This is a genomic window from Blautia sp. CAG:257, assembly GCF_000433815.1.
GTDB classification, from domain to species: domain Bacteria; phylum Bacillota; class Clostridia; order Lachnospirales; family Lachnospiraceae; genus Blautia_A; species Blautia_A caecimuris.
Genome location: NZ_HF999021.1, coordinates 4,041 through 60,041, shown reverse-complemented (window position 1 = coordinate 60,041; position 56,001 = coordinate 4,041). Strand labels below are relative to the sequence as shown.

45 protein-coding genes are annotated in these 56,001 nt (G+C 42.5%); 40 read left to right on the top strand and 5 right to left on the bottom strand.

Annotation, left to right across the window (positions count from 1 at the left end; genetic code table 11):
* From QVP40_RS04280 to trxA, 11 genes are all read left to right on the top strand, one after another.
* Positions 1–453: ATP-binding protein DrrA1-3 family domain-containing protein (locus QVP40_RS04280; protein WP_288200319.1), on the top strand; the 453-nt coding region annotated here is incomplete at its 5' end.
* A gap of 12 nt (positions 454–465) precedes the next feature.
* A complete protein-coding gene (locus QVP40_RS04275) occupies positions 466–1,587 on the top strand; it encodes an ABC transporter permease (RefSeq protein ID WP_022067259.1) in 1,122 nt (373 codons plus the stop codon).
* The gene (locus QVP40_RS04270) at positions 1,574–2,719 is read left to right on the top strand and encodes an ABC transporter permease (protein ID WP_022067258.1); all 1,146 of its coding nucleotides are present in this window, start codon (positions 1,574–1,576) and stop codon (positions 2,717–2,719) included. Before QVP40_RS04275 ends, QVP40_RS04270 begins: the two co-directional genes overlap by 14 nt.
* A 111-nt stretch (positions 2,720–2,830) precedes the next feature.
* Complete coding sequence (locus tag QVP40_RS04265) at positions 2,831–3,598, top strand: DeoR/GlpR family DNA-binding transcription regulator (protein WP_022067257.1); 768 nt, start codon at positions 2,831–2,833, stop codon at positions 3,596–3,598.
* Between the two features lie 386 nt (positions 3,599–3,984).
* Complete coding sequence (locus QVP40_RS04260; RefSeq protein ID WP_022067256.1) at positions 3,985–4,959, top strand: sugar ABC transporter substrate-binding protein; 975 nt, start codon at positions 3,985–3,987, stop codon at positions 4,957–4,959.
* A 103-nt stretch (positions 4,960–5,062) separates the two neighbouring features.
* Complete coding sequence (locus QVP40_RS04255; protein ID WP_022067255.1) at positions 5,063–6,553, top strand: sugar ABC transporter ATP-binding protein; 1,491 nt, start codon at positions 5,063–5,065, stop codon at positions 6,551–6,553.
* Between the two features lie 49 nt (positions 6,554–6,602).
* Positions 6,603–7,568 (top strand): ABC transporter permease, encoded by a 966-nt coding sequence (locus QVP40_RS04250; RefSeq protein ID WP_022067254.1) that lies wholly within the window; start codon positions 6,603–6,605, stop codon positions 7,566–7,568.
* Positions 7,569–7,573: 5 nt separating this feature from the next.
* On the top strand, positions 7,574–9,061 hold the full coding sequence (locus QVP40_RS04245) for an FGGY-family carbohydrate kinase (RefSeq protein WP_022067253.1): 1,488 nt from the start codon (positions 7,574–7,576) through the stop codon (positions 9,059–9,061).
* A 19-nt stretch (positions 9,062–9,080) separates the two neighbouring features.
* On the top strand, positions 9,081–9,917 hold the full coding sequence (locus QVP40_RS04240) for a class II aldolase (protein WP_022067252.1): 837 nt from the start codon (positions 9,081–9,083) through the stop codon (positions 9,915–9,917).
* A 24-nt stretch (positions 9,918–9,941) separates the two neighbouring features.
* Complete coding sequence (locus QVP40_RS04235; RefSeq protein ID WP_022067251.1) at positions 9,942–11,435, top strand: xylulokinase; 1,494 nt, start codon at positions 9,942–9,944, stop codon at positions 11,433–11,435.
* A gap of 200 nt (positions 11,436–11,635) precedes the next feature.
* On the top strand, positions 11,636–11,944 hold the full coding sequence (gene trxA, locus QVP40_RS04230) for a thioredoxin (RefSeq protein ID WP_022067250.1): 309 nt from the start codon (positions 11,636–11,638) through the stop codon (positions 11,942–11,944).
* A gap of 82 nt (positions 11,945–12,026) precedes the next feature.
* On the opposite strand, the gene QVP40_RS04225 is transcribed toward trxA, so the two are convergent.
* A complete protein-coding gene (locus QVP40_RS04225) occupies positions 12,027–12,683 on the bottom strand; it encodes a Crp/Fnr family transcriptional regulator (RefSeq protein ID WP_022067249.1) in 657 nt (218 codons plus the stop codon).
* A 393-nt stretch (positions 12,684–13,076) separates the two neighbouring features.
* On the opposite strand from QVP40_RS04225, the gene QVP40_RS04220 reads away from it, so the two are divergent.
* The 5 genes from QVP40_RS04220 (at position 13,077) to QVP40_RS04200 (ending at position 19,410) form a co-directional block, all read left to right on the top strand.
* Positions 13,077–13,724: an L-rhamnose mutarotase gene (locus tag QVP40_RS04220; RefSeq protein ID WP_022067248.1), complete on the top strand. Its 648-nt coding sequence runs from the start codon at positions 13,077–13,079 to the stop codon at positions 13,722–13,724.
* 84 nt (positions 13,725–13,808) lie between these two features.
* Entirely contained in the window at positions 13,809–14,525 is a 717-nt protein-coding gene (treR, locus tag QVP40_RS04215; RefSeq protein WP_022067247.1) for a trehalose operon repressor, read from the top strand.
* Between the two features lie 444 nt (positions 14,526–14,969).
* Entirely contained in the window at positions 14,970–16,409 is a 1,440-nt protein-coding gene (gene treP / locus QVP40_RS04210) for a PTS system trehalose-specific EIIBC component (protein ID WP_022067246.1), read from the top strand.
* Positions 16,410–16,421: 12 nt separating this feature from the next.
* Entirely contained in the window at positions 16,422–18,059 is a 1,638-nt protein-coding gene (treC, locus tag QVP40_RS04205; protein WP_022067245.1) for an alpha,alpha-phosphotrehalase, read from the top strand.
* Positions 18,060–18,072: 13 nt separating this feature from the next.
* A complete protein-coding gene (locus QVP40_RS04200; protein ID WP_022067244.1) occupies positions 18,073–19,410 on the top strand; it encodes a glycoside hydrolase family 30 protein in 1,338 nt (445 codons plus the stop codon).
* Between the two features lie 163 nt (positions 19,411–19,573).
* Here QVP40_RS04200 and QVP40_RS04195 read toward each other — a convergent pair whose 3' ends face one another.
* Complete coding sequence (locus QVP40_RS04195; RefSeq protein ID WP_022067243.1) at positions 19,574–20,155, bottom strand: TetR-like C-terminal domain-containing protein; 582 nt, start codon at positions 20,153–20,155, stop codon at positions 19,574–19,576.
* A gap of 358 nt (positions 20,156–20,513) precedes the next feature.
* Here QVP40_RS04195 and QVP40_RS04190 point away from each other — a divergent pair, with 358 nt between their 5' ends.
* Complete coding sequence (locus tag QVP40_RS04190) at positions 20,514–23,813, top strand: YhgE/Pip domain-containing protein (RefSeq protein ID WP_022067242.1); 3,300 nt, start codon at positions 20,514–20,516, stop codon at positions 23,811–23,813.
* A 71-nt stretch (positions 23,814–23,884) separates the two neighbouring features.
* On the opposite strand, the gene QVP40_RS04185 is transcribed toward QVP40_RS04190, so the two are convergent.
* A complete protein-coding gene (locus QVP40_RS04185) occupies positions 23,885–24,304 on the bottom strand; it encodes a 4Fe-4S dicluster domain-containing protein (protein ID WP_330361882.1) in 420 nt (139 codons plus the stop codon).
* A 447-nt stretch (positions 24,305–24,751) separates the two neighbouring features.
* Here QVP40_RS04185 and QVP40_RS04180 point away from each other — a divergent pair, with 447 nt between their 5' ends.
* From QVP40_RS04180 to QVP40_RS04170, 3 genes are all read left to right on the top strand, one after another.
* Positions 24,752–26,245: a S1C family serine protease gene (locus QVP40_RS04180; RefSeq protein ID WP_022067240.1), complete on the top strand. Its 1,494-nt coding sequence runs from the start codon at positions 24,752–24,754 to the stop codon at positions 26,243–26,245.
* Positions 26,246–26,433: 188 nt separating this feature from the next.
* Complete coding sequence (locus QVP40_RS04175; protein ID WP_022067239.1) at positions 26,434–27,384, top strand: nucleoside hydrolase; 951 nt, start codon at positions 26,434–26,436, stop codon at positions 27,382–27,384.
* A gap of 39 nt (positions 27,385–27,423) precedes the next feature.
* A complete protein-coding gene (locus tag QVP40_RS04170) occupies positions 27,424–28,368 on the top strand; it encodes a 3'-5' exonuclease (RefSeq protein WP_022067238.1) in 945 nt (314 codons plus the stop codon).
* On the opposite strand, the gene QVP40_RS04165 is transcribed toward QVP40_RS04170, so the two are convergent.
* Entirely contained in the window at positions 28,362–29,621 is a 1,260-nt protein-coding gene (locus tag QVP40_RS04165; RefSeq protein WP_022067237.1) for a D-alanyl-D-alanine carboxypeptidase family protein, read from the bottom strand. The genes QVP40_RS04170 and QVP40_RS04165 overlap by 7 nt on opposite strands.
* 341 nt (positions 29,622–29,962) lie before the next feature.
* Here QVP40_RS04165 and QVP40_RS04160 point away from each other — a divergent pair, with 341 nt between their 5' ends.
* The 19 genes from QVP40_RS04160 (at position 29,963) to QVP40_RS04070 (ending at position 51,957) form a co-directional block, all read left to right on the top strand.
* Entirely contained in the window at positions 29,963–30,994 is a 1,032-nt protein-coding gene (locus tag QVP40_RS04160) for a sugar ABC transporter substrate-binding protein (protein WP_022067236.1), read from the top strand.
* Positions 30,991–32,493, top strand: coding sequence for a sensor histidine kinase (locus QVP40_RS04155; protein ID WP_022067235.1), 1,503 nt, complete (start codon positions 30,991–30,993; stop codon positions 32,491–32,493). Before QVP40_RS04160 ends, QVP40_RS04155 begins: the two co-directional genes overlap by 4 nt.
* Positions 32,494–34,083 carry a response regulator gene (locus QVP40_RS04150; protein WP_022067234.1) on the top strand — a complete coding sequence of 530 codons (1,590 nt, stop codon included), beginning with the start codon at positions 32,494–32,496 and terminating at the stop codon, positions 34,081–34,083.
* 3 nt (positions 34,084–34,086) lie between these two features.
* Positions 34,087–35,157: a substrate-binding domain-containing protein gene (locus QVP40_RS04145; protein ID WP_022067233.1), complete on the top strand. Its 1,071-nt coding sequence runs from the start codon at positions 34,087–34,089 to the stop codon at positions 35,155–35,157.
* A gap of 157 nt (positions 35,158–35,314) precedes the next feature.
* Positions 35,315–36,388, top strand: coding sequence for a multiple monosaccharide ABC transporter substrate-binding protein (chvE, locus tag QVP40_RS04140; protein WP_022067232.1), 1,074 nt, complete (start codon positions 35,315–35,317; stop codon positions 36,386–36,388).
* Positions 36,389–36,454: 66 nt separating this feature from the next.
* Positions 36,455–37,993: a multiple monosaccharide ABC transporter ATP-binding protein gene (gene mmsA, locus QVP40_RS04135; protein ID WP_022067231.1), complete on the top strand. Its 1,539-nt coding sequence runs from the start codon at positions 36,455–36,457 to the stop codon at positions 37,991–37,993.
* Positions 37,994–37,996: 3 nt separating this feature from the next.
* Positions 37,997–39,169 (top strand): multiple monosaccharide ABC transporter permease, encoded by a 1,173-nt coding sequence (mmsB, locus tag QVP40_RS04130; RefSeq protein WP_022067230.1) that lies wholly within the window; start codon positions 37,997–37,999, stop codon positions 39,167–39,169.
* Between the two features lie 330 nt (positions 39,170–39,499).
* Positions 39,500–40,426, top strand: a complete 927-nt coding sequence (add, locus tag QVP40_RS04125; protein WP_022067229.1) for an adenosine deaminase — start codon at positions 39,500–39,502, stop codon at positions 40,424–40,426.
* 208 nt (positions 40,427–40,634) lie between these two features.
* On the top strand, positions 40,635–42,167 hold the full coding sequence (locus tag QVP40_RS04120) for an ABC transporter ATP-binding protein (RefSeq protein ID WP_022067228.1): 1,533 nt from the start codon (positions 40,635–40,637) through the stop codon (positions 42,165–42,167).
* Entirely contained in the window at positions 42,157–43,287 is a 1,131-nt protein-coding gene (locus QVP40_RS04115) for an ABC transporter permease (protein WP_022067227.1), read from the top strand. The genes QVP40_RS04120 and QVP40_RS04115 overlap by 11 nt, the downstream gene beginning before the upstream one ends.
* A 2-nt stretch (positions 43,288–43,289) precedes the next feature.
* The gene (locus QVP40_RS04110; protein ID WP_022067226.1) at positions 43,290–44,243 is read left to right on the top strand and encodes an ABC transporter permease; all 954 of its coding nucleotides are present in this window, start codon (positions 43,290–43,292) and stop codon (positions 44,241–44,243) included.
* 60 nt (positions 44,244–44,303) lie between these two features.
* On the top strand, positions 44,304–45,368 hold the full coding sequence (locus QVP40_RS04105) for a BMP family lipoprotein (RefSeq protein WP_022067225.1): 1,065 nt from the start codon (positions 44,304–44,306) through the stop codon (positions 45,366–45,368).
* 97 nt (positions 45,369–45,465) lie between these two features.
* Positions 45,466–46,188 (top strand): Crp/Fnr family transcriptional regulator, encoded by a 723-nt coding sequence (locus tag QVP40_RS04100; RefSeq protein ID WP_022067224.1) that lies wholly within the window; start codon positions 45,466–45,468, stop codon positions 46,186–46,188.
* Positions 46,189–46,192: 4 nt separating this feature from the next.
* The gene (locus QVP40_RS04095) at positions 46,193–47,035 is read left to right on the top strand and encodes a purine-nucleoside phosphorylase (protein WP_022067223.1); all 843 of its coding nucleotides are present in this window, start codon (positions 46,193–46,195) and stop codon (positions 47,033–47,035) included.
* Positions 47,028–47,474, top strand: coding sequence for a cytidine deaminase (gene cdd / locus QVP40_RS04090; protein ID WP_022067222.1), 447 nt, complete (start codon positions 47,028–47,030; stop codon positions 47,472–47,474). The genes QVP40_RS04095 and cdd overlap by 8 nt, the downstream gene beginning before the upstream one ends.
* A 15-nt stretch (positions 47,475–47,489) precedes the next feature.
* Complete coding sequence (udp, locus tag QVP40_RS04085) at positions 47,490–48,269, top strand: uridine phosphorylase (RefSeq protein ID WP_022067221.1); 780 nt, start codon at positions 47,490–47,492, stop codon at positions 48,267–48,269.
* A gap of 51 nt (positions 48,270–48,320) precedes the next feature.
* Positions 48,321–49,511, top strand: coding sequence for a phosphopentomutase (locus QVP40_RS04080; protein ID WP_022067220.1), 1,191 nt, complete (start codon positions 48,321–48,323; stop codon positions 49,509–49,511).
* A gap of 19 nt (positions 49,512–49,530) precedes the next feature.
* Positions 49,531–50,199, top strand: a complete 669-nt coding sequence (deoC, locus tag QVP40_RS04075) for a deoxyribose-phosphate aldolase (protein ID WP_022067219.1) — start codon at positions 49,531–49,533, stop codon at positions 50,197–50,199.
* A gap of 279 nt (positions 50,200–50,478) precedes the next feature.
* Positions 50,479–51,957: a C69 family dipeptidase gene (locus QVP40_RS04070; protein WP_022067218.1), complete on the top strand. Its 1,479-nt coding sequence runs from the start codon at positions 50,479–50,481 to the stop codon at positions 51,955–51,957.
* A 13-nt stretch (positions 51,958–51,970) separates the two neighbouring features.
* On the opposite strand, the gene QVP40_RS04065 is transcribed toward QVP40_RS04070, so the two are convergent.
* Positions 51,971–52,888 (bottom strand): cation transporter, encoded by a 918-nt coding sequence (locus QVP40_RS04065; RefSeq protein ID WP_022067217.1) that lies wholly within the window; start codon positions 52,886–52,888, stop codon positions 51,971–51,973.
* Between the two features lie 715 nt (positions 52,889–53,603).
* Between QVP40_RS04065 and ileS the strand changes: the two genes are divergently transcribed.
* Positions 53,604–56,001 (top strand): isoleucine--tRNA ligase (gene ileS, locus QVP40_RS04060; RefSeq protein WP_288200318.1); only part of this gene is annotated, 2,398 nt, incomplete at its 3' end.

Below are 56,001 nucleotides of genomic sequence, written 5' to 3'. Positions count from 1 at the left end.
ACTGTAGCTGTGGATCCTCAGAGCAGGAACCGGATACTGGAAGGGATTCAGGAGCTGAACAGACAGGGCTCCACTATTATTTATACTTCTCATTATATGGAAGAGGTGGAACAGATCTGTACAAGAATAGCAATTATGGATCATGGAAGAAGTATTGCAGCAGGAACAAAGGAACAGCTGACAGGAATGATAAAAACAGGGGAAAAGGTGACAGTAGAGGCCGTTGTACTGAAGGAAGAGCAGCTTGTACAGATTCGGGAACTGGCCCATGTATTTAAGGTGGAGTATGAAAATGATATTCTCAGGGTGCAGTGCACAGAGGCAAAGCATAATCTTGTGAGAATCCTGCGATATCTGGAAGATCGGGAGATCAGCTTTGGAAGAGTCTACTCAGAGCTTCCCACGCTTAATGATGTATTTCTGGAAATTACAGGAAAAGAGCTTCGGGATTAGGAGGAAAAGTTTATGGTTCAGTTGATTAAATACAGCATTATCCGTAAGATAAAGAATTTTAATATCATATTCTGGCCCTGTATTTTTCCTCTTATTATGGGAACTCTGTTTTACTTTGGATTTGGAAATATGTCAGAGGCTGATTTTGAGACTGTTCAGGCCGGCTATGTAAAGGAAGGTGCAGGTAATCCTGTTTTTTCAGAATATCTTGATAAAATTGAAAAGGATGGAACCCTTATCCATGTGGAGACCCTGACAGAAGCGGAGGCGAAGAAACAGCTGAAGGACAGACGGCTGGACGGAATTTTTTTCGGGGCAGACACACCATATCTTCAGGTTGCAAAAAGCGGGATGGCGCAAAGTGTTATGCAGAGTCTTCTGGAAAGCTATCTGAACGGTAAAAACACGTTGGAAACCGTGGCAGAGCTTCACCCGGAAAATATGGAGCAGGCAGTGGCAGCCATGTCGGATTATCAGGAAATTGTGGAAAATGTATCTCTTGGAGGAAAAAGTACAAATAATAATTCTGTATTTTTCTATGCGCTGGTAGGCATGGCCTGTCTTTACGGATGCTTTGTGGGAATGGGATCAGCGTTCTGGCTTCAGGCAAATGTAACAGATCTTGCGGCAAGGCAGTGTGTATCACCTGTACACAGAATGACTATGATTCTTACAGAAATGCTGACATCGTTTTTTATCCATTTTGTGAATGTAGTGATTCTTTTGCTTTATCTGAGGTATGTGCTTCATATGGAATTTCAGGGAAGCATGGCGCAGATGCTCCTGATTTCCCTGGTTGGGTGTATTGTCGGGGTCAGTATGGGGATTTTTGTTTCCAGCGCATCAAAGCTGAGTGAAAATATAAAGGTAGCGATCATGCTGGGCATTTCCATGACAGGAAGTACTCTTGCAGGCTTAATGAATTCCAAAATTAAATTTGCAGTAGACCAGAATATGCCGATTATAAATAAACTGAATCCGGCAGCTCTGATCACAGATGCATTTTACTGCATTAATGTTTATGATGATCCGGCGAGAATGAAGACGAATCTTATTACGCTTCTGATCATGGCTGTGGTACTGACAGCCGGTTCATTTTTGGTAGTAAGGAGGGTTCGCTATGACAGTATTTAAAGGCTATATGAAAGTGATCAGACAGAGCAGATGGCTGATACTTATGTATGTGGCAATCTTTTTTGCCTGCACGCTTCTGATGCAGTCAGCGGCAGGAAAGACGGAGAAAAGTTTTCAGGCAGAGTCTTTGAAGATAGGAATCGCAGATGAAGACGGAGGAACGTTTGCTCTGGCGTTGAGAACATATCTGGATAACTTTCATGAAGTGATACCGCTGGAAAATGACATTTCTGTTATGCAGGAAAAACTTTTTTATCGTGATGTGGAGTATATTGTAAGAATCCCGGAAAATTTTTATCAGAAGTGTATTCAGGGCGGAGAAAGGCTTCCGGTTACAACTGTCCCGGATACCTATTCCGGCATTTATGTGGATCAGCAGATCAACAGCTTTCTGAACAATGCAAGAACCTGTCAGGCAGCAGGATTTACAGAGAAGGAAATGGCAGATGCTCTCGTAAAGGACATACCGGTGAAAGTAGAGCTTGACACGTCAATGGGTTCCGGAGAGACTTCCCGGTATATTTATTATTTTCGGTATGTTCCATACCTGGCGCTGGCCCTTCTGGGTTTTGTGATAGGAAATGTGCTGCTTGTTTTTCGCAAAAAAGGCCTGAAGAACAGAATGCTGGCAGCTCCGGTTTCTTCCAGACGTCAGGCTCTGGAGGGGATCCTATGTATGATCGTGGCCGGTACGGCGCTGTTTGTGCTGATTATTCTGGTAGCGCTGATCTGGTATGGAAAAGAACTGTGTGCAAATGGTAATTGGGGATATCTTGTTATGAATACAGCAGCTTTGTTTTTTGTAGCTGTTTCTATTGCCTATTTCTCAGGAAGTCTTGTAACGAATAAGGATGCACTGACAGGAACCATGAACATTATTTCTCTGGGAATGTGTTTCCTCTGCGGAGTATTTGTTCCTCTGGACTATATTTCCACAGGAGTAAAAAACGTCAGTCAGTTTCTTCCTGTATACTGGTATGAAACTGCAAATGAAATTCTGGGAGAGTTTACTGTGCTGACCGGCAGCGCAAAAACACAGATATACCAGGCGGTTGGTATTCAGCTTGTGTTCGGAGTGGTGTTTGTGTGCCTGACCCTGGTTGTGGAAAAATACAGAAGTACAGGGAAGTAAGGTGATTTAGTCACAGGAAGATCTGATTAAAGCTAATATAAAATCGCTTGAAAAAGCTTACCTAGATGCTATAATAGAAACAGGTAAATATTTGAAAAGGATGGTACTCCTGTGAAGAAGAGTGAGAGATGCCTTGCTATTCTGGAAATACTACAGAGACAGCATAAAGTAACAGTTACTGATTTAGCGCAGCGATTTGGAATATCAGAAATGACAATAAGGAGAGACTTGAATTTTCTGGCTCGTCAATATAACATCTCCAGAACTCATGGAGGTGCTGAATTGGGTAATCAGCCTGTAGTAAGAATGATTTCATTTGATGAAGCCAGAATTGCTCATAAAGAAACAAAAGAAAAAATTGCAGCTATGGCGGCAACAATGATACGAAGTGGTCAGAGGATATTTGTAGATGCAGGCTCAACTACCAGAATCATTCTTAATTATTTGAATGAGGAAACGAAGGCCGTGGTAGTTGTAAATCATCTTAAAGTTGCGGAACAGGCGTTGCAGTTCGAAAATCTGTCGGTCATTATGTTGGGAGGCGATATGATTCGAATTACAAATTGCAGCTCAGGTCCGGTGGCAGAAGAACAGTTAAAAAATTATCAGCTGGATATTGCTTTTATCGGAGCAGCAGCTATTGGTACAGATGGAAAGTTATATGACGGATATTCGCCGGAAGCACGGCTAAAGAGTTCCCTTTTTTCAGTTGCCAAAAAGGTTTATGTACTTGCTGATTCTTCTAAGATTAATACATATGATTTGAATGAATTTGGAAGTCTGTCTCAAATAGATGGATTAATAACAGACGCAGGGATAGATGAAGAAGGAATGATTTTAATGAAGCGTCATCGCGTAAATGTGATGATTGCAGAATAACAGAATAAATGTAAGGCTCTGAGGTCTGGTACAGAAATATGTTCTGTATCAGACTTTTTTTGTTCAAACAAACAATTTATTCCATAAATTTCCATGAATTAAAAACGAACATTTTGCGAACTAAAAACGAACATTATGTGCCTGGGGAAAGTGTGAAAAACTATGAAAAATGAGAGGGAAACAGGGAAAAATAACTTAAATACAAACAATATAATAGAGAAAATCAAACACTTAAAAGATGAAATGCACAAAATATAATAAGTATAATTGGTAATTAATCACATTGAATTAAAAAAAATGTTATGATAATATGTCCATATAAACAAAAAGGAAACGGCCAATTCCAAAAACAAACAAAATTATAAGACAAAGGGAGGTTTTCAGATATGAAGAAAAAGTTTATGGCAGTGCTTCTTACAGGAGCAATGGCAGTATCTATGGTGTCAGGTATTACAGTAAAAGCTGATGAAAAAGAGAGTTATACAATTGGATTTTCACCGTATACATTGACAAATGAATATTTTACAGCTGTTCTTGATGGAGTACAAAAAGCCTGTGATGAGACAGGAAATGAGTTGATTTATTTTGATCCTCAGAATGATCCAACACAGCAGGCTTCTCAGATTGACGATATGATTGCCAGTGGAATTGATGCATTGATTTATATTCCCTACGATTCAGCAGGAGCGCAGACTGTACTTCAGACATGTAAGGATGCAGGAGTAAAGGTTATTAATATTGATAATGTTATTACAGAAGATGATTATGAGCTGGTAGATGGAATCATTGCTTCAGATAATACCCAGCTTGGCTATTTGTCAGGTCAGTGGGTAGCAGAAAATCATCCGGATGGAGCAAATGTACTGGTTGTTCATTTGCAGACTGCAGAATCCTGTATTATTAATGTAGATGGCTTCTGGAAAGGAATAAAGGATAATACAGAAAATGCTGAGGCATTTAAAGAAGTACAGGTAGTAGAAGGAGAAGGTTCAACAGAAACTTCGTTTAATGTAGTGTCAGATGCACTTCAGGCTCATGATGATATTGATGTTATTTATTGCATTAATGACACTTCTGCACTGGGAGCAGTACAGGCGGTAGAAGATGCCGGAAAAACAGGTCAAATTGATATTCTTGGAAAAGATGGAGCGCCTATTGGAAAGCATGCAGTCAAAGATGGAACTATGGTTCAGACATCTGCACAAAGACCTACCTATATGGGATATCTTGGAGTAAAAGAAGCAATAGATCTTCTGGAAGGGAAAGAAATTGAATTTAATACAGCGATTGAGTCCTACAGCATTACTGCAGACAACATTGATGATTATGACCTGGACGCATGGGATTCTCTGGAAGAGTAATTGATATGGAAACATTCGGCTAAATACAGCTGGATTAAAGCAGGGCGTTGCGGGTGTATTGCAACGCCCAATTTTTAAAGAATTTATGAGAGGAAGCATAAATATGAGCGAAACAAAGTTGTTGGAAATGAATGATATAACCAAAGCATTTTCATCCAATATTGTGTTGAACGGTGTGAAGCTTTCTGTAAATGAAGGAGAGGTCGTTGCTATCCTCGGTGAAAACGGTGCAGGAAAATCAACTCTGATTAAAATTTTGGGTGGAATTTATAAAGCTGATTCGGGAGAAATCCGTATACATGGAGAGGTAAAGAATATATCTTCTGCTGCAGTAGCCGGTGCAAATGGGATCAGAATCATTCATCAGGAAATTGTTCTTGTTCCGGATAGAACTATTGCTGCCAATGTATTTTTGGGGAGAGAACCAAGAAATAAGTTTGGATTGGTAGATGTACCTGAGATGGAAAGACAGACACAAAAACTGATTGATGATCTTAACCTGAACCTCAGGGCAGATCAGTTAGTCAGAAGCCTGACAATGGGAATGCAGCAATTGGTTGAAATCATAAAAGCAATCTCAGCAGAAGCTAAAATTGTAGTAATGGATGAGCCAACATCTTCCTTATCACAGGGAGAGGTGGAGATTTTGTTTGGAATTATTCAGCTGCTTCAGAAAAAAAACATAGGCATCATTTATATTTCTCACAGACTAGAAGAATTATTTGCAATTACAGACAGAATAGTAGTGCTTCGTGACGGGAAAATGGTGGGAGATATTAAAACAAAAGAAGCAGAGAAAGATAATTTGATTAATCTGATGGTAGGAAGAGAACTGGATAGTTTTTATACAAAAAACAAGCATCACATTGGGGAAATAGCATTATCGGTAAAAAATCTTTCTCATGAAAAATATTTCAGTAATGCGAGTTTTACAGCACGATATGGAGAAATTGTAGGCTTTGCCGGACTGGTAGGTTCAGGACGAACAGAATTAATGAAAACAGTCTTTGGAGCTTATGCTAAAAAGAATGGAGAGATACAGTTAGATGGGAAGTCTCTTGAAATTAAAAATCCGAAAGATGCAATCAGAAATGGTATTGCTTATGTCTCAGAGGATCGACGTGGTGAAGGGCTTATCCTGAAAAATGATGTGAAATTCAATATGGGTCTTGTCTGTTTGAAGGATTTTGTAAAAGGAATTCGTGTAAAAAATAAAGAGTGGAATTCAATGGTAGAAGAGTACAGAAAAAAATTTTCTATTAAAATTACATCTTCAAAACAGCTTACAGGAAATTTAAGTGGAGGAAATCAGCAAAAAGTCGTATTAAGTAAATGGCTGGCAAATAATCCAAGAGTGATTATTCTGGATGAGCCTACAAGGGGAATTGATGTTGCAGCAAAGGCAGAGATTTATGCAATTATTGATGCGTTGGCTGCAAGTGGCGTATGTATTATTATGATTTCTTCAGAACTTCCGGAGATTATTAATATGTGCAACAGATGTTATGTGATGTGTGAGGGAAAGATTACAGGAGAGATCAGTGAAAATGAATTTTCTCAGGAAACGATGATGAAGCTGGCAACACAGAGATAATATTTATTTAACAAAAACAGTAGACAAAAAAGAAGCAGGAGGTCTGGAAATGCATACAGAGAAAAAAAGAATACCAGGCATGTATTTTTTTAAACGAAATATAGGAACAATTATTGGCTTAATTCTTTTAATCATAGTTGTTACCATATCTACGCCAAGATTTTTGACAACTTCGAATATATTAAATCTACTAAAATCTAATTCTGTAAATGCGATTATCAGCTGTGGAATGCTGATGGCAATTCTTATGGGAGAGATTGATATTTCTGTTGGATCTACAGTAGGTCTGTCAGGCATTATTGGGGCTTATATGATGACAAATATGGGGCTTCCGGTAGGACCAACAATTTGTATCTGTCTTATGGTAGGTGCCCTGGTAGGTATTGTAAATGGTATTGCAATTTCTTATTTAAAGGTACCTGCTTTTGTAGCAACTTTAGCAACACAGAGTATTGGACGTGGGCTTACGGAAATTATTTCGGGAGGAGTTACTATTCGTGTAAGAGATGATTCCTATACAGCTATTGGCAATACTTCCATAGGAGGAATTTCTGTTATTATTATTTATGCTGCAGTGATTCTGGTATTTACATGGTTTTTATTGAACCGTACACGTTTCGGATACTATATTTATGCGATTGGTGGAAATAAACTGGCAGCTCAGTATTCCGGAGTGAATGTAAAAAAATATAATATGCTTCCGTATGTTCTTATTGGTCTTTTCTGTGGCCTCAGTGGATTGATCTGGTCAGCAAGACTGGGAAGTGCAGCTGCAACTCTGGGAAGTGGATTTGAGATGGATGCTATTGCAGCTGTTGTTATTGGCGGAACAAGTATGTCAGGCGGTGTTGGTACTGTTGGAGGAACTTTTATTGGAGTTTTAATTATTGGGGTAATCACAAACGGTCTGAATCTTATGGGCATCAATTCTTTCTGGCAGGAAGTATTTAAAGGCATTATTATTCTTGTTGCTGTCGTTATTGATGTAGTAAGAAAAACAAAAACGAAAGAGTGAGAAAAATGGCTTTTGCAGGAATTGATATAGGAACCAGTGGATGTAAGCTGCTGGTATATGATTTGGAAGGACATGTGATTTTTCGATCATCCAGAAAGTATCGGGAAGAGGGAAGGGATGGATTTAGAGAACTGAATCCTGAAGTGGTTCTGGAAAATGTCAAGATTATTTTATCAGAAGCCGGAAAAAATTGTCCGGAAAATATAGAAGCTTTGGCAGTAGCCAGTCTTGGCGAATCAGTTGTATGTCTTGATGAGAATAATAATATTCTGGCCAATTCGATGCTTACCGGAGACTGTAGGGGAATCACAGAAATTCAGGAATTGATTCAGCATTTTGGAGCACAGCATATTTTTGAAATAACAGGGCTTCCGCCAAATGAATTATATGGTCTTCCGAAATATATGTGGCTGAATCAGAATACAGATGTGATAAAAAAAGCAAAAGCTATTTTATATTATGAAGATTTTATTGGATATATCCTTACAGGAAAAAGAATGGTGAGTTATTCCTCGGCGGCAAGAAGTATGGCTTTTGATATCAGAAAAAAGGAGTGGTCAGAAGAACTTCTGGGGGCAGCTGGTATTTCTTTACAACAGATGTCCGTACCTGTGGCACCGTCTACAGTTATTGGAACTGTTTTGCCGGAGATAGCTGAAAGACTGGGATTAAATCATGAGCTAAAAGTAATAGCAGGTGGGCACGATCAGACCTGTGCGGCTCTGGGGAGTGGATTGATATCTTCAGAAAACGGCGAAATTGGCATGGGTACCTGTGAATTTATGTTTACAATGCTGCCGGAAATAAAAATGACTCCTTATATGATACAAAATAATTTTACCTGTATTCCGTATGTGTTGAACAATACATATTTATCCAGTATTGAAGTAACTACCTGTGGAATACTGAAAAACTGGGCAAGAGATACTATTTTTCAGGGTATATCTATGGAGTGCAAAAAACAGGGTAAGGATTTTTGGGGAGAAATGGAGGATAAGGCAAAAAATATACATACAGACATACTGTTATTACCCCAATTTGGCTCGGCAGGAAATCCGGATCTTTCCATGGATGCAAAAGGAACAATTACAGGATTAACAATTCATACAAAACCAGAGGAAATATACAGAGCGATTCTTGAGGGAATGGCATTTCAGATGTATCTGGCGTATGAAAGAATGAATGTAATTGGTACGAAGATGAAAAAGATTGCAGCAACAGGAGGCGGATCAGTTTCAGATCTGACCCTTCAGATAAGAGCAGATGTGTTTGGAATGGAGGTATATTCTCTGGAAAGTGAAGAGGCTGGAACATTGGGGTGTATGTTGATGTCAGCAGTTGCTACAGGAGCCTATAAGTCTTTGAAAGCAGGGATAAAAAAGACAGTAAGAATAAAAAAATGTTTTAAACCAGATTCGGAGATGCATCGGTATTATAATGAAAAATTTAAAAAATATAAGGAACTATATGAGTTAATGCACAGATTTAGATAAAAATGTGGAGGTTAAAACAATGAGGCTGGTAAATGGTTTTAAATTAATGGAATTTGCAAAAAGGTATCATTATGTACTTCCCGCATTTAATACGACAAATTTAGAAATGACGTATGCTATTGCGGATGGGCTAATGAAAGCAGAGCTTCCAGGATATATTCAGATTTCTTCAAACAATTTGAGATTGTCAAATCCGGAGATTATTGCCGAAATGGCAGCAGATGCGGTCAAAAAGTCAGAGACACCTATTGGTTTGCATTTGGATCATGGGAAATCTTTTGAGGATGTAAAAGCATGTATAGATGCGGGGTTTACATCAATTATGATTGATGCATCTCACCTTCCTTTTGAAGAAAATATAAAGGAATGCAGAAAAGCAGCAGACTACTGCCATTTTTATGGAATTCCAGTAGAAGCAGAACTGGGAGCATTGAAGGGAAAAGAAGAGGATATTATAAATGAGGCAGAATGTAAAACAGATCCCGATATGGTAGCAGATTTTGTGGAACGGACAGGATGCGATACTTTAGCTGTGTCTGTGGGAAATGTTCATGGGTTATGTTTGAATCCTCAGATTGATATACCACTTCTGGAGAAAATTAATCAGGTGAGTAAGGTGCCGTTGGTTTTACATGGTGGATCTGGAATACCTAAAGAAGTTATATGGGAAGCTAAAAAATACGGACTGATAAAAATTAATTACGGCTCTGATCTTCGTAAAGAATATATTAAGACATTTGGAAGTGCATATGAAAGTAATCATAATGAACATGATGTAATACATTTAAGCCTGGAGGCAGTGGAAGAGGTAAGCAGACGGGCACGGGAGCTGGTAACAATGATTAATGAACACTAAATTTCTTCTGTAGGTGGTGTTAGTTTGAAACATACATATTTGGGAATAGACATGGGAACATCCGCGATGAAAATGGTGCTTATTGACTCGGAAAAGGCTGTTCTCAGACAGGTTTCTGAGGAATACGAAGCAGTGCATGCAGGAGACGGATGGAGTGAGATTGATCCCGTAATCTGGTATTCTGCTATGAAAAAAGGTATCCATAAAATAATGGAAGGTCAGGATACAAGTGCTTTGGCTGGAATTGGGGTTACCGGTCAGATGCATACGCTGATTGTTCTGGGAGAAGATGGGAAAGCTGTCCGTCCTGCAATGATGTGGAATGATACAAGAACAAAAATAATTCTTCCAGAGTTAAAAAATAAAATCAGAAAGTTTCCAGAAGGGGAATATTTGTCTAAAACAATTTCAACAGGAAGTCCGGCAGCAAATCTTTACTGGATGAAAAAATATGAACCGGAGAATTTGGAAAAAATAAAAAAGTTTTTGATAGGACCGGATTATTTAGTATTTTGCCTTACCGGAAATACAGTAACAGACTACTGTGAAGCATCAACCTCATGTCTTTATAGAATTGATAAAAAAGAATGGTCAGAAGAAATAAGGCAACTAATAGGATTAGAAAAAAATACATATCCGGAAATAAAAGGAAGCGCCCGAAAAGCAGGGAAAATTTTACCTGAAATAGCTGAGGAATTCCAGTTCAGTTCAGATGTGGAGGTGATTGTAGGGACAGGAGATAATCCTGCAACAGCTATTTCTACAGGATGTCTGGGTCTTGGATATCCTGTTATTTCCCTGGGGACATCCGGGATATTTATGATGCCAATAGAGAAGCCTGAGAGCCAGACAAGAGGGAAAAAGATATTGTTTTCTTTTGATGATAAAAAATATTCTTTTCTGGTTCAGGGAGCAGTTCAATGTAATGGAAATACATTTGACTGGTGGAATCGTGATATTATGGAAATGAGGAATTTTCATAAAATGACAACAGAACTGGATGTTAGTAAAATGGCAGAAAATGAATTAATGTTTTATCCTCATTTAAACGGTGAAAAAACAATTTATGCAGATACAGAACTGAGAGGAGCATTTACAGGAATCAATCTTTCTACTACCCAGGAAGACCTGTTTTATGCAGTTATAGAAGGTCTGTGTATGGGATTTCGAGAACTGGCAGAAAAAATGAAATTGCCTATCAGGGAATATGGAAGTGTAAAAGTAGTAGGTGGAGGAGCGAAAAGCCCGGTATGGCTTCAAACAATGGCAAATGTTCTTAACGTTTCAGTTGAAAAAATGGAAGGAATGATAGGACCTGCTTTTGGAATTGCTTTGTTAGCATCTTATAAAAATGAGAATTTTTCATCACTACAAAGAATAACAGAAGGCAATGTAATAACAGAATGTTGTTATCAACCGGACAGGAAAGCTGCAAGTTTTTGTGAAAAAAAATATGAGAAATATCTGAGGATGCGAAAAGGCCTGAAATATATTGAAAATGGAAGTAAGGTGATTTAGTCACAGACTGGCCGAGAATCTTCGTGTATGATACATACATAAACAGGAGGAAAAAGGTACAGAAATAAATCTGATACAGAAGTGTGATGTAAAAGCAGAGCATGAAAATAAATCCTGTAAAAATGGAAATAATAATTATACGCGATGTCCGGGATAAAAGATTTTAGAGAACATGAAGAACCGGGCAGGAGGAGGATCATATGTCAGTTTTAAATATTACAAAAAATAATTTTCAGGAAGAAGTAATGAACAGTAATAAACCGGTTCTGCTGGATTTTTGGGCAGGATGGTGCGGACCCTGCAGGATGCTCTCCCCGGTAGTGGATGAAATTGCAGAAGAAAATGACAGTATCAAGGTGTGCAAGGTAAATGTGGACGAGCAGCAGGAGCTGGCATCAGAATTTCAGGTAATGACAATCCCAACGCTGGTGGTCATCAAGAACGGTCAGATCCAGAATCGCTCTATGGGTGTGAAGCCAAAAGAAGAGATCCTGGACATGGTTCAGTAAAATTAAATAAAAAGTAAAAACAGGGAATTCCTTCAGGGTGGACAGGCCGGAAAAGGAGTCCCTGTTTTTGTATTGAACATGTTCATTCTGAAAGTTCTTCCAGTCCTTTTTTGTCCGTGATCTCGATGGTTCCACGGGATAGTCTGACCAGATTTTCGCTCTGAAAATAGCGGAGCATCCGTGTGACTACCTCCCGGGCAGTTCCCAGATGATTGGCTATTTTTTCGTGAGTGATCTTTAATATATCAGTGTTTTCCAGAAGAGTTTCTTCCACAAGAAAGGCGGCCAGTCTTTTGTCAAAGCTTTTCCACATGATCTGTTCGATCAGCCACATTACCTCGGAAAAGTGACTTGCCATGATCTGATTGGAGAAGTTTGCCATTGGAGCAGATTCTTCCATCAGGGATTTGTATATATGGGGTGGAAGAACCAGTATTTCACTGTCTTTTTCGGCTTCAATGATAACCTCAAACTGGATGTTCTGCATCACGCAGGATGCGGAAAAAATACATACGTCCCGCTCAAAAAGACGATAAAGAGTGATCTCTCTTCCCTCATCAGATACGATATATGACCGAAGCTGTCCGGAAAGGATCAGAAGCATTCCAAGACAGCTTACAGAGCCGTTGTGAAGGACGGTCCCTTTAGAGACAGACCGCTGAAAAGATGCCTGGGAAATTGTTTTCTGCTGGGCAGGTGTCAGTTTATCCCATATGGGAAAATGTGTGGAGAAATCCATATTTTATGCCTCCTTTTACGGGCAGCCGGTGTGAACGATACTGCCGGCAACAAAGATTTTAAGGTTTTTCTGTTAAATGTAAAATTTGTTGTGAGAAGTACTCCGGAACAAGCCCCGGTTTCTTACAGTGAACGGTGTAAACAGTAATTTAAGTATATAGAACGGTTTGGAATCTGTCAAATATCTGGAAAAGTCAGGAGGCATGTGATAAAATTTAAGTAATGTATTTTTCAATTATAAATGAACAGGTTAAAAAGAGTACGAATTTTTTATTTATTTTTTGGCATATACAAAATATGACAAGGAATCTACACAGGTCCGGAAGTATGGCATGATGCCGACAGGCAGGAATTTATGATAAAGCAGCAGGCGGTTTACAGGAAGGAGATTTTTATGGAAAGACATGGATTTGCAATGAAAATAAAAAAAGGGCAGATGAACGCATACAGGAAAAAGCTTGGCGAAATCTGGTCGGAGCTGACCGGATTTCTGGACAGAAATGAGATTAGTAATTTCAGTATCTGGAATGCGGAGGATCTGATTTTTGGATATTATGAAAACCGGGATAACAGATGCAAAGGAGAAGAGGAAAAGGCAGAAATTGCGGTTCTTACAGAAAAAATCCAGGATACGTTTGACTGGATTTCCACTCCGGGTCAGGATATGCGGCTGATGTATCATAATTTTGGTATTGTGAGAAAAAACAAAGAACTGATCCGCCACAGAGTTTTTATGACCAGACTGAAAGACGGATGCGAAGAAGAGTACAAGGCCCGCCATGACAGGCTGGTCGCAGAGCGGGGAGAAACTGCAGATCCCGGTCCGGACAGTAATTTCAGTATCTGGAGCGCCGGAGGATATATTTTCGGCTATGATGAAATTGACACTACCATGGAAACAGAGGAAACGATTGCTTCAAGAGAAGCAACGGTTTCCTGGGAAATGCGTCAGCTTGAGATCATGGACTGGATCACAAATGATGTGGACTGGATGACAGGAGAAGTCCATGCAGATGTAAAGCGTCTGGCATGGCATAACTGAACGGAGCGGTGTGGCTTATGGTTCAGCCTGCGGCAGAAAATTACTGAGGCAGGATAAGACAGCAGTGGAAGGTTTGGAGCACATATGAAAGAAAGTAAGTATGTAACTATATATAAAGAATGGAAGGAAAAAATCGAAAGCGGTCAGATTGCAGAAGGAGAACGGCTGCCTACAGAAAGCAGTCTGATGGAAAGCTATCAGGTTTCCCGGGATACTGTCCGCAAGTCCCTGAATCTTCTGGAGCAGAACGGATATATTCAGAGAGGAAGAGGACGGGCGTCGCTGGTAATGCCAAAGCAGAGGTATACGTTTCCGCTTTCTGAAATTGCAAGCTTTCAGGAGGTAAATAAGCTGTCAAATGCCCATGCGGAGACAGAGGTGGTAAATCTTGATATTTTGCAGGATTCCCACAAAATTAAAAAAATTTTTCAGCAGAGTGTAAACGGAGAGGTTTATGAACTGATCCGGGTAAGGCGCATGAAAGATGAGGCAGTTATTCTTGATAAGGACTATTTTGTAAGGGATGTTGTTCCCCGTCTTCCCCTGAATGAATGTAAGGTGTCCGTCTACCGTTATCTGGAGGAAGAGCTTGGGCTTCAGATCAGCTATGCGGTAAAGGAAATTACGGTGCAGAAGGCAAATGCAGAGGATTATGAACTGCTGGACATGGGGGATTATAACATGGTCGTGGTGGTAAAAAGCCACACATATCTGGAAAATAATACGCTGTTTCAGTGTACAGAATCCCGTCACAGGCCGGATAAATTCCGATTTGTAGATCTGGCAAAGAGAAAACTGTAGGAGAATTCAGCCGCAGTTCCAGATTCCTGCCGGCAGAGTTTTTGAGAATTATATATAGTTTATGGAAATAACAACTGTCCTGTTTTAAAACCGGGGCAGTTTTATTTTTTACTGATCAGGAAAGCACTATATTCTGTACGGATCTTCCTGAAAAAGGCTACGTGAGGATGCGGTCGGATATATGCGGAACAGGACTTCCCATAGCAGCCTATATCCGGCAGATACATTTTTTGAACCGGAAAATCCAGGATAAATAAGAAAGTCATTTCCTGTAATTCAGGAGAGTTTATTGGACAAAGTACACAAAAACAAAGTCAAAATTTTATTCAAAAATACAACACAAAAGTATTTGACATAAATGAACGTATAAATTAATATATAAATATAAGTTGTACGTATAAATATAATAAAGAAAAAAGATATACGTATAAGGAGGATGGAAAGATGGCAGGATTTGCAAATGATGCAAAAAAGATGCTGGAGCTTTTGGGCGGCAAAGAAAACATTGTGTCATTTACTCATTGTGCAACAAGAATGAGATTCGTACTTAAAGATCAGAAACAGGCAGATGTGAAGGCGATTGAGGAGCTTTCCTGTGTAAAAGGAAGCTTTACTCAGGGCGGACAGTTTCAGATCATTATCGGCAACAAGGTTTCTACTTTTTATGATGATTTTGTAGAGGCAAGCGGAATTGAAGGCGTAAGTAAGGCAGAAGTAAAAACAGAGGCAAAAGGTAATCTGAATCTTCTTCAGCGCCTTCTGGCAAACCTGGCAGAGATTTTTGCGCCGATCATTCCGGCAATTATCGTAGGTGGTCTGATCCTTGGATTCCGTAACATTATCGGCGATATTGCGCTTCTGGAAAACGGAACAAAAACAATCACAGCAGTGTATCCGTTCTGGAATGGTGTGTATAATTTCCTCTGGCTGATCGGTGAGGCAATTTTTACCTTCCTTCCGGTAATCATCACTTATTCTGTGTGCAAAAAAATGAATTCTGATCCGGTTCTCGGAATTGTCCTTGGAATTACTCTGGTTTCTCCGCAGCTGATGTCAGCCAGTGACTATGTGCAGGCAGTGGCTACAGGCGGGGACATCAAAACATGGGATTTTGGCGCTTTCCATATCAATATGGTAGGATACCAGTCACAGGTAATTCCGGCAATCCTTGTTGGAATTCTGTTTTCTGTGCTTTACAAATTCCTGAAAAAGCATGTGCCGGAAATGATCTCCATGATCGTAGTACCGTTCTTTTCACTGGTGCCGGCAGTTCTTCTGGCCCATACAGTGATCGGACCTTTCGGACGTGTGATCGGCGACGGACTGGCAAAGATCATTCAGGTAGGCTTTGATTCTTCCTTCAGCTGGATCGTCAGTGGTATTTACGGCCTTCTGTATCCACTTATGGTTATTACAGGACTTCATCATGCAATGCTTCCTATCGACCTTCAGGCAGCGGAAACTGTAGGCGGAATCTATACCTTCCCGGTAGTTGCTCTCAATAATATTGCCCAGGCTTCCGCAGTAGTGGCTTTTGTAATCATCAACAGAAGAAATGCAAAGGCAAAAGAGGTTGGTGTTCCGGCGTTTATTTCCGGATATCTGGGAGTTACAGAGCCGGCAATGTTCGGTATTAACCTGAAATATCTGTATCCGTTTGTGGGAGCCATGCTTGCAACAGGAGTTACAGGAATGATTTCCAGACTGATCGGAGTAATTGCAAACAGTGTAGGTGTCGGCGGACTTCCTGCATTCCTTTCCATGAAAGCTCAGTATATGCTTCCATATATTGGAGTTATGGCGCTTTGTATTGTATTATCAATTCTGTTTACCCTGCTTTTATCAAAAACACCGCTGAACAGTGAAAACAGAAAGAAAAACTAAAGGAGAAAAACTATGGTGGAATTAGGCGGAAAAGTAGTATATCAGATTTATCCCAAGTCTTTTCAGGATACAGACGGAGACGGTTTCGGAGATCTGAGAGGCGTAATTGAGCATCTGGATTATCTGGCAGAGCTGGGTGTGGACTATCTGTGGATCACTCCGTTTCTTACCTCTCCTCAGTATGACAACGGATACGATATCGCGGATTACAGAAATATTGACCCCAGATACGGAACTATGGAGGACTTTGACGAGCTGGTACGGGAGGCTGCCAAGCGCGGCATGTACCTGATGATGGATATGGTTCTGAACCATACATCCACAAAGCATGAGTGGTTTCAGAAGGCTCTGAAGGGTGATCCGAAATACAGAAACTATTATATCTTCAAAAAAGGAAAAAATGGCCTTCCGCCTACAAACTGGGTGTCAAAATTCGGTGGAAACGCATGGAGCTACCTTCCGGAAACAGATGAGTATTACCTTCATCTGTTCCATGTAACCCAGGCAGATCTGAACTGGGAAAACCCGGAGGTGCGTCAGGATATTTATGATACTGTAAACTTCTGGCTGGAAAAGGGGGTAAAGGGACTGCGCTTCGACGTGATCAATCTGATCTCCAAACCGGACGTTTATGAGGATGATCTGGAAGGGGACGGACACCGTTTCTATACAGACGGACCAAAAATCCACCAGTATCTTCAGGAGCTGAACGAGAATACCTTTGGAAAATATGACGATGTGGTAACTGTAGGCGAAATGTCTTCTACCACACTGGAAAACAGCATCCGCTATTCCAACCCGGAATCTAACGAGCTGTCCATGATCTTCAGCTTCCATCACCTGAAAGTGGATTATCCTTCCGGAAATAAATGGGAGATCGAGCCTTTCCGCTTCCATGATCTGAAAAAGCATCTGTTTACCTGGCAGGAAGAAATGGAAAAGGGCGGCGGCTGGAATGCTCTGTTCTGGTGCAACCATGATCAGCCGAGAATTGTTTCCAGAATCGGAAATGAAAAGGAATACCGTGTAAAATCTGCAAAATGTCTTGTCACAGCCATTCACGGCCTGAAGGGAACACCTTATATTTATCAGGGAGAGGAGATCGGTATGACAAATGCCGGCTATACCTCTATTGACGAGTATATGGATATTGAAAGCCTGAACTATTATAATATCCTGAAGCTTCAGGGTAAGAGCGAGGAGGAAGTGATCCGTATTCTGGGCGCCAAGTCCAGAGACAACTCCCGTACTCCAATGCAGTGGGATGCTTCTGAGAACGCAGGCTTCACTAAGGGTACTCCGTGGCTGAAAGTGTGTGATCGCTACAAAGAGATCAACACAGAGAGCAGACATGAGCCGGATTCTGTTTTCCAGTATTATAAAGAGCTTGTGAAGTTAAGAAAAGAGCTTCCTGTGATCCAGAAAGGCTCTGTGACACCTCTTCTTCGCGAGGATAAAGAAATCCTTGCATACAAACGTGAGTATCAGGGAAAAGAGCTTTATGTGTTCTGTAATTTCTTTGACGGTGAAGTAGAGGTGCCGTATTCCATTCCGGAGGACTGCAGGAGTATCCTCTCTAATTACGGAGAAGAGATCAGTCCGAAGGAGCTTGTTTTAAGACCTTATGAGGCAGTGATGTTCCTGCGCTGAAAGAGAGAAAATTATGAAGTTTAAGGCACTTACCACCTGTTTTGCCGGAGGGGGCACAGGTCATTATACTCAGCAGGGACGTCTGGTTCCGGATGAAAAAAATACAGAAAACCAGGTGCTTAATCTGCATCCGGAGATTTCCCGGGAAGCATTTGAGGGATTCGGGGGCGCAGTGACAGATGCAGCGGCATATGTGTATTCTCTGATGAATGAGGAACAGAAAAAAGAAGTCCTTTCTACATATTTCAGTAAAGAGGGACTTGGCTACCGGCTTCTGCGTGTTCCTGTTGACAGCTGTGATTTTTCTCTGGAAACCTATGATTCGCTTGTGGAAAAAGAACCCGTAAAGGTGGCGGCCCAGAGAGCGGGAAAATATATTTTTCCAATGCTTAAAGATATTTTTGCAGTCTGTGAGGAGCCGCCGGAGATCATGGTTTCTCCCTGGTCTCCGCCGGAATATATGAAAACAAACGGACAGCGCCAGTGGGGCGGACATCTGAAAAAGGAATATTATCCGGACTGGGCTGAATATATCTGCCAGTATATCCTTGCCCTGCAGGCAGAGGGCTTTCCGGTAAAACGAATGTCCATTCAGAACGAGGCAAACGCAGTACAGAAATGGGATTCCTGCCTGTACAGTGCAGAGGAGGAGAGAGAGTTTCTGAAAACAGCTCTTTATCCTGCGCTGAAAAAACATGGGCTGGATAAAATTGAAATCTATATCTGGGATCATAATAAGGAACGGCTTTATGAACGGGCGGTGGAAACCATTGACAGTGAAACAGAAAAAATGATCACCGGAATGGCCTTTCACTGGTACAGCGGAGATCATTTTGAGGAAATGGAGCTGGTGCGGAAACGATTTCCCGGACTGAAGCTGATCCTTTCCGAAAGCTGCCTGGAATACTGCAAATTCCGGTCAGATGATGTGACAGAGGGCGTTTTTTCTCTTCTTCATGAGCTGATCGGGGACCTCAATCATGGAATGAGTATGTTTCATGACTGGAATCTCTGTCTGGATGAAGAGGGCGGTCCTAATTATGTTGGAAATTACTGTCATGCTCCCTGTCTTTTCCATAAAGGAAAGAAACGGCTGCTCCCCCAGCCGACCCTTGACTGTTTTTATCACATCTCCCATTATCTGCGTCCCGGAAGCGTGCGGATCGCCCATTCTGTATACACAGATAAGATAGAGTCTGTTGCCTATAAAAATACAGACGGAAGCATCATTCTGGTTATTCTGAACCGGACAGAAAAACAGCTTCCTGTAAATCTGAGGCTTCATGGACAGACTGGGACTTTAAATGTTCTTCCCCAGTCCGTCACTACCTGCACAATAGAATACGAATGATAAAAATTTTCGGAATAATACAGAAATGATCTGCAGATAAAATAAGGCACTGCCCACGGATAAAAACGTTTGCTGTGCCTTATTTGGATGATCTGTTTTTTCTTTCCTTATATCGTGAGGACTGGTCATTGCATTTTCCGCAACAACCGCTTACTTATCCGGCTTACCGGATATAATTCTGAATATATTCCTGAGTAGTGTTGTCAATCAGGTGATAGATAAGCTCTGCCATGGCTTCCGGAGATTCATGCTCTGTTCTGGACAGCCATGTTTTGATCATTCCGATACAGCCGCTGAGACAAAAGGCATAGGCATAGCGTATCTCGCTGTCAGTAGCCGGAAAGCTGCTCTGTTTCAGGAATCTGTTGGCGATCAGTGTCTCAATCCGCTCCACAAAATCCATGTCTCCGTTAGGTCCCAGAAGCGCCAGGGAAAGGTCCCGGTTGCTGTCCATAATGGAGAAAAAACGGGCAAGAAAGGGAATGATCTTTTCCCTTTCTGTGCAGTCGTCGGGACAGCCTTCCATAGCTTCCCGGATGTCTGCCATAGCTTCCTCTTCAATTTTTTCAAGCATCTGGTAGATGTCTGTATAATGCAGGTAAAAGGTGGAGCGGTTAATATCCACCTCGTCTACCAGTTCCTTTACAGTGATTTCTTTGATACTTTTTTTCTGCATCAGGCGGGCAAGTCCCTGCCTGAGCTGCATCTTTGTTTTTCTGACTCTTCGGTCAACTTTTTTAGCCATGAAAAAACCTCCAATCTTTTTGCAAAAAAAGGCATTGTTTTGGTAGAAATGTCGAATTTTATGTTTAGTAGACAAAATACAAAAAAATGTCTATTAATAAATATTAAGCTCTTTTTTTGTCGCTTGTATTTTTTTTCAGTTTTAGTATAATACGTTTTGTAAAGAAAAGCAACACATTGTTTATTAATAGAAATAAAAATGGTTAATAGAATTTAAGCTATTACTAGAACAATGATTGATTAACAGAATATAATGTAATCAACAGAATCAGGCAGATTCTGTACGGCAGAAAGTGTCTGATCTGTTTAAATAAAGTAATTTCTATATAAAAATATATCATGAAAGAAAGGGAACAGCTATGATCAAAAATGAGTGGAAAAATCTGCTGAAGAACAAAATGCTGGTAGTGGTTGTTGCGGCAATTATCATAATCCCGGTTATTTATGCGGGATTGTTCCTGAAATCCATGTGGGATCCATATGGAAGTCTGGATCATCTTCCGGTAGCTGTGGTAAACAATGACAAATCAGTAGAATACGAGGGAAAAACTCTGAGTGTGGGCAGTGATATGGAAGATGCCCTGAGGGATAACGATTCCCTTGATTTTCATTTTGTGGACAGTAAAGATGCAGAGCAGGGCCTGAGAAATGGTACATATTATATGGTAATTACCATTCCGGAAGATTTTTCTGAGAATGCTTCTACTCTGATGGATGAGAAGCCAAAGAAAATGGAACTGGAATATGAAACAAATCCGGGAACCAATTACATTGCTTCCAAAATGAGCGAGAGTGCTGTTGTAAAAATCCGTGACGAGGTAGCTTCTCAGGTAACAGAAACCTATACGCAGACAGTTTTTGACCAGATTACAGAGGTTGGAGACGGTATGCAGGAGGCTGCCGATGGTTCAAAGGAACTGAAGGACGGACTTGGAGATGCTTCTGACGGAAATAAAACCATTACAGACAATCTGAAAAAGCTGGCGGACAGCACGCTTACCTTTAAGGATGGAGCAAATACTCTGACAGAAGGTCTGAAAGAATATACGGACGGTGTGGCGCAGGTAGATGACGGAGCTACACAGCTGAATGATGGAGTGGGAACTCTGACAGCAAAGGTTCCTGAGCTTACAGCCGGTGTAAATAAGCTGAATCAGGGCGTTAAGGATTATACAGACGGCGTTGCAAAGCTTGACGCAAATTCTGCACAGCTGACAGCCGGAACAGCAGATCTTCAGGAAGGAGCAGGGACTCTGAAAAAAGGTCTTGATACCCTGAAGGATGGAACTACACAGTATGTAAGCGGAGCAAATACTCTTGCAGACGGAGTGACACAGTATGTTGCCGGAGCAGATCAGCTTGCAGCCGGAGCAAAACAGCTTTCACCACTGGAGGGAATCGGTCAGGTATCTTCAGGTATTTCACAGCTGAACAGTTCTGTTTCCAAAGGAGAGGGATCTCTGAAATCAGGAACTCAGCAGCTGGAATCCGGTTTAGGGGAACTGTACGGACAGCTGAAAGAGCTGGGCGGCAGCCTGACAGCAGAAAATATCAAAAAGCTGACAGCCGGTTTAAATGAAGCGAAAAACGGAATGGAAAGCGCAGGAAAGGGAATGACCGCCGCCTCTTCCGGAATGACGCAGGCTGCAGAGGGAATGACAAATGCAGCAGGTGTGATCACACAGGCCGGACAGGGTATTTCTACAGTGGCAGCACAGGTACAGAACGCATCAAAACCTGTGGCAGACGCAGTAAATGGAGTGACAGGAATTGTAAACCAGTGTGCTCAGGATGCAAATGGAAAGCTGGATGCGGCAAGAGCCCAGGTAGATGCGGCTAATGCCCAGATCGCTTCTGCAAACGGACAGATCGAGGCGGCAAACCAGCAGATATCAGGCATGCAGGCATCTATGGCAGGCGCCCAGGCAGCCATTCAGGGAATCCAGGGTTCAGCCGACGAAAACGGAATGGTTTCCGCAGCAAGCCTGAATGCTGTGATCGGAATGCTTGGCAATTCTGCTTCCGGTGTATCCGGAGTAGATGCAGTACAGAACAATGTGGAAAACATGGATGCTTCTGCCTATACTGCACAGGCTCAGCAGATTGCAGATGCAGCTGCTGGACAGCTGGCAGGTGTACAGGAAACACTGAACGGAACTGCGGGACAGTTGAATGCAGCTGCGGAAGGGCTGAAAAAAGGAGCAGAAACTCTTGGCGCAAAATCAGGAGAAATGAAAGCCGGAGCAGATCAGATGGCAGCAGGGGCTGAGAAAATGGGAGCCGGAGCAGAGAATATTCCGTCCATTCCATCAGATCCTATTAATCAGGTGACCGGCGCGGTAGGCCAGCTTTATGCAGGATCTCAGAAAGTAAATCAGGGTGTTGGAGCAGTTGCTTCAGCTCTGGGTACACTGGAAGAGGGAACAAAGGATTTCCCGAAAGCAGCTGCCGGTGTAAAAGCTCTGAATGAGGGATTTGCACAGCTGACAGCCAATGACAAAGCTCTGACAACAGGAGCAAAAACGCTGAAGGCTGCAGGCAGTACGGTAACAGGAGGAATCAGTCAGCTGACAGCCGGAGGAAAAGATCTTGCAGCCGGAGTAGGCACGTTAAGTGAGGGAATCAAAACCTATACAGCCGGAGTCAGAACACTGGCAGGAAATAATGACGCTCTTACCTCAGGAACTCAGCAGCTTGCGTCAGGAGCCGGAACTCTTGCAGCCGGAGCAGCGCAGCTTGCAGATGGAACAAAAACTCTGAAAGCCGGAACCAGCAAACTGGTTTCAAATAACAGTAAACTGAACAGTGGAGCAACCCAGCTTGCAGATGGTGCAGGACAGATCCAGGACGGCTCTTCACAGCTTTATGACGGCTCAAAAGAGCTGGGCGATGGAATCAAAAAATTAAACGATGGTTCAGAAACCCTGCAGACAAGTCTCAGCGACGGAGCAAAGCAGGTAAAGGAAACAAAAGCAAACGATGATATGATAAGTATGTTTGCCGCACCGGTCAAAGAGGAAGAAATACAGATGACAACAGTGGAGAATAACGGTCATGCCATGGCTCCTTACATGATGTCTGTAGGTCTCTGGGTCGGCTGTCTTGCCTTCTGTCTGATGTACCCTCTCACTGAGTACAAAGGAAAATTAAAATCAGGATTTGCATGGTGGGCAAGTAAGGCGTCTGTTCTTTATCCGGTGGCAGTCCTTCAGGGAATTCTTCTGATCGTCCTGCTTCACCTGATAGACGGATTTACTCCGGCAGAAATGATGAAGACAGTTCTCTTCTCCTGTCTGGCATCTGTGGCATTTACTTCTATTATGTATTTCTTTAACATTACTTTCGGTAAGGTGGGAAGCTTCCTGATGCTGATCTTTATGGTAGTTCAGCTTGCAGGTTCGGCAGGAACTTATCCGGTAGAGATTTCACCTTCCTTTGTGGCAAAGATTCATAATTATCTGCCTTTTACCTACACGGTAAACGCATTCCGAAGCACCATTGCAGGGGGCGAAAGTATAGGAACGGCAGTTGTTGTACTGATTGTGCTGGCAGTTATATTTACAGCGCTGACAATCTTACAGTTTAACCATATGGCACACGCCAGAAAACGCGGAAAGACAGTTCTTTATGACTGGCTGGAAGCTCATGGAGTAGCATAAAAACGAAAAACGCTGCAGCTCAGGATCTACAGAGGATTCCGGGCTGCAGCATTTTTGGCAGTAATTATGTATTATTTTTCAACGATCTCAAGGATTTCCATTGGACAGGCTTTTACACAGATACCGCAGGCTGTACATTTGGATGCAGTTGGTTTGTCCTCAGCTTTTACCATCAGGCCGAACGGACAGGCTTCCACACACTTTCCGCAGCCGGTACACAGTTTTTTATTTACCATGTATACGCCTTTTGCGTTCTGGGTGATCGCGCCTGCTTCGCAGACCTCTGCACATTTTCCGCACTGAGGACATGCCATTGGCTTTGGCTCTCCCTTGCGTTCTACGATCTGAATGCAGGATTTGAATACATTAGATTCCTTGTAATAAGCATTTGAACAGGCCTCTACACATTCCAGACATGCCATACAGGTGGCGCCTTTTTTTACTGTCAGTTTTTTCATTACCTTACCTCCGCTTTTTGTTGTTTTTACCATACTCATCATCTGCTGTGTTCAGCTTGTTACATTATATCATTCTTTCCGTATATCTACAATTTGTTTTGTTCTTTTTTTCACAAACTTAAAATGCAAATTTTAATTCCACTCTCCAATTCATGATGGAATTTACTCTTGCACAAGTAGAATTTAGTCTTTCATACGAAAGAATAGGAATCCATTCCTGTGCTGGCTATTGGTATCTCAATCCACTTTGCCTGTCAAGGGCTTGCTATACAGGACAAAATATAATCACCTGAGGTGGTTTGGAATGCATTTTGGGAATTTTTTTCTGCGAATGTCTGGCGTTAGTCTGAAGAATAGGGTATGATAGTAAAAAGGATATTTAACAGATTCCTCACATTTTTCCCACAAAGTAAACACAAATTTTTTTTATACTCAGACCATCAAAAGGAAAACAGAGATATTTTCAGGAGGGAATTTATTATGGAGAATATGAACAACAACATGAATGATAATCTTAATAACATAAATGATAATAATGACCGGGACAACAAAAAGAACAAGAAAAAAATGAGCTTTAAAAAGGGAGCGGGAATTGCTCTCTGCGCTGTTCTGGTAGGAGGCCTTGCATTTGAAGGCGTCAGCGCTGTAAACGGCTGGGATTTTAGCAACATTGTACAGGCATCGGATAAGGACGAAAATAAAACCACACTTTTGAAAACAAAGAAGAAATCAGACGATAAGGATACGGAAAAGACTGAGGAAAAAACAGAGGATTCCAAAGATAAGGATGAAAAGGCAGAAGAGGATTCTGAACAGAAAGTAAAGGGAAGTCTGGACGTATCTGATATTGCGGCAGAAGCAATGAAATCCGTAGTTGCCATTAACACCAAATCTGTGCAGGAGGTTCAGACCTATATCGGAGACTTTGGTTTCGGAGGATTTACCACTCAGGAACAGGAGGTTGAGGGAAGCGGCTCCGGTATCATTGTGGGAAAAAATGACGAGTCTCTTCTGATCGCAACAAACTATCATGTAATCCAGGGTGCAGATACGGTATCTGTTACCTGTATTGACGGAGAGGTTTATGAGGCAATTGTAAACGGTTATGATGCAGATAAGGATCTTGCAGTTGTTTCGGTTGCTCTTTCTGATATTTCCAAAGATACCATGGAGCAGATCGAGGTTGCCACAGTGGGAAGCTCCGATGATCTGAGAGTAGGCGAGCAGGTAGTTGCCATCGGAAATGCTCTTGGATACGGACAGTCTGTAACAACAGGTATTGTCAGCGCCAAAAACCGTAAACTGGATGATTCCGGACAGGCAGATGAAAATTCTGACGGTGTAAACCTGATTCAGACAGATGCGGCTATTAATCCCGGAAACAGCGGCGGAGCTCTTCTGAACATGAACGGAGAGGTTGTGGGAATCAATTCTGCAAAGCTTGCTTCCACAGAGGTCGAGGGTATGGGATATGCCATTGCCATTACAGACGTATCTGATATTCTTGAGAATCTCATGAATGAGACACCGAGGGATAAGGTGGAGAAACACGGCGCCCTGTCCATTACAGGCAGCTCAGTAAGTGAAGAAGCATCTGCGGTTTATGACATTCCGGAAGGTGTTCTGGTTGCGGAAGTAATCAAGGACGGAGCTGCAGACAAGGCGGGAATCAAAGAAAAGAATATCATTACAGAGTTTGACGGCAAGAGAGTCCGCAGCATTGAAGCCCTGGTTGATATGCTTCAGTATTATGAGCCGGGTGAAGAGGTGGAAGTAACACTTCAGGTTCTTGGAAACGGAGGTTATGAGGAAAAGAAGGTAACAGTTACTCTTGATGAGGGAACCTCTGAGGAGCCGGCAGCCTCTGATACAGCAGCGCAGGAACCGTCACAGGAAGAAAGTATCCTGGATGAGTTCGGAAACAGCGCAGAGGATGAAGAAACCTATAATGAGTTTTTTGGCGACATCTGGTAAACTGCAGACACAGTTTTTCCATGATAAAAAATATATAAGCACAGAAGGGACCGGCAGGATCAGCCGGTCTTTTCTGTGCTGTATTGAAACGGCAGGGCAGGTCTGTTATACTTAAACACAGAGATTTCGGGAAAATGTGGAAAAGCAGGTTCCCGCAGATGAATATATGTGGAAAACGGTGACAGAATATGAAAAAAAGAAACGTGATCATTGACTGTGATCCAGGGGTGGACGACGCGGTTATGCTTGCTCTGGCAGCAGCTCACAGAGAAGAACTGGAGATTCTGGGAATTACAACTGTAAGCGGAAATCAGGATATAAAAAAAGTAACAGCAAATGCATTGAATCTGGCAGAATTTTACGGATTATCAGTTCCGGTGGCCCGGGGAATGGAAAAGCCTGTCATGCGAAAAACGTATTTTGCGCCGGAAACTCATGGAGAAAGCGGGATCGGGAATTGTGTTCTTTCGTGTTCCGGAAAAGCACCGGAGCCGGAAAAGGGAATATTTTTTATCCGAAGAGTTCTGGGAGAACTTCCTGAGGGAGAGCAGGCAACGATCATTGCCACAGGCCCTCTGACAAATATTGCTTTTCTTCTGAGGATTTTTCCGGAAGTAAAAGAAAAGATACAGGAGATCGTTTTTATGGGCGGTTCCCTGTCAGGAGGAAACGTTACAGATGCGGCAGAATTTAATTTTTTTGCAGACCCCGAGGCTGCGTATATGGTTTTGCACGAGGGAGTTCCTCTTGTTATGTGCGGTCTGGATGTGACAGAACAGTGTACTCTGTCAAGAAATCAGATTCTGAAGCTGTGTCAGTCAGGAAACAGAATCGCAAAGCTCTGCGGAGATATGCTGGGTTATTCTCTGGAAAACACATCAGAAAAATACAGAGGGGAAACCAGCGTACATGATGCGGTTCCTGTGATGTATCTTCTTCATCCGGAGATATTTAAGGGAAGTCAGAAAATCCTGACCGTAGACTGTTCTGAGGGAAGCGCCCGGGGTGCGGTACTGGGGGGCTTCCGCTGGTGGCAGCATGAGGAAGAGGATGCAAATGTTTTTGTGCTGACTGAGGCGGACAAAGACAGATTCCGGGAGATCCTGATCACTTCTCTGTATGAGCTGGGACAGCGCTGAAGCATTACATTCCGCAAATAAAATAAAGGAAGCAAATAAATGAATTATATAATTTTTGATCTGGAGTGGAACCAGAGTCCGGAGGGAAAAAGCGGATCAGATGAGCGGATGCCCTTTGAGATCATAGAGATCGGGGCAGTGCGGCTCAATGAAAAAAGAGAAAAAACCGGAGAGTTTCAGACTCTGATCAAACCGGAGGTGTATAAGTGGATCCATGATAGTATCCGCAGCGTAGTCCATGTGGATTACAAAGACCTTATGAGTGGCGCAACTTTTCCTCAGGCGATCCGGGATTTTCTGGACTGGTGCGGAGAGGACTTTGTGTTCTGCACCTGGGGAATGCAGGATCTGACTGAGCTTCAGAGGAATCTGAGATATTATGATCTTCTGGAGCTTCTTCCGGGGCCGGTGACTTACTATGATATACAGAAGCTTTTCAGCTGGTTCCACGAAAATATGAAACTGCGGAGAAGTCTGGAATATGCAGTGGATACTCTGGGAATCAGAAAGGAAAAGGGATTTCACAGAGCTCTGGAGGACGCAGAATATACGGCTGAGGTTTTCTGCAGGCTTGATATGTCGGAAATCCTGCCTTATTATTCTGTTGACACATATCAGGCTCCAAAAAATAAAAAGCAGGAAATTTACATTTCTTATCCTGCCTATGACAAATATATTTCCAGACAGTTTACAGACCGGGAAAAGATCATAAAGGACCGTGAGGTTTCCAGTACCCGGTGTCCTGTCTGTCATCTTCCTGCAAAGAGGAAGCTGAGATGGTTTATTAATAATTCCAGAATATATGAAAGCATTTCTGTATGCCAGAAGCATGGAAGTATAAAGGGAAAGGTCCGCATCAGGAAAACTGATGACGGTATGTTTTACGCAGTAAAAACTCTGAAGCGGGTAAGTGAAGAAAAAGCGGAGGAACTCCGTGAGAAACGGGATTCCCTCCGCAAAAAACGCAGAACAAAGAATCAGTGAGATGAAATAAGCCGGTCAGATAACAGGGTCTGGAAATAATACTTCGCGCATCCTGTCCTCTGGCCGTTAAAGCTGTAGGTGATTTCCATAATGGGAAGTCCCACAGAATTTTTGCGCAGGCTTCGGCTGGAATTCAGTGTGCTGATATCTGCTCCATTGGGAAGTGTTACAGACGGAACCTGGTACCGGCGGCACAGGGTACAGCTTCTGTAGTCCTTCAGAATATATTTTTCTGCAGGAAGGTAAGATACAGACATGGTTGCCGGTTCAGTTTTTACAGCAGTTCTGGTAAAGTTATTAAAACCATAATCCAGAAGCGCGGCTGTATCTGCATAGGCTCCGTTAATGGATTTCATTACAACGGAAACAAGACGCATGTTTCCTCTTTTTGCGTATGTGACAAGGGTATTGCCCGCAGCGTCTGTGTATCCGGTTTTGCCACCCATAACGCCCTCATAGGCATAGGTATTGCCTTTCATCATTTTGTGATGGTTCAGAAGATATCGTGTTTCAGCAAACTTGTTGGTAGGCGGTATCTCATAATAGGTTGTGGTGGCATATTTCCGAAAAGTGGGGTTATACCAGGCAGCCCGTGCGATCTTTGCCATATCGGAGGCGGTTGTATAATGGAGCTCGTCAGGCAGTCCGTTGGGATTGTTGAAATGGGTTCCTGTACATCCCAGCTGCTTTGCTTTGAGATTCATCAGTTCCACGAATTTTTTTACAGAACCGGAGGTCTCTTCCGCAAGGGCAAGAGTCATTTCATTGGCTGACTGAAGCATGACAGCCATCATGGCCTGCTCTGTGGTAAATTCTTCTCCGGTATCAGCGTAAATGCTGGAACTGTCGCTGATGGTGATCCCATAGGCAGCAGACTGCGACATTACGATTTTGTCTTTCATGTTCAGATGTTCCGCTGCCAGAAGGGAAGTCATGATCTTTGTGATACTGGCAGGGTACTGAACCTTGTCTGCATTTTTGGAGTAGAGCACTGCGCCTGTTACCATATCTACCAGAATGGCAGATTCTCCCTCGATTTTCGGTCCCTGAGGCCAGCCTTCAATACTGTCTGTATCGGGAGCCTGTTCATAGTATTCTGTGTGAGGAACCGGAGTGGGCGTGGCAGTTACAATAGGAGCCCCGTACTCATCATATTCTGCTGCGGAAACGGAAACTGTGGGAGAAACAGCAATTACAGTACACAGAAATCCGCAGAGTATTTTTCTGATATGTTTTATTTTTCTGTTTTTCATGTTCAGAACCTTTCTGATTATTCTGTATTAAGCATTATTCTTTGCATTTTATCCCCTATAGTATACCATACTTACACCTGAGATTGTAGCCATATCTTGGAAGTCCGGTAGCTGTTCACAGTAACCGGGTCAGAATGCCTTATATACAGGAGGCAGTGGCAGGTTCACTGTGAAGCGTTGGTTCTGTGAAGTGTCCTGAATGATATTGTCAAAATCCTGAGATATCAAAAAGAGGACACAGATCGGTCAAAAAAGAAGTTTAAAATATCTGAATAAAAGTATATAATTTTGATAAATTGTGGAATTATATCTGATTTATTTATGACAAAAATGGAGGAAACATGAAAAAGACGGGAAACAGAGAAACGGTTTTGATCCTGCTTGGCATTTTTATAGTGGGATTTTTTGTATTTTTTACAAATAATTTCTATAAAAGTGTCTGGAAAAAAAGCGGTCTGGAGGAGGCGGAAGAAAGCCGGGTCTATGAAAGCCAGTATGAAATGATCGTTGGAAGCGGAAAGAATGAATTCTGGCAGGCTATTTATGAAAGTGCAAAAAAAACAGCAGAAAACCACAATGCATATCTGGAATTTCATGCAAGTGATATGGGAACCGGATATAATGAGATTGATTATATGGAGATCAGTATTGCTGCAGGCGTGGATGGGATCATTCTGGAATTTAATGGAGAAGAGGCTCTGAAAAAAGAAATTGATAAGGCAGAGACAGCGGGAATCCCTGTTATCACGATCATGAATGACGCTCCGGACAGTAAGCGCCAGAGTTTTGTAGGCGTCAATGACTATCAGATGGGACAGGCATATGGTGAACAGGTAGCTGCGCTTATGGATGAAAATACAGAAACAGCTCTGATTCTTCTGGATAGCGAAAAAGGGGATTTTGAAAAAAGCCAGATCTACAGTCAGATCAGCAATGTGGTCATGGAACAGGAGAACGGAGAAAATGTTAAAATTCAGGCCCAGAACCTTATGCCGGAAAACAAATTTGATATAGAGGAGGCTATACGGACGATTTTTCAGTCTCCGGAGGGACCGCCGCAGATCCTGGTGTGTATGGATGAGGTGACTACTGAATGTGCTTACCAGGCAATGATTGATTTTAACATGGTAGGAGAGGTAAAAATTATCGGCTACTATGTTTCCGATACGATCCGGGAGGCTGTTAATAAGGGGCTGATCCCTGTAACATGCACACTGGATACAGAAAAAATGGGTAAGGACTGTATAGAAGCTCTCTGGGAGTATAAACAGGAGGGCAGAGTCAATTCTTACTATAACGTAGAACTGGAATTTGTTTCCAAAAATGAAATTCCGAAAGCCATTGCGGCGGATACCATGGAGGAACAGAATTGAACAGAGAGGGTAAAAGGGGAAGAAGATGGAAGGATGTTCCCCTTGGCAGAAAAATACTTCTGGCTGTAGTAAGCATTATGCTTCTGATGCTGGTCATTAATATTATTCTTTACAGTCAGATCAATAAGACGATCAGGAGAATGGACACCGTATATTCCAGCAATGTGGATCTTACGGAGCTGTCAGATTCTCTTTCCGATGTTCAGGAGGCTCTGTACGCATATTTAAGCGTAAAAACATCGGATTCACTGGAAAATTACTACAAAAGTGAGCAGACCTACAGGAATCTTCTGGAAAATCTGGGAAATCAGATCTCATCAAATCCTACCATGCTTCTGGAACGGAACATACGAAAAATGTCGGAATCCTATCTGGCGCTGGCAGAGGAGGCGGTATCTGCCAAAAGGGGAAGAAATGTAGAAAAATATAAAGAACTTTATGACAGCTCCCAGAATCTTTACAGCTATATCAATACTTATATTGATGAGCTGAACAGTCAGCAGTTCAGAAACAACTCGGCCAGCTACCAGACACTGAGAGAGGCGCTGGAATATCTGGAAATATCCAGTCTTGTGCTGATGACAGTTATGATGGGAATCGGCATTCTGATGCTGTTTGGAATTACCAAGGGAATGATAGAACCTCTGACAAATCTGGCAGAAACCGCCAATCTGGTAGGACAGGGAAACTTTAACGTAAAAATGCCGCCTACGGATTCGCTGGATGAGGTAGGGATTGTTACACGGGCTTTTAATACCATGGTGGAAAGTCTGGAAGAGTATATTATCCGCACAACCAGAAGCATGGAAAAAGAACAGCAGATGATGGAAAGGGAGCTTCTGATGAAAAACCATCTGAAGGAGGCGCAGCTGAAATATCTGCAGTCTCAGATCAACCCTCATTTTCTGTTTAATTCTCTGAATGCGGGGGCGCAGCTTGCCATGCTGGAGGATGCGGAAAAAACCTGTATTTTTGTGGAAAAGATGGCGGATTTTTTCAGATATAATGTAAAAAAAGGTCTGGAGGATGCCAGTCTGGAAGAAGAGCTGGCAGCGGTTGAAAATTATATTTATATTCTTAACGTTCGCTTTGCAGGAGAAATCCATTTTACCAGACAGGCGGATGAAGATATCATGGACTGCAGAGTACCCAGCATGATCCTTCAGCCTCTTGTGGAAAATGCAGTGAACCATGGAATCCGGAATATTGACTGGGAAGGCAGGATCCATCTGGAAATCGTGGGAAAAGAGGACAGGATTTTTATACGGATCATGGACAATGGAAAAGGCATGAGTCAGGAGCGAATCCAGGAAGTGCTGAGCGGACACGCAGGAGACGGAGAAGAACAGTCTGACTCCACAGGCGTGGGAATGAATAACGTGATCAGCCGGCTGGAGCTTTATTACAATCAGAAAAATCTGGTGGAGATCCACAGCGAAGGAGAAAACAAAGGGACAGAAGTGATTTTGAAACTTCCAAAAACAGGAGGGCAGAAATAAATGTACAGAATTATGCTGGCAGATGATGAAGGAATCATGCTGGAGGCGCTAAAAAATATCATTACATCAAATTTTGGGGATGAATGTGAAATTGCCACGGCAAAAACAGGAAGAGCGGTAGTAGAACTGGCGGAAAGTTTTCGGCCGGACATTGCGTTTATGGATATTCAGATGCCGGGCATCAATGGGATCCAGGCTATTAAGGAAATACAGAAGTACAATCAGAACACTATTTTTATTGTTATTTCTGCTTATGATAAATTCAGCTATGCAAAAGAAGCCATTAATCTGGGTGTTCTGGAATATCTTACCAAGCCGGTAAACAAAAGAGTTGTCATAGACGTGTGCATGAAAGCCATGCGTAAAGTGGATGAGGCAAGGCAGAAGAGAAGTGATGATCTGAAGATAAGAGAAAAGCTGGAAACAGTGATTCCCATACTGGAAAGCGGATATCTGTACAATATTCTGCTTGCAGACACCTTTCATAATTATAATGACAACTACAGGCAGTTTCTTGTGATCGAAGAAAAGTATGGATTTATGATCGTTCTGGAGTTTGGAGACAGTGAGGAAAATGGAGTTCTTACCAACGCTGTGGGGATCAGCGTGCGGGCAGAAAAATTTTATCCTCAGCTTCGGGAGATCGCAAAGGAGTTTTTTCACTGTCTGGTAGGTCCTGTTATGGGAAACAGAGTGGTTCTTCTGGTTCCTTATGAAAAAAATTCCATAGACTATGACGAGCGGGTACATATACTCACAAAAACCAGAAATATGGTGTATAAGCTGGAAACAAGGACAGACAGCAGATTCCGGGCCGGAATCGGACGGATCAAGGAAGAGGACAATCTGAGAGAATCATATTCAGAGGCTCTTCAGGCTCTCCGTGAGGCGGACAGTCATGTAGTTCATGTCAATGACATTCCCACAGGGCGGGAGGACGAAGAGGATTATCCGGAAGAACTGGAATCCAGGTATTTAAGAAACGCCATGAAAAGAGATATTGCAGGGACTTCAGAATGTGTGGACAAAATCTTTGAATGGATGGACAGTCACTGCGGCGGTTCCATGGAAGAGATGCAGATCAGAGCTCTGGAACTTCTGATAAAGCTGGAACAAAAGGCTTTTGCTTCAGGAAGAATGAGGAGCAGGAAGAAAAAACATTATATCCAGGAGCTGAGAAACTGTACGGACAGGCAGCTGATGAAAAAATGGTTCTGGGAGCAGACAAGGGATATCAGCAGAAGCGTGGAGGAAAACAGGGAGAGGCAGTCGGAATCTGTCATGGAAAAGGCAAAGGCCTACATCCGGGAAAATTTTCAGAAGGAGCTGACGCTGGACGAGGTTTCCAAGATCGTGGATATCAGTCCTTATTATTTCAGTAAACTTTTTAAGCAGGAAACAGGTGAGAATTTTATCGAATATCTCACAAAAATACGAATGAAAAATGCAGAAATGCTTTTGCAGGATTCTCATTATTCCATTAAAGAGGTGTGCATTATGTCCGGGTATGGGGATCCCAATTATTTCAGCAGGATTTTTAAAAAGTATGAAGGGGTAACTCCAAGTGAATACAGAGAAAGGCTCGGATAACAGATGAAGAGAGTTTTGACACTTTTTCTGACCGTGTTGCTTGTGGCTGGGCTTTTTGCAGGCTGCGGAAAAAAGACACAGGAAACGCAGAAGTATACAGAGCCGGTTACAGAGGAGGAACAGAAAAATATTAAGATTGGTCTGAGCTTTGACTCTTTTGTTATTGAGCGGTGGCTCAGGGACAGGGACGCCTTTGTGGCGGCGGCAGACAAACTTGGCGCCGAGGTAAATGTGCAGAATGCCAACGGGGACGTAGAGGAACAGATAGATCAGATCCGGTATCTGATCAAAAAACAGGTGGACGTTCTTGTTGTGGTGGCAACAGACTGTATGGCTCTGTCCGAGGTGGTACAGGAGGTGAAAAGCGCAGGTATTCCTGTCATCTCTTATGATCGACTGATCCAGAATGCAGATTCTGATCTTTATATCTCTTTTGATAATAAAAAAGTCGGGGAATATATGGCGAAGGCGCTGACCCGGGAGATTCCTGACGGCGGAAATATTTTTATGATCCAGGGACCTGAAGAGGACAATAACGTAAAGCTGGTACGTGAAGGATTTGAAGAAGGACTGAAAAACAGCAATCTGAAAGTGGTGTATAAAGCAAACTGTGAAGGCTGGCTGGCAGAGCAGGCAATAGACGCTCTGAATAAAGGACTGGAAAAATTTCCGGAAGTCAGCGGAATCATGTGCGGAAATGACGATATTGCAAGTCATGTGGTAAATACTCTGGCGGAAACAAGAAAAGCAGGAAATATTGTTGTAGTAGGACAGGACGGAGATCTTGCAGCCTGTCAGAGAATTGCAGAGGGAACGCAGACAATGACAGTTTACAAGTCTGTAGAAAGTCTTGCGGAAATGGCGGCTGAGATGGCAGTGAAACTGGCAAGAGGGGAGAAGCTGGAGCTTGACGGACAGACTATGAATGACGGCTCTTATGATGTGCCCTGCTGTCTGCTGGAAACTGTTGCGGTTTCCAGAGAAAACCTGGATCAGGTGATCATAGACGGAGGAGTGCATAGCGAAGACGACGTATACCTGAATGTGATGCAGACCCGGGACAAAAAAGAATAGCATTTTTTTGTTGCAAAAATGTCTTGTATAATACAGGACATTTTTCTTTTTGAAAAAAAGTGCAGAAGCTTGCCAACTAACTCCAGACAGGTTCGTGTTATAGTAAATTCATCAAAAGGAACGAAAAAATAATTAAAAGAAAATGGAGGAATTCATTATGAAGAGAAAAGTTCTTGCAGGTCTTCTGACAGTAGTTATGGCCGCCGGATTTGTGGCAGTTCCGGGAATGCAGACAGAAGTAAAGGCTGATGACAAAAAAATGGTTGGCGTTGCAATGCCTACAAAAGATCTTCAGAGATGGAACCAGGACGGCGAAAACATGAAAAAATCTCTGGAAGATGCCGGTTACGAAGTAGACCTTCAGTATGCTTCCAATGAAGTTGCTACTCAGGTATCTCAGGTTGAAAATATGATTTCCAACGGCTGCGATATTCTTGTTATTGCATCTATTGACGGAAGCTCTCTGGGAGAGCCGTTAAGCCAGGCAAAAGAGGCCGGCATCCCGGTTATCGCATATGACCGTCTTCTGATGGAATCTGATGCAGTTTCCTACTATGCAACCTTTGATAACTATATGGTAGGACAGAAACAGGGCGAATATATCGAAGAAACTCTGAATCTGAAAGAGGAAAAAGGTCCGTTTAACATTGAGCTGGTTGCAGGCGCTCCGGATGACAACAATGCAAAATTCTTCTTCAGCGGTGCAATGGATGTGCTTCAGCCATACATTGACGAAGGTGTCCTTGTAGTAAAATCCGGACAGACAGAATTTGAGAAATGTGCAACTCAGGCATGGGATTCCGCTAAAGCTCAGGACAGAATGGATACTATCATTGCAGGCAACTACACAGATGGAACAAATCTTGATGCAGTTCTCTGCTCCAATGACTCCACATCCCTTGGTGTACAGAACTCTCTGGCAGCTTCCTACACAGGAGAATACCCGGTTATCACAGGTCAGGACTGCGATATGGCAAACGTTAAAAACCTTGTAGCAGGAAAACAGTCTATGGATATTTTCAAAGACACACGTATGCTGGCAGATCAGGTTGTAAAAATGGTTGAGTCCATTCTTAACGGCGAGGAAGCAGAAGTAAATGATACAGAAAGTTATGACAACGGAACAGGCGTCATTCCCACATACCTCTGCGAGCCAACTGTTGTAACAGCTGACAACTACAAAGAAATTCTTATTGATTCCGGTTACTATACAGAGGACCAGATCAAATAAAACATGATGATTCATAAGGGGGCGGACTCCGCCCCCTTATCATTTCAAATTTAGGGAGGGATATCATTGGCGAAAATACTTCTGGAAATGAAAAATATTACCAAGACTTTCCCGGGTGTAAAAGCACTGGATAATGTAAATCTGAAGGTAGAAGAGGGCGAGATCCATGCGCTGGTAGGAGAGAACGGCGCAGGAAAATCAACTTTGATGAACGTTCTCAGCGGAATTTATCCTTATGGCTCCTATGAGGGAGATATTATTTACAATGGTGAGATCTGCAGATTTACAAATATTAAGGACAGTGAAGAAAAAGGGATAGTTATTATTCATCAGGAACTGGCATTGATCCCCTATATGACAATCGGGGAAAATATGTATCTTGGAAACGAAAAAGGTTCTGCATTCTCCATTAACTGGAATGAAACTTACGGAGAAGCAGATGAATATTTGAAAACAGTAGGACTGGAAGAATCTTCCCGTACTTTGATTAAGGATATAGGTGTTGGAAAACAGCAGCTTGTGGAAATTGCAAAAGCCCTTGCAAAACATGCAAAGCTTCTGATTCTGGATGAACCGACAGCTTCTCTGAATGAGGATGACTCAAAAGCGCTTCTGGAGCTGCTTCTGAAATTCAAAAAAGAGGGTATGACTTCCATTATCATTTCTCATAAACTGAATGAAATTTCTTATGTGGCAGATAAGATCACAGTTATCCGTGACGGTTCCACAATCGAAACTCTGGACAAAAAAACAGACGATATTTCAGAAAACCGTATCATTCAGGGCATGGTAGGCCGTGAGCTGACAGACCGTTTCCCGAAACGTCCCCATGTAAAAATCGGGGATGTGTCCATGGAGGTCAAGAACTGGACAGTTCACCACCCGCTTTATTCTGAAAGAAAGGTAGTAGACAATGCTTCTTTCAAGGTACACAAAGGTGAAGTAGTAGGAATCTCCGGACTGATGGGCGCCGGACGTACGGAGCTTGCCATGAGTATTTTTGGCAAAAGCTACGGTACGGGGATCAGCGGACAGGTATTTATTGACGGCAAAGAAGTTAAAATGAATACAGTCACAGATGCGATTAAACATAAGCTTGCCTATGTGACTGAGGACAGAAAAGGCAATGGCCTGATTCTTTCCAGTCCGATCAAGATCAACACGACCCTTGCCAATCTGAAGAATGTAAGCAAATGCGGTGTTCTTGATAACGACAAAGAATATGCGGTGGCAGACGAATACAGGGAGAAGCTGAAAACCAAATGTCCGACCGTAGAACAGAATGTAGGAAATCTGAGCGGTGGAAACCAGCAGAAGGTCCTTCTGGCAAAATGGATGTTTACCGAACCGGATATCCTGATTCTTGACGAGCCCACCCGCGGCATTGATGTAGGTGCAAAATATGAGATTTACTGTATTATTAACGACCTGGTTGCAGCAGGAAAATCTGTAATTATGATCTCCTCTGAGCTTCCTGAGGTTCTTGGTATGTCCGACAGGATCTATATCATGAATGAAGGAAAGATCGTGGGAGAGGTCAGCGGACAGGAAGCTACCCAGGAAGGCATCATGTCACGTATTCTGAAATCAAGCAAAGGAGAATAAGCCATGGAAAACAAGATCAGATTTTCTGAAGTATTGAAAAAATATACAATGGTTATTGTGCTGGCACTGGTAATCATTTTGTTTACAGTGAATACCGGAGGAAAAATGCTCCTGCCCCAGAATGTCAATAACCTGATCGTACAGAACGCATATGTATTTATTCTTGCAACAGGTATGCTGTTCTGTATTCTGACAGGAGGAAACATTGACCTGTCTGTAGGTTCTATTGTCTGCTTCGTTGGCGCCGTAGGCGGAAAAATGATGGTGACAAATGAAATGAACCCGTATCTGTCAATTATAGTTATGCTTCTGGTAGGACTTCTTATCGGTGCATGGCAGGGATTCTGGATCGCTTACGTTCGAATACCACCGTTTATTGTAACACTTGCGGGAATGTTGGTATTCCGTGGACTTTCCAATGTTGTACTGGAAGGTATGACTCTGGCTCCGATGCCGGATAATTTCCTTGCACTTTTTAACAACTATATTCCGGATTTCTTCGGAATGGAAGGCTTTAACATGACCTGCTTCCTTGTAGGTGTGGTTGTCTGTGTCCTTTATGTGTTTATGGTACTGAAGGGACGAGCTTCCAGAACTAAAAAAGGTTATCGCGTAGAACCCTTTGGCGGTGTGCTGATTAAAATGATCGTAATCTGTGCGGCAGTTCTGGCATTTATGTTCCGTCTGGCACAGTACAAAGGTATTCCGAACTCTCTGGTATGGATCGCTGTTGTAATCGCAGTTTATACTTATATTGCTTCCAAGACTACAGTAGGCCGTTATTTCTATGCAGTAGGCGGCAACGAGAAAGCAACAAAGCTTTCCGGTATCAATACAAACAGAGTTTATTTCCTGGCTTATCTGAACATGGGATTTCTGGCAGCAGTGGCAGGTATGGTCACAACAGCCCGACTGAATTCTGCCAACCCTACAGCAGGAACAAGCTTTGAGATGGATGCGATCGGCGCCTGCTTTATCGGCGGTGCTTCCGCATACGGCGGAACAGGAACCGTTCCAGGCGTTATCATTGGCGCTCTTCTGATGGGTGTTCTGAACCTTGGTATGAGTATCATGGGTGTTGACCAGAACATGCAGAAGGTGGTAAAAGGTCTTGTACTTCTGGCAGCAGTTATCTTTGATGTAGTAAGTAAAAGAAAATCCTTTATTGTAAAATAAGCCAGTGGAATAACAACTGGTTTCGTAAAAATCGGAAAACCTTCTTAAATTGATATGCTTTCTTTTAAACATAATTGTCGCTATATCTGAAAAAATGGTGTATAATAGCTAAAAGATTATGTCGCATTTAAGATTAACTTTTCCAGTAGAGATTTATAGGGTAAATACCATGCATCAAGATGCTGTAGCATTTTGATGAAATAGAGGCGGCAGTACCACATCTTAGTTGAGTGGTGTCTGCCGTTTTCTAATCGAAAGGAATTCATAAGCATTGAATTTACTGAGCTGAAGATTCCGATAGAATATTTTATAATCAGAGGAGGTATGACTATGAAAAACGGAATTGATCTTCATCTTCATCTGGATGGATCTCTTACCCCGGCTTATGTGATCAGGCAGGCGAAAAAGCAGGGGATAGAGCTTCCTGCCTGGGAAGAAAATGAATTGGTGAAATATATGACAGCGCCAGCTGACTGTCAGGATCTAAATGAATATCTGGAAAAGTTTGATCTGCCCTGTTCTGTAATGCAGACAGAGGAGGGACTGACAGATGCAGCCCGGGACGTATGCAGTCAGATGAAGGAACAGGGGCTGAAATATGTGGAAATCCGTTTTGCGCCGCAGCTTCATATTCAAAAAGGTCTGACCCAGGATCAGGTGGTAAAAGCAGTCCTGGAAGGATTGCTCTGCGATGATGATTTCCAGTCAAGAGTTATTTTGTGCTGCATGAGAAAAGATAATAATGAACAGGAGAACCTGGAAACGATACATATTGCGGCAAAATATCTTGGAAAAGGCGTTGTGGCAGCAGATCTGGCAGGTGCAGAGGCACTTTTTCCAACTTCCTCTTTTGAGAAAATATTCAAAGAGGCAAAAAAAGAGGGATTACCATTTACAATTCATGCAGGAGAGGCAGCCGGTCCGGAAAGTATATGGGCAGCATTAAAATTCGGAGCAAAACGGATCGGTCATGGAGTGCGATGCCTGGAAGATAAAGAACTAGTGGCTTATCTCAGAAAAAACCAGATTCCTCTTGAAGTATGCCCTACCAGTAATTTCCAGACAAAGGCGGTAAAAGGGGAATATCCATTAAAGAAAATGCTGGAGGAAGGCTTGTGCGTAACCTTAAATACAGATAACACGACTGTTTCCGGAACCACTCTGGAAAGGGAATATGAGATTGCCGGAACTCAGCTGGGTCTGACAGAAGAAGAGATCAGCAGATTAAAAGAAAATGCAGAAAAGTCCAGATTCTGATTTTTTAGTATCTATTGTATACTTTATAACAGAAGAGAAGCGAAAGTATGCGTAAAAATGTACAAAAAAATATTTGGTTATTAAAAAAAATCTGTTTAATAATAAAAAAAAGGACATGAGTCCTTTTTTTATTGCACAAAAAAGATGTATAATAAATGAAACAAAAAGATATTTTGCACAAACAGGAACGGGTAAAGGAGGTACATGAGTGGAATATGTAATCGAAATGAACCATATTACAAAACAATTTGGGGATTTTAAAGCAAACGATGACATTACTCTCCAGGTAAAAAAAGGAGAAGTCCACGCTCTTCTTGGGGAAAACGGAGCAGGAAAGTCCACCTTGATGAGTGTTCTTTTTGGTCTTTATCAGCCGGAGGAAGGCGAAATAAAGATCAATGGAAAAACTGTAAAGATCAATAATCCAAACGATGCGAATGAGTTGGGCATCGGAATGGTTCATCAGCATTTTAAACTGGTTCATAATTTTACAGTTCTGGAAAGTATTGTGCTTGGCAGGGAAACCGTAAAAATGGGTGTTCTGAAAATGGAAGACGCCAGAAAAAAAGTAATGGAACTCAGTGAAAAGTACAAATTTAAAATTGATCCGGATGCCTACATCTCTGATATTACCGTAGGAATGCAGCAAAGAGTTGAAATCCTTAAAATGCTGTACTGTGACAATGATATTTTGATTTTTGACGAGCCTACCGCAGTACTGACTCCTCAGGAGATCCAGGAGCTTATGAAAGTAATGAAGCAGCTTGTGGCAGAGGGAAAATCCATTATTTTTATTACTCATAAGCTGAATGAGATCAAGGAAGTAGCAGATCGCTGCAGTGTTTTGCGTAAAGGCAAATACATCGGTACCATCAATGTGGCAGATACCACCAAAGAACAGATGTCTGAAATGATGGTAGGAAGAAAAGTAAACCTGAACGTGGAAAAAACAGAAATGAATCCCGGAGATGCAGTTCTGGAAGTGAGAAATCTGACCATCAAAAGCAAAGCTTCAAAGAAAGCGGCTGTTAAAAATGTTTCTTTTAAGGTTCGTAAAGGTGAAATTCTTTGTGTGGCAGGTATTGATGGGAATGGACAATCAGAACTGGTGTATGGAATCACAGGTCTGATGCCCCTGGACAGCGGACAGGTGATTTTAAACGGAAAAGATATTACAAAGGAAAGCATCCGTCAGAAATGTATTGATGGTATGGCTCATATTCCGGAAGATCGTCATAAAGACGGACTGGTTCTTGACTATACACTTCAGGAGAACCTGGTACTTCAGACTTACTATACAGACCGTTTTCAGAAACATGGATTTTTGAAATTTGATGCAATCCGTGAGTATGCAAAAGAGCTGATCAAAAAATTTGACATCCGTTCCAGTCATGGAGAAACCAGCATCGCCAGAGGCATGTCCGGCGGAAACCAGCAGAAAGCCATTATTGCCAGAGAGCTTGACAGAAATCCGGAGATCGTAATTGCAGTGCAGCCGGTACGAGGACTTGACGTAGGAGCCATTGAGTACATCCATAAGCAGCTTGTAGCACAGAGAGATGCAGGAAAAGCGGTTCTTTTGGTATCTCTGGAACTGGATGAGGTAATGAATTTAAGTGACCGTATCGTGGTTATGTACGAAGGTGAGATTGTTGCTGACCTGAATCCGAAGGAAATCACAACAGAGGAACTTGGACTTTATATGGCAGGTGCAAAAAGGAGTGTGAAGAATGAACAGTAAACGTAAATCTATATTTAAAGGAGAAGGATTTGTTAATTTCAGTTCTTCTATCCTGGCGATCATCTGTGGTCTGCTGTTTGGATTCATCATCCTTCTTGCAAGTAATCCCAGCCAGGCTGTAAATGGATTTATGATGATCATAAAAGGCGGTTTTACAGACGGTATGAAAGGAGTAGGCGATGTTCTCTACTATGCGACTCCGATCATTATGACAGGTCTTTCTGTAGGATTTGCTTTTAAAACAGGCCTTTTTAATATCGGAGCATCCGGACAGTTTACAGCAGGAGCTTTTGCAGCCGTATATGTAGGAATCAAATGGACGTTCCTTCCGGCTTCAATCCACTGGCTGGTAGCCCTTCTGGCAGCAATCTTGGTAGGAGCTCTGGTAGGAAGTATTCCGGGAATCCTGAAAGCTTTCTTTAATGTAAATGAAGTTATTTCAGCGATCATGATGAATTACATCGGCATGTATATCGTGAATCTTCTGGTTCGCAACTATATTTACGATCCGCTGAAAAATCAGTCTGTGGCAGTAGCTCAAAGTGCGATACTGCCAAAAGCCGGACTGGACAAGATTTTTGTAGGCGCAAGCCTGAACATCGGAATTTTTATTGCAGTACTTTGTGTGATCCTGATTTATGTGATCCTGAACAAGACAACATTCGGATATGAGTTAAAAGCCTGCGGTCTTAATCCTCACGCAAGCAAATATGCCGGAATCAATGAAAAGAGAAATATCGTTCTTTCCATGGTGATCTCCGGTGCCCTTGCAGGTCTTGGCGGTGCGCTGCTGTATCTGGCAGGATCCGGAAAATATCTTCAGGTACTTGATATCATTGCACCGGAAGGATTTTCAGGAATTTCAGTGGCTCTTCTTGGACTTTCCAATCCGATCGGAATCCTGTTTTCCGGACTTTTTATCGGACATATTACTGTAGGCGGCTACAATATGCAGCTTTTTGACTTTGTATCAGAAGCGATCGATATTATTATTGCAGCAATCGTTTACTGCGGTGCTCTGTCCCTCCTGTTTAAGACAATGATCCATAAGATTCAGATGAGACGGGCAAAAAAAGCAGAAGCAAAAGCAGTTGGCACAGATAAAGGAAAGGAGGAATAGGCATGAGCGTATTATATTTTATCATTCAGCAGACAATGTATTTTGCGATTCCTCTTCTGATCGTGGCCATCGGTGCTATGTATTCGGAACGAAGCGGCGTCATCAACATTGCTCTGGAAGGTATTATGGTTATGGGAGCCTTTGTAGGAATTTTCTTTATCAATATCTTTCAGAACAGTATCAGTGGACAGCTCCTGCTGATCCTGGCAGTTTTGATCGCAGGTGCGGTAGGCGGGATATTTTCTCTGCTCCATGCATTTGCTTCCGTAAACATGAAAGCAGATCAGACTATCAGCGGTACTGCTCTTAATATGTTTGCTCCGGCATTTGCGATTTATGTGGCACGTATGATCCAGGGTACTCAGCAGATTCCTTTTGCAGATACCTTTTATATTTCAAAGGTACCGGTTCTTGGAAGCATTCCGGTGATCGGACCTATGTTTTTCCAGAATTGCTATATTACTACATTTATTGGCATCGGTATTTTCCTTGTGGCAGCCTTTGCCATCAAAAAGACAAGATTCGGTCTTCGTCTCCGTGCCTGCGGTGAGCATCCGGGCGCAGCAGACTCTGTAGGCGTAAACGTAGCAGGGATCCGCTATGCAGGTGTTATCATTTCCGGTGTCCTTGCCGGAATCGGCGGTCTGGTATTCGTAGTTCCGACATCCACAAACTTTAATGCAACTGTAGCCGGATATGGATTCCTTGCCATTGCCGTGCTGATCTTCGGACAGTGGAGAAGTGGTAAAATCCTTATGGCAGCATTTTTCTTCGGTATCATGAAGACACTGGCAAGTGCATATTCAGCTATTCCGATACTGAAATCTCTGCCGATCCCAAATGAGATCTACAAGACGATTCCTTATATTGCAACGCTGATCGTTCTGATCTTTTCTTCAAAGAATTCTCAGGCTCCGCGGGCAGAGGGAATTCCATATGATAAGGGAAGCAGATAAACGTTTATTTTTACGTGAAACTTATTAATTTACATAAAAAATCCAAAGGAGGACAAAAACATGATGAAAAAATTATTAAGTTTATTACTGGCAGGCGTAATGGTTATGGGAGGTGCTGCAACGGTTCATGCAGATGAGGGATATGAACTTGCGCTGATCACAGACGTAGGAACTATTGACGACAAATCCTTTAACCAGGGTTCCTGGGAAGGACTGGAGGCATATGCAAAAGATAATAATCTTACCTGCAAATATTACAAACCGGCTGAAAAATCAGACGCTGCATGCATGACCTCCATTGACCTTGCAGTAAAAGGAGGAGCAAAGGTTATCGTAACTCCGGGATTCCTGTTTGAGTATCCGGTTCTGGAAGCACAGGATAAATATCCGGACGTAAAATTCGTAATTATTGATGCAGCTCCTACAGATCCTAACGAGGGTCAGAGAATTGAGAAAAACGTAGAATCCATTTTCTATGCAGAGGAGCAGGCTGGTTATCTGGCAGGCTATGCAGCAGTAGCAGAAGGCTATACAAAGCTTGGATTCATGGGCGGTATTGCAGTTCCTGCAGTAATCCGTTACGGTTATGGATTTATCCAGGGCGCTGACGCAGCTGCAAAAGAGCTTGGCGTAGAAGAAGTGTCCATGAAGTATACTTATGTAGGAAACTTTGATGCAACTCCGGAAAACAATGCAAAAGCATCTGCATGGTATAACGAAGGAACAGAAGTAATCTTCGCATGCGGCGGTGCAGTTGGAAACTCTGTTATGAAAGCAGCAGAGACTTCTGGCGGCAAAGTGATCGGTGTAGACGTTGACCAGTCTTCCGAGTCTGATACAGTTATTACATCTGCTATGAAGAACCTTGGCGATTCTGTATACAATACTGTAAAATCTTGTTATGATGGAACCTTTGAAGGCGGAAAATCTGTAACTCTTACAGCTGCTGACAATGGTATCTTACTGCCGATGGAAACATCTAAATTTGAGAAATTTGACCAGGCTACATATGATAAACTTTTCCAGGGTCTTGTTGACGGAAGCATCAAAGTAGAAAATGATACAGTTGCAGCAAGCGCAACAGATGTTCCGGCAGACAATGTAAAAGTAGAACTGATCCAGTAATGGAATCAGCAGAACGGAGCAACTATTGATTCAATAACAAAAAGGCTGTCGCACAAGTAAGTGGGACAGCCTGTTTTCCTAAATGAGGTGAAAGATCATGAGTGACTACCTGTATAATGCCATATCTGTTCTGGGAGAAATAGAACATGAAAAATATGAGGAACTGAAAGCATATTTTGCCGGCGCTCCCAGGTGGCTCATTGATTCTTTCCAGATCATTAAGATGGAAAAGGACTATACATTTATCAGAGAAAACGAACCGGTCAAATATATTTATCTGATCATTAAAGGAATCATACGGGCAGCAGATTACAGGATCTATGGAATCGTATATGATTTTATGAGAGTAAATACACTGGAAGCAATGGGCGGTATGGAATTAGTCCTGGATCTTCCTGTATATAATGCAACCATAGAAACAGTGACGCCCTGTATTGCGATCAAGATTCCGAAACACAGTTATGAAAAATGGTTAAATACAGACATCAATGCATTGAAACGGGAAGCGAAAACCGTAGGACGTTATTTATTGGAAACAGATAGGAAAAGCAGAGCTTATTTATTTCTGCAGGGTGCCGACAGGCTGGCTCTTTACCTGGTGGACACCTATAAGAAAAATGAAAAAGACGGAAGATTCTTTGTGAATTCCTCCAGAGCGGAGCTTTCTGAGATGACAGGGCTTTGTGTCCGGACAGTCAACCGCGCGGTCAAAAAGTTCCATGAAAACGGATGGATCACAAAAGAAGGAAATAAATTCAGTATCAATAAAGAGCAGTACATGAAGATGAATGAAATGGTATCAGCATTAATAGAGAGGTGATGATATGGAAAATAGAATTTATGAAAAACTTATCACATGCACCAATGCAGTGAAAAGTCGTATTTCATTTAAACCGGAGGTGGCATTGATCCTGGGCTCTGGACTGGGAGATTATGCCAAAGAAATGGATGTTGTGGAAGTTCTGGAATATTCTGAGATTGAAGGATTTCCGGTATCTACAGTGACAGGGCATCAGGGAAGATTTTTGTTTGGTTATGTACAGGGAGTTCCGATTGTAGCCATGCAGGGACGTGTTCATTACTATGAAGGATATGAAATGTCAGACGTTGTGCTTCCTACCAGATTAATGGGATTGCTGGGGGCAAAAACGATTATCCTTACAAATGCAGCCGGAGGCGTTAATTATAATTTCTGCCCGGGAGATCTGATGATGATCACAGATCATATTACAACGGCTGTTCCAAGTCCTTTGATCGGACAAAATCTGGAGGAACTGGGACCAAGATTTCCTGATATGAGTGAAGTTTATAAAAAAGAACTGAGAGAAATCATCAAAAAGGCTGCCAGAAATATGCAGGTAAGCATCCAGCAGGGAGTATACATGCAGTTTACAGGTCCGAATTATGAAACACCGGCAGAAATCCGTATGTGCAGAGCTATGGGCGGAGATGCGGCAGGAATGAGCACTGCCTGTGAGGCAATGGCTGCCAATCACATGGGAATGGATGTATGCGGAATATCCTGTATCACAAATATGGCATCAGGAATGTCCGCACAGCCGCTGGATCATAAAGAGGTACAGGAGACAGCAGACCGTGCAGCGGCAGATTTTAAGAAGCTGGTGACAGAGACCATACGTCTGATCGGAGAAAGAAAGAATGGATGAAAAAGTTCTGGACAGTGGAAGCTTAAATGAAAAAAAACTGATTGAACTGGCTCATGAGGCCAGAAAACGGGCTTATACTCCTTATTCTCACTTCCAGGTAGGCGCGGCGCTTGTTACAAAACAGGGAAAAGTATATCTGGGATGCAATATAGAAAACGCATCCTATACTCCCAGCAACTGTGCAGAGAGAACCGCATTTTTTAAGGCGGTATCGGAAGGAGAGAGAGAATTTGCAGCCATAGCGGTTGTAGGCGACGCGGAAGGAACAGAGGGAAAAGAAACGTGTTCGCCATGTGGAGTATGCCGTCAGGTCATGCGTGAATTTTGTGCTCCGGAAGAATTCCGGATTCTTCTGGAGGATGGAAAAGGTGGAATTTTGAACTACAGTCTGGCAGAATTGCTGCCGCTGGGATTCGGACCGGAAAATCTGGCCCGCTAAAAGGAGGAAGATAAAATGCAGAATTATTCAGGTGAAGTGGGATTGCAGTATCATTTACAGATCCGGAAAGGTGATGTAGGACGTTATGTGATTCTTCCGGGAGATCCGAAACGCTGTGAAAAGATCGCCAGATTTTTTGATGATGCGAAGCTGGTGGCAGACAGTCGTGAGTATGTGACTTATACCGGCTATCTGGACGGCGAAAAAGTCAGTGTGACCTCAACTGGAATTGGAGGACCTTCTGCTTCAATCGCTATGGAAGAGCTTGTGCTTTGCGGAGCGGATACTTTTATCCGTGTGGGAACCTGTGGCGGTATTGAGATGGATGTAAAAGGCGGAGATATTGTTGTAGCAACCGGAGCGATCCGCATGGAGGGAACCAGCAGAGAATATGCTCCTATTGAGTTTCCGGCAGTTGCAGATCTGGACGTTACAAATGCTCTGGTATCAGCGGCAAAAGAGCTGGGTTACACTTATCATGCAGGCGTTGTTCAGTGTAAGGATGCTTTTTATGGACAGCATGAGCCGGAGAGAATGCCGGTCAGCTACGAACTTCTGAACAAGTGGGAAGCATGGAAACGTCTGGGCTGCAAAGCATCGGAAATGGAATCAGCTGCATTGTTTGTGGCGGCAAGTCATTTGAGAGTACGCTGCGGATCTGATTTTCTTGTAGTGGGAAATCAGGAGAGAAATGCAGCAGGATTGGACAATCCTATTGTTCATGATACAGAGTCAGCAATTAAGGTTGCTGTAGAAGCTATCCGCAAACTGATCCGGGCAGACAGAGAAAAATAAGCTATCACGATTCTTATATACATGATCAATAATAGGAAGGAAGGCATTTCATTGAGTAAATTTAAACGTGTTTTTACCATTGTTGTAGACTCTATGGGAATTGGTGCCCTGCCGGATGCTGCAGAATATGGAGATGCAGGAACCGATACGCTGGGGCACATTGCGGAAAGAACAGAAAACTTTCAGATTCCTAATTTTCAAAAGCTGGGGATTGCCAATCTTCATCCGCTGAAAGGCGTTCCGGCAGCAGAAAAGCCTCTTGGCTATTATATGGAAATGGCAGAAGCCAGTGTGGGAAAGGATACTATGACCGGCCATTGGGAAATGATGGGACTTCATATTACCACACCGTTTAAAACCTTTACGGAAACAGGATTTCCCAAAGAGCTTCTGGATGAACTGTCAGCAAGGACGGGGCGTGTGATTATTGGAAACAAAAGCGCCAGCGGAACTGAAATCCTGGACGAACTGGCAGAAGAAGAAATTGCAACCGGTCATATGATCGTGTACACGTCTGCAGATTCTGTTCTCCAGATCTGTGGAAATGAAGAAACCTTTGGGCTTCAGGAACTTTATCGCTGCTGCGAGATTGCCAGAGAGCTGACTATGAAGGATGAATGGAAGGTTGGAAGAGTCATTGCAAGACCTTATGTAGGAAAAAAGAAGGGGGAATTCAAGCGTACTGCCAACCGTCATGATTATGCACTGAAACCTTATGGGAAAACAGCGCTGGATGCCTTAAAGGAGGCAGGATATGAGGTGATCTCTGTTGGAAAGATTTTTGATATTTTTGACGGAGAAGGCCTGACGGAATCCAATAAATCCAAGAGCTCTGTTCATGGAATGGAACAGACCATTGAAATTGCGAGAAAAGATTTTGAAGGATTGTGCTTTACCAACCTGGTAGACTTCGACGCCTTGTGGGGACACCGCCGCAATGTAGAAGGTTATGCGCAGGAGCTGGAAAAATTTGACCAAAAACTGGGCGAACTTCTTCAGGTACTTCGTGAGGACGATCTTTTAATCATTACGGCAGATCACGGAAATGATCCAACCCATACAGGAACGGATCACACCAGAGAACATGTGCCTTTTGTAGCTTATTCTCCTTCTATGAAAGGAAATGGAAAACTGGAGGACACGGATACCTTTGCAGTGATTGGGGCAACTATTGCAGATAATTTCGGTGTAAAAATGCCGGAAGGAACCATTGGACATTCAATTTTAGATAAACTGAAATAAGTTATCAGAAAGGACAGTTATGGATAAAAAAGAAATCTTAAGCAAAGTAGACCATACCTTATTGACACAGACTGCAACATGGGAGGAAATCCGCCAGATTCTGGACGATTCTATTAAATATGGAGCAGCATCCGCATGCATTCCGGCTTCCTATGTAAAGCAAAGCGCTGATTATGTAGAGGGAAAGCTTCCCATTTGTACAGTGATCGGTTTTCCAAACGGATACAGCACTACGGCCACAAAAGTTTTTGAGACCAGGGACGCTATTGCCAACGGAGCTTCAGAGATAGACATGGTGATCAATATCGGCTTACTGAAAGATAAGAAATATCAGGAGCTGGAAGATGAGATCCGCAGCATTCACGAAGCTTGTGACGGAAAGATCCTTAAAGTAATCATTGAAACCTGTCTGCTTACAGATGAAGAAAAAATAAAAATGTGCGAAATCGTTACAAAGGCAGGAGCAGAGTTTATTAAAACCTCTACAGGATTTTCAAAATCCGGAGCAACCTTTGCAGATGTGGAGCTGATGAGGAAACATGTGGGACCGGAAGTGAAGGTAAAAGCAGCCGGCGGTATTTCTTCTCTGGAGGACGCAGAAGAATTTATCCGTCTTGGGGCTGATCGTCTGGGAACAAGTCGAATTGTCAAAATTATAAAGAATACCGATGATGGTACTGGATATTAAATAATAGATGGAAGAGCGGCTAATATTGTCTTTTAGCTTTATGGTCTTTTAAAATAAGAATCTCCTGTAGAAATCAGTGTTTTTATACCTGATTTCAGGCAGGAGATTTTTATTTTACTGCAATCTAAAGTTTCAGAATCTCTAACGGAGAGCAGATATCAATCTCGATCGCTGTATGATTTTAAAAATCAAAATGCAGCCTGGTTTTTGAAAAAGACGGTGAAATATTATAGGTTTTATATTAAAATAGACTTATATAATACACAGGAGGAAACGACTATGCCATGTACCACAATTTTAATTGGAAAAAACGCAACTTATGACGGCTCCACGATTGTTGCGAGAAATGAAGATTCTCCGTCAGGGGAGTTCTGTGCCAAAAGACTGGAGGTTATGAAGCCGGAAGATCAGCCGAGACTTTATAAATCTGTGCTTTCTCATGTGGAGATCCCTCTTCCTGAAACTCCGTTCCAGTATACATACCTTCCAAACAGTGATACTGTGGAGGGAATCTGGGGCGCTTACGGTGTCAACGAAAAAAATGTTTCCATGACAGCAACAGAAACTCTTACAACCAATGCCAGAGTGGCCGGCGGGGATCCACTGGTACGCTACAAGAAATCCGAGGGCAACGAGCCGGAAATCGTGGGAGGTATCGGAGAGGAGGATATGGTGACAATTACTCTTCCCTATATTTCTTCTGCAAGAGAGGGAGTAGAACGTCTGGGAATGCTTCTGGAAACCTATGGAACTTATGAGATGAACGGAATTGCATTTCAGGATGAAAATGAGATCTGGTGGCTGGAAACAATCGGAGGACATAACTGGATCGCAAAAAAAGTTCCTGATAATGAATATGTGGTTATGCCTAACCAGTTTGGAATTGACAGTTTTGATCTGGATGATGCTTACGGTAAAAAAGAAAACCATATGTGTTCCTTCAGCCTGAAAAAACTGATCCAGGAGAATCATCTGGACGTGCGTATGGATCCCGAGGAAGAGTTTAATCCCAGAACAGCCTTTGGTTCTCATGAGGATGCAGACCATGTTTATAATACTCCCCGTGCATGGGTGATGCTTCGGTATTTTAATCCCAGAACCTTTGACTGGGACGGACCGGATGCAGAATACAGACCGGAGGATGACGATCTTCCCTGGTCTCTTATTCCGGAAAAAAAGATCACACTGGAAGAGGTAAAATGGATACTTTCTAATTATTATCAGGGAACTCCTTATGATGTTTACGGAAAGGACACCGGAGCAGGCAGGTACAGACCTATCGGTATCAGCAGGAATAATGCTCTTGGACTTGTTCAGATCCGTCCTTATATGCCGGAGGACCTGAAGGTGCTGCAGTGGGTTGCACTGGGTTCCAATGTGTTTAATGCCATGATTCCTCTTTATCCTGGAGTGGATAAAATGCCGGAGTATCTTTCAAAGGCTTATGTGAAGCCGACAACAGAGAATTTTTACTGGGCAAACCGTATTATCGCAGCTTTGGCTGACCCGCATTTTTATGAGAATCAGTCAAATATTGAACGTTATCAGCTTTCATCAGACCGTAAGGTATATGAAATGATCCGAAAATTTGATCAGGAATTTCTGAACAAAGAGCCAGAGGATAAAAAGGCGTTTTTTGAAGCTGCAAATCAGGAAATTTCTGATTTTATCCAGGAAAAAACAACAGAGCTGCTGGATAAGGTTCTGTTTACTTCAAGCTGTCTGATGAGAAACGGATTTTCCAGAAGTGATGCATAAGCAGAAAGGATATTTATCCTTCCCGACTGTCCAAGATCAGTTCACAGGAAATATCCGTGAATTCTCCGGAGAGAATCTGGTTCAGCCGATTGGTTGCTTCATGAAGTTGGCATACATTCAGGCTGTCAGAATTTATCCGAAAATAAATAGCAACCCATAGCTGTCTTCCTGTACGGGCAATATCGTAAAAAACAGGATGAAAGGAAAAATCTTTCAGGATACCGGAAGAAAGCTCCTTAATTCTGCCAACTGTTTTTTTGTCAGGTGAAAAAAGGAAAAGCTCTCGAAAAGTTTCCATAAGCATTTTGATGCTTTCCGGAATCATAAGTATCATAATAAAAATAGCGACTAACTGGTCAAAATATGGAGCCAAAAAATCAAAAGGAGTATTTTTTAACTGAGTTGCAATAAAAAAAGCACCCGACATACCAATACTGTATGCTACATCAATTTTCCAGCCCAGGATCTCTGCTTTTACGGTAGGAGAGGAAACATTGCGGCTCATGAATTTCATGATCAGAAAAATACCCAGACTGACAAGTCCGACCATGAACTGAAACAGGGAAACCTGTCCTTTGTTAATATTATTTCCGCCAGAAAGAAGGCTTTCAATAACATCAGCAAGAACACTGACTGTTACAGAAGTCAGCATTATATTTTTGACAAGGATAAAAAAGGATTCTACCTGAAAGAAACCATAGGGTCTTTTTTCAGAAACCGGTTTATGGAATAATGGTGTCAAAAACAGGATCAGTACAATAAAGATTAGTTCAGATGCATCATAAAGTGCATCCATAAGAGTAGACTGGGAATGACTGTATACAGCATAGACCAGTTCGGCGGCTACAAAGAACAGTCCACTGATAAATGACAGAAGCAGGATCCTTTTTTCAAGAATTTCTTTTGAGTTTTTGGCAGGTTCAGATGTCATGCTTACTCCTTTCAGACAATTCGCATAAAAAATGTATGTGTATAATGAAAGGTATTATATAACAACCCTAAAATAAAGTAAACACCTGTCAGACTTTCAAAAATATATTTATATCCGGTCGAAAAGATCTCGGATTTTTGGAATAATCAGGGAAAGGACTTGACAGATAGAAATTATAGACTTTATAATATAATCTGTATATATGATCACGTAAAAACGTTGATGGAGACAGTAGACCGCAGACATTTTAGAGTGACTGAAAAGAAATCGAACGCTGCAGAGAGCCGGGGGCAGGTGGAAGCCCGGTGCAAGTAGGAACGGCCGAATATCACTCCGGAGTTTCTTTCCCGAAATTGGAAAAAAGTAGGGACAGACGGTGTTCCCGCCGTTAAGTGGGACAGATATCGGCAGGATTCTGCCCGTATTGTGTAACAGGTGGTGCGAAGAAGCGTAGATTCAGCTCTCGTCCTTTTACAGGACGAGGGCTCTTTTATTATAGAAGTCCCGGAAAGCGGATGTGCAGATTGCAGATTTATCTGCATAGATGCACATACATTTGACGGGCTGACACATATGAGCAAGAAGGACGACAGGACGCATTGCGAATGTGTGTGCGATTGCGGGAGTACTCAGTACGGAGCAATCGACTTCTATAATAAAATAAAACAACAAGGAAAGAATTGTAAAATGTAATACTGAACAGGAGGAAGCAATCGTGTATCAGAAGGTAGATACGAACCTGAACTTTGTTGACCGTGAAAAAAAGGTGGAACAGTTCTGGAAAGAGAACAAAATTTTTGAAAAAAGTATGGACAGCCGTAAGGAAGGAGAAACCTATACCTTTTATGACGGACCGCCAACCGCTAACGGCAAGCCTCACATTGGCCATGTACTGACTCGTGTTATCAAGGATATGATTCCAAGATACCGTACAATGAAGGGCTGTATGGTTCCGCGTAAGGCAGGTTGGGACACTCACGGTCTCCCGGTAGAGCTTGAGGTAGAGAAAAAGCTTGGCCTTGACGGCAAGGAACAGATCGAGGCTTACGGTATGGAGCCGTTTATCCAGCAGTGTAAGGAAAGTGTCTGGAAATACAAGGGAATGTGGGAAGATTTTTCTTCTACAGTTGGTTTCTGGGCAGATATGGATCATCCGTATGTAACCTATGATGATAATTACATTGAGTCTGAGTGGTGGGCTCTGAAAGAGATCTGGAACAAAAATCTTCTTTACAAAGGATTTAAGATCGTGCCTTACTGCCCGCGCTGCGGAACTCCTCTTTCTGCACAGGAGGTTTCCCAGGGCTACAAGACTGTAAAAGAGCGTTCTGCTATTGTACGTTTTAAAGTGGTTGGCGAGGAGGCATATTTCCTTGCATGGACAACCACACCGTGGACACTGCCGTCCAACCTTGCGCTCTGCGTAAACCCGGATGAGACTTACTGTAAGGTAAAGGCCGCAGACGGTTATACTTATTACCTGGCTGAGGCCCTTATGGACAAGGTTCTGGGCAAGCTTGCAAAAGAGGATGAAAAAGCATACGAGATCCTGGAAACCTATAAGGGAAAAGATCTGGAATATAAAGAGTACGAACCTCTCTGGGAGTGCACCAGAGAAGCAGCGGCAAAGCAGAAGAAAAAAGCGCATTTCGTAGTATGTGACAGCTATGTTACCATGAGCGACGGTACCGGTATCGTTCATATTGCTCCGGCATTTGGTGAGGACGATAACCGTGTGGGACGCGATTACAACCTTCCGTTCGTACAGTTTGTAGACGGACAGGGAAATATGGCCAAAGAAACTCCATATGCAGGTGTATTTGTAAAGAAAGCAGATCCCCTTGTACTTGTTGACCTGGACAAAGAAGGCAAGCTTTTTGACGCGCCGAAATTTGAGCATGATTATCCGCACTGCTGGAGATGTGACACACCGCTTATTTACTATGCGCGTGAGTCCTGGTTCATTAAAATGACAGCAGTGAAGGAAGACCTGATCCGCAACAACAATACCATCAACTGGATTCCGGAGAATATCGGTAAGGGACGTTTCGGCGACTGGCTGGAAAATGTTCAGGACTGGGGTATTTCCAGAAACCGTTACTGGGGAACACCTTTAAATATCTGGCAGTGTGAATGCGGACATATGCATTCTGTCGGAAGCCGTCAGGAGCTCTTTGAGATGAGCGGTGATGAGAAGGCAAAAACTGTGGAACTTCACCGTCCGTATATTGACGAGATCACTCTGAAGTGTCCGGAGTGCGGCGGAACCATGCACCGTGTACCGGAGGTTATTGACTGCTGGTTTGATTCAGGAGCAATGCCTTTTGCGCAGCATCATTATCCATTTGAAAATCAGGATCTGTTTGAGCAGCAGTTCCCGGCAGATTTTATTTCCGAGGCAGTCGACCAGACAAGAGGATGGTTCTATTCTCTTCTGGCAGAGTCTACCCTGCTGTTTAAAAAGGCTCCTTACAGAAATGTTATTGTTCTGGGACATGTTCAGGATGAAAACGGACAGAAGATGAGTAAGTCCAAAGGAAATGCGGTAGATCCTTTTGACGCTCTGGAAAAATACGGCGCAGACGCTATCCGCTGGTATTTCTATATCAACAGCGCTCCGTGGCTGCCGAACCGTTTCCACGGCAAAGCTGTTGTGGAAGGACAGCGTAAATTCATGAGCACTCTGTGGAACACTTATGCGTTCTTTGTGCTTTATGCAAATATTGACGAGTTTGACCCGACAAAATACAATCTGGACTATGACAGCCTTCCGGTTATGGACAAATGGCTTCTCAGCAAGCTGAATTCTGTGGTAAAAGCTGTTGACGAAAACCTTGCTTCCTACAAAATTCCGGAGAGTGCAAGAGCACTTCAGGAATTTGTGGACGAAATGAGTAACTGGTATGTAAGAAGAAGCCGTGAGCGTTTCTGGGCAAAGGGAATGGAGCAGGATAAGATCAATGCATACATGACCCTGTACACAGCTCTTGTGACAATCTCCAAGGCTGCAGCTCCTATGATTCCGTTTATGACAGAGGATATGTACCAGAACCTTGTAAGAAGCGTAGATCCGTCTGCTCCGGAAAGTATCCATCTCTGTGATTTCCCTGAGG

Excerpts from the sequence above, each read along its gene's own strand:
- QVP40_RS04115 (WP_022067227.1), top strand. The coding sequence starts at position 42,157 with ATGAACAGTAAACGTAAATCTATATTTAAAGGAGAAGGATTTGTTAAT.
- QVP40_RS04185 (WP_330361882.1), bottom strand. The coding sequence starts at position 24,304 with ATGGTAAAAACAACAAAAAGCGGAGGTAAGGTAATGAAAAAACTGACA.
- QVP40_RS04070 (WP_022067218.1), top strand. The coding sequence starts at position 50,479 with ATGCCATGTACCACAATTTTAATTGGAAAAAACGCAACTTATGACGGC.
- QVP40_RS04165 (WP_022067237.1), bottom strand. The coding sequence starts at position 29,621 with ATGAAAAACAGAAAAATAAAACATATCAGAAAAATACTCTGCGGATTT.
- add (WP_022067229.1), top strand. The coding sequence starts at position 39,500 with ATGAAAAACGGAATTGATCTTCATCTTCATCTGGATGGATCTCTTACC.
- QVP40_RS04200 (WP_022067244.1), top strand. The coding sequence starts at position 18,073 with ATGAAGTTTAAGGCACTTACCACCTGTTTTGCCGGAGGGGGCACAGGT.
- treR (WP_022067247.1), top strand. The coding sequence starts at position 13,809 with ATGAAAGAAAGTAAGTATGTAACTATATATAAAGAATGGAAGGAAAAA.
- QVP40_RS04180 (WP_022067240.1), top strand. The coding sequence starts at position 24,752 with ATGGAGAATATGAACAACAACATGAATGATAATCTTAATAACATAAAT.
- QVP40_RS04275 (WP_022067259.1), top strand. The coding sequence starts at position 466 with ATGGTTCAGTTGATTAAATACAGCATTATCCGTAAGATAAAGAATTTT.
- QVP40_RS04095 (WP_022067223.1), top strand. The coding sequence starts at position 46,193 with ATGGAAAATAGAATTTATGAAAAACTTATCACATGCACCAATGCAGTG.
- chvE (WP_022067232.1), top strand. The coding sequence starts at position 35,315 with ATGAAGAGAAAAGTTCTTGCAGGTCTTCTGACAGTAGTTATGGCCGCC.
- QVP40_RS04175 (WP_022067239.1), top strand. The coding sequence starts at position 26,434 with ATGAAAAAAAGAAACGTGATCATTGACTGTGATCCAGGGGTGGACGAC.
- QVP40_RS04225 (WP_022067249.1), bottom strand. The coding sequence starts at position 12,683 with ATGGATTTCTCCACACATTTTCCCATATGGGATAAACTGACACCTGCC.
- QVP40_RS04250 (WP_022067254.1), top strand. The coding sequence starts at position 6,603 with ATGCATACAGAGAAAAAAAGAATACCAGGCATGTATTTTTTTAAACGA.
- QVP40_RS04105 (WP_022067225.1), top strand. The coding sequence starts at position 44,304 with ATGATGAAAAAATTATTAAGTTTATTACTGGCAGGCGTAATGGTTATG.
- QVP40_RS04260 (WP_022067256.1), top strand. The coding sequence starts at position 3,985 with ATGAAGAAAAAGTTTATGGCAGTGCTTCTTACAGGAGCAATGGCAGTA.
- QVP40_RS04065 (WP_022067217.1), bottom strand. The coding sequence starts at position 52,888 with ATGACATCTGAACCTGCCAAAAACTCAAAAGAAATTCTTGAAAAAAGG.
- QVP40_RS04150 (WP_022067234.1), top strand. The coding sequence starts at position 32,494 with ATGTACAGAATTATGCTGGCAGATGATGAAGGAATCATGCTGGAGGCG.
- QVP40_RS04220 (WP_022067248.1), top strand. The coding sequence starts at position 13,077 with ATGGAAAGACATGGATTTGCAATGAAAATAAAAAAAGGGCAGATGAAC.
- mmsB (WP_022067230.1), top strand. The coding sequence starts at position 37,997 with ATGGAAAACAAGATCAGATTTTCTGAAGTATTGAAAAAATATACAATG.
- QVP40_RS04270 (WP_022067258.1), top strand. The coding sequence starts at position 1,574 with ATGACAGTATTTAAAGGCTATATGAAAGTGATCAGACAGAGCAGATGG.
- QVP40_RS04160 (WP_022067236.1), top strand. The coding sequence starts at position 29,963 with ATGAAAAAGACGGGAAACAGAGAAACGGTTTTGATCCTGCTTGGCATT.
- treC (WP_022067245.1), top strand. The coding sequence starts at position 16,422 with ATGGTGGAATTAGGCGGAAAAGTAGTATATCAGATTTATCCCAAGTCT.
- QVP40_RS04190 (WP_022067242.1), top strand. The coding sequence starts at position 20,514 with ATGATCAAAAATGAGTGGAAAAATCTGCTGAAGAACAAAATGCTGGTA.
- udp (WP_022067221.1), top strand. The coding sequence starts at position 47,490 with ATGCAGAATTATTCAGGTGAAGTGGGATTGCAGTATCATTTACAGATC.
- QVP40_RS04100 (WP_022067224.1), top strand. The coding sequence starts at position 45,466 with ATGAGTGACTACCTGTATAATGCCATATCTGTTCTGGGAGAAATAGAA.
- QVP40_RS04110 (WP_022067226.1), top strand. The coding sequence starts at position 43,290 with ATGAGCGTATTATATTTTATCATTCAGCAGACAATGTATTTTGCGATT.
- treP (WP_022067246.1), top strand. The coding sequence starts at position 14,970 with ATGGCAGGATTTGCAAATGATGCAAAAAAGATGCTGGAGCTTTTGGGC.
- QVP40_RS04245 (WP_022067253.1), top strand. The coding sequence starts at position 7,574 with ATGGCTTTTGCAGGAATTGATATAGGAACCAGTGGATGTAAGCTGCTG.
- QVP40_RS04240 (WP_022067252.1), top strand. The coding sequence starts at position 9,081 with ATGAGGCTGGTAAATGGTTTTAAATTAATGGAATTTGCAAAAAGGTAT.
- QVP40_RS04145 (WP_022067233.1), top strand. The coding sequence starts at position 34,087 with ATGAAGAGAGTTTTGACACTTTTTCTGACCGTGTTGCTTGTGGCTGGG.
- deoC (WP_022067219.1), top strand. The coding sequence starts at position 49,531 with ATGGATAAAAAAGAAATCTTAAGCAAAGTAGACCATACCTTATTGACA.
- QVP40_RS04255 (WP_022067255.1), top strand. The coding sequence starts at position 5,063 with ATGAGCGAAACAAAGTTGTTGGAAATGAATGATATAACCAAAGCATTT.
- QVP40_RS04170 (WP_022067238.1), top strand. The coding sequence starts at position 27,424 with ATGAATTATATAATTTTTGATCTGGAGTGGAACCAGAGTCCGGAGGGA.
- cdd (WP_022067222.1), top strand. The coding sequence starts at position 47,028 with ATGGATGAAAAAGTTCTGGACAGTGGAAGCTTAAATGAAAAAAAACTG.
- QVP40_RS04195 (WP_022067243.1), bottom strand. The coding sequence starts at position 20,155 with ATGGCTAAAAAAGTTGACCGAAGAGTCAGAAAAACAAAGATGCAGCTC.
- trxA (WP_022067250.1), top strand. The coding sequence starts at position 11,636 with ATGTCAGTTTTAAATATTACAAAAAATAATTTTCAGGAAGAAGTAATG.